This is a genomic window from Gluconobacter sp. Gdi (assembly GCF_014132155.1).
Classification (GTDB): domain Bacteria; phylum Pseudomonadota; class Alphaproteobacteria; order Acetobacterales; family Acetobacteraceae; genus Gluconobacter.
Map to the genome: position 1 here is coordinate 118,121 of NZ_BLJQ01000003.1, position 57,105 is coordinate 175,225.

The following is a 57,105-nucleotide window of genomic DNA, read 5'->3' on the forward strand; positions in this document are numbered from 1 at the left end:
GGACCTGCTTCTGGAGGTTGGCAAAGCGTGGTGCGTGATCGGGCGTCATGATTTCCGGGGATGTGCAGGACAGTTCCGCCTGCCCAAGAACCGGGCATACGCGTGTGCCAATCTGACCGGGCAGTCGGGCGGACACAAAGCGTGTCCGCTGCCCGGCAAGGCCTATCCACCGCTCGCCCGTCAGAGGTTGGTCAATCAACCCAAGAACAGGGCGACCCTTATGAAAAAGCGAAATAAGGGTTCCGAAGGTTGGGCGGCCGGTCAGGAACGCGCGTGTTCCATCAATCGGGTCCAGCACCCAGAGCCAGTCTCCTTCGTGACCGCTCATTCCGCTTTCTTCGCCCAGGATAGCGTGTTCTGGCAGAGCGTCTTCCAGAATGGACCGCATAACTTTTTCAGCAGCACGATCTGCAACAGTGACCGGGCTGTCATCAGACTTGGCATCAGCCTGTAGCGACGTGCGGAAATGGGGGATGACTGTCTCGCGGGCAGCGTCTGCACAGGCTTCGGCGACTAAAAGCGCCTTTTCCAGAACTGTTTCGCTCATATTTTCTTTCAATTCCTGCCAGAAAGCCGTGTGTGAGATTGACGCCCGATCAGGCGGGCGGCATCAGAAGGGCCATGCGTCCGATCATCGTCATTCCCTCCAGACTTGCCTCGACCCGCCTCCCACGCAAGCCCCTTGCAGACATTGGCGGTCTTCCCATGATTGTCCGCGTTGCGAAACGGGCTCTGGAAGCAAAGATCGGACCAGTGGTTGTTGCTGCGGGCGATCAGGACATTCTCGATGCCATTAGTGGACTGGAAGGCGTTCAGGGTGTCCTGACCGACTCGTCATTGGCGAGCGGTTCGGATCGTGTGCATGCAGCCATTCAAAAACTCGACCCGACAGGAACTTATGACGTCGTGATCAATCTGCAGGGAGACCTGCCTTTGATTGATCCGGACAGTCTGACCGCTGTGCTCGAGCCACTGGAAAATCCATCCTGTGATATCGGCACACTGGCCGCTCCCGTTCAGTCAGACTGGGAACGAGACGCCGAGCAGGTGGTCAAGATTGCCTGCGACTTTGGCGAGGCCACGGTGACACGGGCTCTCTATTTTTCGCGTATGCCCATTCCATGGGGCGCGGGGCAGCATTGGCATCATGTTGGCGTGTATGCTTGGCGTCGAAATGCGTTGGAGCGCTTTGTCAGTCTGCCACCGTCGGCTCTGGAGCGGCGTGAAAGTTTGGAGCAGCTGCGCGCGCTGGAAGCAGGAATGAGCATCGGGTGTGCCCGGATAGAACATGCTCCTCAAGGTGTGGATACAACAGAAGATCTGGAACGAGTGAGAGGATTGGTCTGATGCCGGTAATTGCTTTTCAGGGGCGGCCTGGCGCCTATTCAGACCTTGCATGCCGAGAGGCTCGACCAGGTTGGACAACGCTTCCCTGCGCAAGTTTTGCAGCTGCGATTGAGGCCGTGCATGTCGGTCGGGCAGATGAAGCGCTTCTGGCCTGTGAAAATTCGCTCGCCGGGCGTGTGCCTGACATTCATTCTCTGCTGCCGGATGCTGGACTGCATATCGTTGGTGAGCATTTTCAGCGTGTCGAGCACTGTCTGCTGGCAGTGCCGGGTGCTGAAATTTCTGACATCCGACGCCTTCACACGCATCCGGTTGCACTAGGGCAGGTCCGCAAACTCATTCACGAGCTGGATCTCGAAGCCGTGCCGGAATTCGATACGGCCGGTGCTGCCGAAATGGTCGCGAAATGGGGACGGAAGGAGGATGCTGCAATTGCTTCTTCGCTCGCCGGAGAGCTCAATGGGCTCGTTATTTTAAGACGTAACGTTGAAGACGCAGCTCATAACACGACGCGCTTCTATCGCGTCGCGCCAGTCCCGAGTTTCCCGGACCCCGCTCGAGGCGACACATTAACGACTCTTCTGATGAGAGTCGGCAACAAACCTGGTGCGCTTTACGCGGCATTGGGTGGATTCTCGCGGCATGGTATTAATATGACGCGAATTGAAAGTTACATGCTGAACGGCTCGTTCGCGGCGACGCAGTTTCTGATGGATGTTGAAGGACATCCAGAGCAGCCCGCATTGGCTGCCGCGTTGAAAGAGCTGGAGCATGTCAGCGATAATTTGAAGATTCTGGGTGCATACCCACGCAGTCTTGCTCGTTCCAGCGCATGACGCTGGCGGATCGGAAGAGCAGGATGGAACGCATGATGAGCAGAGGCGAGACAATGGTGGAGACGGGCATGTATCAGGGGTCGCTGACGGCTCTGATCACTCCGATGGATACGGATGGCCGTATTGATTTCGAGGTGGCGACAAAGCTTATTGAGCGCCAGATTGAAGCTGGCACCAGTGGCCTTGTGCCCGCAGGAACCACAGGTGAGAGCCCCACGCTGTCGCACGAGGAACATGGCCGCATCATTGCGCACTGCGTTGAGACATCGAACGGTCGCGTTCCTGTCATGGCCGGGGCTGGCTCAAACAGTACATCTGAAGCTGTGCAGATGGCACGCCATGCTCACTCTGTGGGCGCGAGCAGTCTGTTGGTTGTAGTTCCGTATTATAACAAGCCCACCCAGGAAGGCCTGTATCGCCATTTCATGACGATCGCCGACGCGACGCCACTTCCGATTCACGTATACTGCATTCCGGGTCGGTCTGTAGTGGATCTCACGCCGGAGACATTGGGACGCCTCGCTCAGCATCCCAATATTGCTGGGGTGAAAGACGCCACAGCCAATCTGGCGCGCCCCATTGCTGTGCGGCGGAATGTGAAGAAGCCGTTCAACCAGCTTTCCGGCGACGACAACACCGTCGTGTCGTTTCTTGCGACAGGTGGCGATGGCTGCATTGGTGTAACGTCAAATGTTGTCCCTGTGTTGTGCGCAGAAATGCATAGTGCCTGGCAGGAAGGGCGAATCGAAGATGCGATCGAAATTCAGGATCGTCTCTCTCCACTGCATGATGCCATGTTCATGGAGAGCAACCCTGGGCCGGTGAAATACGCTATGTCTCGGCTGGGTCTATGCAATGCAACGCTGCGCCTTCCGCTCGTGGAGCCTCAGGAGGCAACGCGCAAGGCTATCGATGCAGCTTTACGATCTCTCGATCTATTGGACTGAAATTTTTAATGGCCGGAAAAAAAGAGAAGAGCGGGATGATCTCTCACGGGATCGTCGCTCAGAACCGTAAAGGCCGGTTCGATTATACGATTCTGGAAACCGTAGAGGCAGGAATCGTTCTAAAAGGACCGGAGGTCAAAAGCCTCCGCTTAGGACGTTCGACCATTACCGAGGCTTATGCCGCCGAACGTGATGGAGAAATCTGGCTCTTCAATTCCTACATTCCGGAATATCAAGGGGGTGTCCTTTCCCGCTTTGAGCCCAGAGCACCTCGCAAATTGCTGCTGCACCGCAAACAGGTGGCGCACTATCTGTCCGCTGTGACGCGTGCGGGCGCATCACTTGTGCCACTGGATATTCACTTCAATGCTCGCGGAGTCGCAAAAGTGACGATTGGCTTGGGGCAGGGGCGGAAGAAAGAAGACAAGCGACACGCAATCGCTGAGCGAGACTGGCAACGTGACAAGGCTCGTCTGATCCGAAACAAGGGTAAGGACTACTAATTTCCGGTGGGTCGAAACCGCTTGGAAACGAACACTCTTAAAAACAGCCATTAAAAAAGCCGCTGTGGAAAAATCCACAGCGGCTTTTCTTAAAGCTCAGCGAGATGCCGAAGCAACCGAATCAATCGATGTTGATTGCAGCAGCTTCCGGACCCTTCTGACCCTGAACAACCTTGACGTTAATCGCCTGGCCTTCGTCGAGAGTCGGGAGCTGTGAACGCTCGAGAGCGGAAGCGTGGACGAAGATGTCCTTGCCGCCGGAGTCAGGCGTGATGAAGCCGAAGCCCTTGGTGGCATTGTACCACTTCACGGTGCCGCGGATGTCCTGTGCGTCGGACAGGTCAGGAGCCGGACGGCCCGGACGTGCTGACGGGCCACCGAAGCGTGGCTGCGGAGCTGCACCGAACTGGGCGCGCGGGCGAGGAGCTTCAGCTGTGCTTTCGTCAACGGAAATGACTTCAGCAACCTGGCGACCCTTCGGACCCTGGCCAATGCGAACAACCACGGTTGCACCCGGGTTGACACTGCTTACGCCAGCGTTGCCAAGAGCGTTGGCGTGCAGGAAGACATCGCCCGAGCCGTCAGCCAGTTCAACGAAACCGAAACCCTTTTCGGTGTTGAACCACTTAACGCGGGAGCTGATTTCTGGGCCGGAAGCGGTAACGAAGCTGCTGCCTGCGCCGCGACGAGGTGCGCCGAAGCCACCACCACCGCCGCCACCGAAGCCGCCGCGATCGCCGCCGCCGAAGCCGCCACGATCGCCGCCGCCGAAGCCGCCACGGTCACCATAGGATGGCTGGGACGAATAGTCCCCGTCAAACCCGCCGCGGCGAGGTGAGTTAAAGCTGCGGTCGGTTCTGTTGTTTCTCAACGGTCTAATCCCGAGACTGGGGTGCCACGGAGGGCTTCTATCCCCTGCCATGACGTATTTCAAAAAGGTGAGAAAAGCCTCAGGCCTTCCTCTGAGGGAATCACTAGCATGGTTTTTTCCCGCACTGCCACAACGAAAGTGCGAGAAGTGCCCAACTCGCGCGGATTTTAAGATTGTCTCAGTCCACCAAGGGGCTCCGAAGGCTTTGCTTTGATGCCCAGTAATGACATAAAGACACAAATTAATAGCGTCATTACCCTGATCGTACGCGAGATGCAGAGGTGCCCATGCAGACCCGACTGACTCTTTCCTTCGGGGCCTGTGCCCTACTCGCACTGGCATCTTCGACTGCCATGGCAACGCCTTTGCAGGATCCTTACGGCACCTGGACGATTCAGGGCGAGAATGATGCCGTCTCTACTCTAAAAGGGACGTCAGATCAGTATTATACATCTGGCCTGCGCATTAACTGGACGTCAGGAACCGACAATCTTCCTGAGCCGATTGCGAATCTGAATCATTTCCTGATGGGAAATGGGATGCAGCGCATCAGCATCGGTTTGCAGCAGTTGATTTTTACGCCGCGGGAAACGCAGATGGCGCAGCCGCCGCAGGGTGATCGCCCTTACACAGGCCTGATGCTCGGAACGGTCAATCTTATTAACGATACGGATCTGTCCCGTACGGTTATGGGAATCCAGTTCGGTGTCATGGGCCCCGCAGGCCTGGGACGTCAGGTGCAGAACGGGTTCCATAACCTGATCAGCGATACACCGAACAAAGGCTGGAAGCATCAGCTTGCGAATCAGCCGGTCATGCAGATTCAGGCTGGTCGAATCTGGCGTCTGCCAGTTGCCAAGGTTTATGGCATCGGAATGGATGTCCTGCCTGCGGTTTCCGGAGCGGCAGGTGACTATCGGACATATGCAGACGCTGCTGCAACCTTCCGCATCGGTCAGGGGCTGGATAGTGACTTTGGCAACTCCACGATCGGGCCGGGGCTGGATGGTACGGATGCTTTCCGTGGAACGCGCCCTGTTGCCTGGTATTTTTATGGCGGCGTAGAGGGTCAGGCTGTCGGGTATGATGCGTCGTTGCAGGGCAACACAGTGCGCCCCAACTCGCCGCATGTTGAGAAAGTCTGGGATGTTGGCGAAATTCACGCCGGCGTTGCCGTCATGTGGCACGGCATGCGTCTCTCCTATAGCCAGAACTGGCAGACGGCTCAGTTCAAGTCTCAGAAAGCTGGCCTGTTCAACTACGGGTCGCTCAAGCTCTCCGTCAAATTCTAAGACCAGACTCTAGGGTAACGCCCACACTAAAAAGCCCGACCGCAGAAAGCGGGACGGGCTTTTTTCTTAAGTGGATTGCGACGCAGGTTTAGCCTGATCTCCGACCGGGGAGCCAAGGAGATATCCTTGAACCTCTTCGCACCCATAGGCGTCTAAAAAGGCCATCTGGGATTCAGTCTCTACACCTTTGGCACACGTCGTGATGTTCAAGGCGCGTGCAAGTGCGAGAATCGCGCACATGACTTCGTTCGCGCGATTATTTTCCCCAAGGCTGTTGATAAACCTGCGATCAAGTTTGATCTGATCCAAGGGATAGAAGCGTAGACGCTCCAGAGATGAAAAGCCGGAGCCAAAATCATCAAGCGCAAGTCTGACACCGAGCGCGCGGACACGTGACAACTCACGGAATGTGATGTCTTCCGGCCCGAAGAAGCGAGGTTCGGACATTTCAATCTGCAGGCGTTCAGGGGCGAGGCCGCTCTCCTGTAGGATTTCCTTGACCAGTTTTGAGAGGCGCTCGCTGACCAGCCAGACCGGTGAGATATTGACGCAGACCCTGTGAGGAACATCCCATTTTGCCGCCGCCATGCAAGCTGTTCTGAGACTCCAGCTATCCAGCATCTCAACAAGGCCTGCTTCTTCGGCGCAACGAATGAAGAGTGCGGGCGGGACTTCGCCGTAACCCGGTCTGGTCCACCGCAGAAGAGCTTCATGAGCTACGATCTGCTGGGATGCTGTGTCAACGACCGGCATCCAGTTCAGGAACAGGCCGTTCTGTTCTACGGCAACGGCCAGATCCTGTTCCAGGCTGGAGGACAGGATATGCATCCGCGTTGTTTCTTCGTCCGCGCGCCTTTCATGGCCACCGCCGAGGCGTTGGGCTTCCATGAGTGCAGCCTTGGCGCTCGTGAGAAGATCATCGACCGTATTCCCATCTTCCGGGAACATTCCCCATCCAACGGATAAAGAAAATGGCAAAGAGGAATTGGCAAGAGCAACGGGAGTTTCAGAAATCCGAAGGATGGATGTCATTAATGATCGTGTTGTTACCTGCGTATAGCCAGGTGGCGTCAGCACGATAAAGTTGCCGCCGCCCATGCCGCCAAGGAATGCGCCTTGCGGCAGAAGCTTTTCAATTCTCCGAATGATCTCTTCGAGAATGATGTCGGCAACGTCCCAGCCGTAACGTTCATTAATGAAAGACAGGTGATCGAGATTGAAACGTATTAATCCAAACTTCGCCCGCCTTGTCAGGGTCGCAGTCTGCTCGATGTACCACTGCACAGATTCCATGCTTTGCATGCGGTTCGGCAGGACAGAACCTGTGTTGTAAATCGGGTTCCGTGTCAGGCTTGCGAGATCCTCAAGCGCGTCCAAAGTCTTCTGGCCTGAAAGCTCAGTCGTTTCACCGGCAATCAGGAGAAAAAGAGAAGTTGCCGTTCGCATGTGGCGATGCGCGCTGCCGATACTGATCCCTGCAACGGTTAGCCCTTGTGAGACTTGGAAGGTCTGTGATGAGGGGGTTGCAGAGAGTTCAGCGAAAGGAAAATTACCCAGCGTATCGGTGAGGGGAGCGCCGACATAAGCAATTTCAAGCGGTAAGGCCTGCTTTGAAAGGGCGATTATTCCCGCTGAGGAGGCGCCGGTTAAGGAGCGCGCCAGTCTGAGCAGAGGCAGGTAACTGGCGGACGACGTCCCTTTCAGGAAAGAAGCTGCGTGCTGATCGTCACCAGTTGAGAACATACTGTAAACCCGATTATGGATAAGTCGTAAAACCGTCAAAGAACGATAAAGTTCCTTCTCGGAAGACAGATTAACAATTCTTTCTTAAAGGTCCTTTAACCAGAAATCAAAAGGCGGTCGGGCTCGGAGCGGTCAAAGAGCGTTAGCATAATTCTCAATGCTTCGCCCCGAGAACCTTTTAAAGATGGATTACGCATCAGTTCTCGCTCACTATCTTGCTGCATTGCAGTCAAAAGGAGTGAAATTCTTGCTCCTTGGGCTAGTCGGAAGCCCGGAAGGCCTGACTGACGGTCCCCGGCAAGGTCGCCTCCACCTCGGATTCGGTAATCCTCGTCAGCAATCATAAATCCATCGTTAGTGTCTCGTAAAAGTGTAAGTCGCCTGACGGCGGTTGGTGTTGCCAGTCCATCATGCAGTAGCAGGCAGAAGGATTTTTTTGATCCACGACCTACGCGACCTCGGAGCTGGTGGAGCTGGGCCAGACCAAAACGTTCTGCCTGTTCGATCACCATGACGGAGGCGTTAGGGATATCCACACCAACTTCAATCACGGTTGTGGCAACCAGGATGCGTGTTTCACCTCGTCGGAATGCTTCGAGGGCAGCCTGTCGAATAACTATGTCCTGCTTGCCGTGGGCCAGCCCTACGATGTTGGGGAAGCGTTCTCCCAGCATGGCCCAACGTTCTTCTGCTGCCGCTGCGGATTGTGTTTCGCTATTTTCAATGAGGGGGCAAACCCAGAAAACCTGAACCCCGTCAGCGACGGCACGAGATATGGCCGCCAGAATGTCTGGCATGGCGTCCATGTTATGCAGGGTCGTGCGAATGGGTTGCCTGCCTGCTGGTTTGGAATCCAGGCGGCTTACGCTCATTTCTCCCCATTCCATGAGCTGAAGCGTTCGCGGAATAGGGGTGGCGGTCATGACCAGAATATCTGTTGCCTGTCCCTTGGCGCTCAGATTCATCCGTTGCTTCACGCCAAAACGGTGCTGCTCGTCAATGACGGCCAGTCCAAGGTCCGCAAACGTCACGCCTTCCTGAAACAGGGCGTGAGTTCCGACGATGATGCGCGCAGTTCCATCGGCAATGGCCGCCAATGTCTCGCGGCGTGCTGCGCCTTTGATCGTCCCGCTCAGATAAACGCATTGGGTGGGACAAAGGCGGGAAACCGTCTCGAAATGTTGACGTGCCAGAATTTCTGTTGGCGCCATGAGGGCCGCCTGGGCACCTGATTCCACGGCTTGAAGCATGGCATTCATCGCGACAAATGTTTTGCCGGCGCCCACGTCTCCTTGCAGCAGACGCATCATCGGAGCAGAGGCCGCCATGTCCTGACGGATTTCAATGATAGCTGAAGACTGGGCCGACGTTGGCTTATGCCCAAACCGACGATTTAGCTCTGTCTGGAGTGCGCCCGTGCCCGGCATGCTGCGGCCTATCCGGCTGCGTGCTTTAAGGCGAGCCAGTCCAAAACAGAGCTGGTCAGCGAGAAGTTCATCCGCAGCAAGACGGGAAAGTGCGCGCTCTCGCACTGGCGCCCATTCGACATGAGCAGGAATACTCTCCGGGGCCTGCAGGATATGCAGCGCCTGTGTAAAAGCTGGCCAGCGGCGCTTTTGGACAAGGGCGTGGTCCTGCCATTCGGGAAAATCGGGCAGAAGCGTCAGGGCCGCGCGCATGGCTTTGCGCACTGTGTAGGGAAACAGGCCCGCCGTCAGGGGCCAGACGGGTTCAAGTCTGGGAAAGCTATCACGCTTTTCCCATGTTGTGACATGATCCGGCTGGGGCATCGTCAACTCACCCTGGAACCGGCTGGTCTTGCCCGAGACAAGAAGCTCTGCCCCTACGGTGGGGGCAGGCATATTTTTCTGCTGGAAAAAAACCAGATCCAGCCTTCCCGTGTCGTCTTCTGTGCGAATGATGGAGGGTTGGCCGGGGCGTGCAGCCTTGCGGATTGAGAGGACACGGACACGCGCTGTCAGGATTTCTCCGGGTGCGAGATTGTGTCCTGCGGCAACTGTGCGCAGAATACGACGGTCAACAATTCGCTCGGGAAGGGTGAACAGCAGGTCCAGGACGCGCCGTCCCCCTGCGATCTTTTCCAGCAGACTTGCATGTCTTGGCCCGATTCCGGGCAGGGACGTCAGTGGTGCGAAGAGTGGAGCAAGAAAATCTGGAGAGGGCTGTTCGGACTGCATTGCAACGGGCGCTCCCCGGGGCTTTTCTTGGTATGGCAGGGTCTGGAACGGCAGGTATAGGGCAAGAGCAGGATGGAACAAAACGAAACCATGAGCCGTGAAATGCCCCTCACATCCTTTGGTCCGACCGTCTGGGGTGTCCCGGACGGGAGTGTGGCGCTGCTGCTTCGCCAGCGGCTGGCAGAGCATGAAGGGCCGTTTCTGCATGTTGCGCGGGACGACGCTGCTGTTGCGGCTCTGATGGACATGCTGGCGTATCTGATGCCGGAAGTTGAAGTTCTGCGCCTGCCCGCGTGGGACTGCCTGCCTTACGATCGTGTCTCTCCCAATGCTGCCCTTGTTGCTGAGCGTGTTGGAACATTGTGTCGTCTGCTGGAGCCGACGAAAGCCCGCCGGATCGTTCTGACGACCGTGCACAGTCTGTTGCAGCGCGTTCCGCCACGATCGGCTTTCAAAGGCCAGTCCATCAGTGTGGCTACGGGTGAAATGCTCGATCAGTCTCTCCTGATCGAGGTTCTCGTCGCCAATGGCTACACGCGGACTGATACGGTCATGGAAGCGGGTGAGTTCGCGGCGCGGGGCGGCATTTTCGATCTTTTCCCAGCCGGTGCACCAGACCCGATCCGCCTCGACCTTTTTGGCGATGAAGTCGAAAATATCCGTGCCTTTGACATCGCTACTCAGCGCTCAACGGAAAAGCTTGCGCGTTTCGAGCTGCGGCCTGTCTCGGAATTTTCTCTCAGTCCGGAGAGTATCAGTCTTTTCCGCACGGGATGGCGTGATACGTTTGGGCCATCAGCTGCATCGGACACGCTTTATGAGAACGTCTCTGATGGGCGGCGTTATCCGGGTCTGGAGCACTATCTGCCGCTTTTCCATGATGGCGATGGCCACCAGATGGAAACGCTGCTGGATTATCTGCCAGACGTTGCAATCAGCTTCGACAGCCATGCACCGGAGATTCTGAAAGCCCGTCTGGACATGATCGCCGACCACTATGAGGCGCGTCGTGTTCCTGTTCGAGACGGCGAGATGCCGTATCGGGCGCTTCCGCCGCATCGTCTCTATCTGGACCAGCATGGCTGGAATGCCATGCTCTCCAGGGCGCCATCTGTTTTGCTGAACGCATTTGGCAAGCCGGATCTGGGAGAAGGCGTAGAAGCCGGAAGCCGTCCCGGACCGCTTTTTGCCCGGGCCAAGGACGGGTCTCGCGAGGGTGTTTTTGAAGCGTTTGGCAAGCAGGTTGAAGAGTGGGCGCAGTCCGGGCGCCGCACGTATGTTACGGCCTGGAGCCGTGGCTCGCGGGAGCGGATCGCCCATCTGCTTCAGGAACATGGCGTCGGCGTTGAAAGTTATGACGACTGGCCGTCCGCAGCAGGCATGTCCCGAGGGACAGTTGGTCTGCTCGTTCTCGGGCTAGAGCGTGGGTTCGTTTCAGATCGTCTGTGTTTTGTGTCTGAACAGGACCTTCTGGGAGAGCGTATTTCCCGGCCGCCTCGTCGCAAGAAGCGTGGTGAACAGTTCATTTCTCAGGTGGGCGAGATTTCCGAAGGGGACCTCGTTGTTCATCAGGAATACGGGATTGGACGCTATGTCGGGCTTGAGACCATCCGCGAAGGGCTGGTTGCGCATGACTATCTTTCCATTCTGTATGATGGAGAGCAGCGTCTTCTTCTGCCGGTAGAGAACATCGAACTCCTGAGCCGTTTTGGTTCGGAGCAAGCCAGCGTCCAGCTCGACAAGCTCGGCGGTACGGCCTGGCAGGCCCGTAAGGCCAAGATGAAATCGCGCATCCGCATCATGGCGGGTGAACTGATTCGGACGGCTGCTGCGCGTGCATTGCGTGAAGCTCCGACGCTCGCGCCGGCAGAGGGGCTGTGGGACGAGTTCTGCGCCCGTTTCCCGTTCGTGGAGACGGAAGATCAGTCTCGTGCGATCGCTGATGTTCTAGAGGATATGAGCTCCGGTCGCCCAATGGACCGGCTGGTGTGTGGAGACGTCGGCTTTGGAAAAACCGAAGTTGCCTTGCGTGCGGCTTTTGTTGCCGCGCTCTCAGGAATGCAGGTGGCTGTTGTTGTTCCGACAACGCTTCTGGCTCGTCAGCATTACCGTGGCTTTGTGGCGCGATTCGAAGGTCTGCCGGTTCGGATCGGACAACTGTCACGCATGGTGACACCCAAGGAAGCGACAAAAGTCCGCGAAGAGATGGCGGACGGCCGTCTGGATATCGTCATCGGGACGCATGCCCTTCTGGCCAAGACGGTCTCTTTCGAACGTCTGGGCCTGCTGATCATTGATGAAGAGCAGCATTTCGGTGTCTCTCACAAGGAAAAGCTCAAGGCTCTGCGGGAAGACGTGCATGTCCTGACACTGTCAGCCACGCCGCTGCCACGTACGCTCCAGCTGTCCCTGTCCGGTGTGCGGGAAATGAGCCTGATTGCGACGCCGCCGACGGATCGTCTCGCAGTTCGCACGTTTATTACGCCGTTTGACAGCGTCATGATCCGCGAAGCGATTCAGCGTGAGCGTTTCCGCGGTGGGCAGGTGTTCTGTGTGTTGCCGCGACTCGCTGATCTGGACCGGATGGCAGAGCGCTTGGCCGAGATTGTTCCGGATGCGAAGGTCGTTCAGGCGCATGGACGTTTGACGCCGACTGAACTGGAACGCGTCATGACCGAATTTGCCGACGGCAAATATGACATCCTGCTTTCCACCAATATCGTGGAGAGTGGTCTCGATATGCCCAGCGTGAATACGATTATTATTCATCGGGCAGATATGTTTGGCCTCGGGCAACTTTATCAGCTGCGCGGGCGTGTGGGGCGAGGCAAGCAGCGTGGCTATGCCTATCTAACCTGGCCGCAGACGAACCCATTGTCGGCCGCTTCTGAAAAACGTCTGGAAATTATGCAGACGCTCGACTCACTTGGTGCTGGCTTCACATTGGCGTCGCACGATCTGGATCTTCGGGGTGCGGGAAATCTGCTGGGCGATGAGCAGTCCGGGCATATCAAGGAGGTCGGGATCGAGCTGTATCAGCAGATGCTGGAAGATGCCGTTCTGGATCTGCGTCGCGAACGCGGTCGGAAGGCGGAGGAAGAAGACAGCTGGACGCCGAATATTATCCTCGGATTGCCTGTGCTGATTCCAGACACTTATGTGCCTGATCTGCCGGTTCGGCTGGGGCTATATCGGCGTATTGCATCCTTGACCGGAGAAGCGGAAGTCGAGGCCATGCGCGCTGAACTTGTGGACCGGTTTGGATCATTGCCGCCAGAGGTGGGGAATCTTCTGGACGTCGTGCTCATCAAGCGTCTGTGCCGTGAGGCTGGTGTGGAGCGTCTGGAAGCCGGGCCGAAGGGGATGGTGCTTCAGTTCCGCAAGAACCGGTTCCAGAACCCCGCCGGGCTGATCGATTGGGCGACTCGTAAGAAGGATTCGGGCGTGAAGATCCGCCCCGATCAGAAGCTGGCTATTATTCGCGAAATGACGAACGCTACCCGCATTGGTTTTGCGAAGAAAGTAACGACCGTTCTGTGCAAACTCGTGCGGAAACTGGAAGACGCCGACTAAGCGTTTTTCCAGCTTCCGCAGTGGCACTCAGGGAACGGCGATAGGGAGCGGAATACGGTTGACCGTCGCTACGCCGCCCTGAAGGGCAATATCCCATGTGGTGGTGTCGCCGCTCTGGCGTCCCATCAGGCGGGCAATGGTAAGGGCGGTGACCACTTTGGTCGGGGCTGTCTGGCGAATTGCCTCGATCAACTGTGCAACATTGGTGATGCTGACATGGGTGTCTGCGGTCGATGTTGCGGCTGACGAGCCGATCTGAATGGTTCCTGTGCCATCAACAGTGCTGCTTCCGGAAATGGCATGCAGGGCGTTGATCGTGATCTGCTGTGAGGAGCCGGAGAGGCCGCTTACGGACAGATCGGCGGACAGGGACGACGGAATAAGTGGCTGTTTCGAGTCGTGAATGCCTGTTCCATTGACCTTGATGCGGAGCTCAGGGCTGGTCTGGACTGCGTTGATCGTCGCGTGCTGGATGGTCATTGTGTGACCAGGGCGGGACAGTTTTACGCTGCTCCATGAGGCTTCTGGCGTTCCTTCATGGATGTTGTGGACTGTAATGGTGGCATCCTGCCCCTGACAGGCCGGGCTAATACCGCCACGGAAAGCGCTCAGGGCTGCATAAGCGGCCGTTGCATTGAACTGTTCCAGTTTGGCTTCCGTGACTGCGCCTTTGGGGTCTTTCAGGGTGATAGGCCCGATATCGAGGCCGATGCCGGTTCCTGTCAGGGTGGCGTGCAGGCCTGATGCTGAAAAGCCGTGGGCGACAGCCTGATGGCCGCTCAGGGAATAGGTGAAGCAGGACGCAGGAATGTTCGGAAGCGTGTCTGCGAGAGCAGATGACGCGAAGGAAGGCAGAGCCGTTGCTAATGCTGTTACGAAAAGGGTTTTAAAAGACATCATGCCCTCAATGCTGTGGTGTCTGATCTCTCAGACAGAAAGACTGTTAAGACTCTCTTAGGATTATGGAGAGACAATGGTTCCCCATAATCCTTCCTTGCGGGTGAGTGTGCATGTCTTCGTCCATTTCCGCCATGCCAGCGGTGCCGCAATACCTGTCCATCGTGAAAGACGAACAGGCCTCCGTGAACCGATGGGAAAAGACCAGTTCATCTTCGCAGCAGGCATTGACGGCGTTTAAAGCTGAGGCTTCTTCCATCACGACGCCTGATCAGCTTCTGAAGAACTACAAGGCGCTGAAGGTCGTTCTTGGCGCCTATAACATGTCTTCCAATATTGATCAGACGGCCGTCCTTAAGCAACTCATGACGCAGGACCCTACGTCTTCCAAGTCGTTGGCACAGAGAAGCGGGAATGCGTCCTGGAAAGCGTTTGCGACCGCGTTTTCAGACTGGTCGACGTCTCCCCTCTCGTCAGAAGACACCTTGTCTAAAATCGCCCAGAATTACCTGACGAATGGGTATGAAAGCAGCGTTCAGGACGAGACGCCGGGCCTTGGGGATGCTCTTTATTTTACCCGAACCGTCACGTCAGACATGAAGCTTTCCAGCATCATGGCAGATCCGAAACTGTTGAAGGTGGCGGAAAAAGTGTGTGGGTTCGATACAACCCAGTTTGGCGCACTGGATTACGACCAACAGGTTCGACTGCTGGGGAACAAGCTGGATCTTTCACGTCTTAGTACTTCCCAAGGTGTGCAGCGGTTTGCTGAACAATATCTGGCGCTTCTGCAAATCAGCCCTGAAGCATCCACGACGCCTGCCAGTATGCTCACACTTTATGGAAGTGGAGGGACATCGGACGGTATTCTGTCCCTTTTTACAGGAAGCAGTAGCAGTTCCTCGTCATCGCTGTATTCCGCACTTCTCTGATCCGGTTGCGTGACATCCTGAGAGGAGGCCTGTATCGCGGCTAGGGAAACGTGGCAGCGAAAAGGATCTCTCTTCATGGCGGGACTGGACCCTGAAGACTGGAGCGGCATTCGTGCCATGGGTCATCAGATGCTGGATGCTCTGTTTGATCGTATGGAACATGTCGGGGAAGGCCCGGTCTGGCGTCCTATGCCGCAGGCAGCCAGAGATGAGCTGAGAACGGGCTTTCCTGCCGAAGGGACCTCTCTGGAGGAACTGCATGAGCGTTTCACTGAGCTCGTTATTCCCTATGGCAATGGTAATACTCATCCGGGTTTTATGGGCTGGGTGCATGGCGCCGGAACACCTGTCGGGATGCTGGCAGAAATGCTGGCGGGCGGCATGAACGCCAATTGTGGTGGCCGCAGTCATGCTGCAAATGAAGTCGAGCGTGAAGTTATTCGCTGGGCTCTCTCCATGGTTGGAATGCCGGAAGATGGGTCGGGTTGTCTCGTGACGGGCTCGTCCATGGCCAACTTCATCAGCATCATTACGGCCAGTCGGGCGCGTGATCCGTCATTGCGACGGCATGGTGTTGGGCAGAGCAGAATGGTTGGATATGCCGCGACAACGGCCCACGGGTGTCTGCCTCGTGCCTTTGATCTTGCTGGTTTCGGAAGCGAGGCTTTGCGCCGTGTTCCGGTGACGGGTGATCATAGGATGGATCTTGCGGCCCTGCGCCAGATGATCACCGAAGACCGACAGAGCGGGTTGGTGCCCTTCATGGTAGCCGGAACGGCCGGAACAGTGGATTGCGGGGCTATTGATGATCTTCAGGGGATCGAGGCTATCGCACGGGAGAACGGCCTCTGGTTTCATGTGGATGCAGCTTTTGGGGCGCTGGCCTGTTTGTCGTCACGTTTGAAGGCGCAGCTTTCCGGCATTGAAAAGGCTGACAGTCTGGCATTCGATTTTCATAAATGGGCACAAGTTCCCTACGACGCGGGCTGCGTTCTCGTGAGGAATCGTGAACTTCATGCGGCCGCGTTTGCTCAGTCGCTCGACTATCTCACGCGTGAAGCCAGAGGACTTGCGAGTGGCGCGCCCTGGTTCTGTGATTTCGGGCCAGATCTTTCCCGCGGGTTTCGGGCGCTCAAAGTCTGGATGACGCTGGGCCATTATGGCTCACAGCGTATGGGGCAGATGGTGGAAGAATGTTGTGACGTTGCACAGCATCTTGCGCGGCGCGTGCAGGCTACGCCCGGACTCGTTCTACTCGCGCCAGTAACGCTGAATATTGTCTGCTTCGGAATAGAGGGCCTGTCAGATCAGGATGTTTCCGAGCTGGTACAGGATTTGCATGAAAGCGGTGTGGCGGCCCCATCCACAACTCGGATCAACGGTCGGTTGGCGGTGAGGGCGGCGATCGTTAATCACCGCACCACGACCGTCGATACCGACCGTATGCTGGATGCTGTTATCGCACTCGCCGCTGACCGGCGGGGGTAAACAGCTCACTCAATTGAGCCATCATGGTGCCGCCGAGGTCTTCGGCGGAACTGATGGTTACGCTGTGTCGATAGTAACGCGTGACGTCATGGCCGATGCCGATGGCCAAAAGCTCCGTGTTCCGATCGCTTTCGATCCGCTTGATGACCTCACGCAGATGGTTTTCAAGATAGTTGTGCGGATTGGCAGAGAACGTACTGTCATCCACAGGCGCACCATCTGAAATCACCATGAGAATATGACGGTGTTCCGGACGCCGTTTCAGGCGCTTCCAGGCCCAAAGCAGCGATTCGCCATCAATGTTCTCTTTGAGGAGACCATCACGCAGCATGAGGCCAAGGTTCTTCCGGGCCCGGCGCCAGGGTGTATCTGCATCTTTGTAGATGATGTGACGCAGGTCATTCAGCCGCCCCGGCTCGGGAGGGCGGCCATTTTTCACCCATTGCTCCCGGCTCTGACCACCTTTCCATTGGCGCGTCGTGAAGCCCAGAACTTCGACTTTCACGCCGCAGCGCTCCAACGTGCGGGCGAGAATGTCGCCGCATATTGCAGCAGTTCCAATTGGGCGACCACGCATTGAGCCTGAGTTGTCGATTAGGAGTGTGACGACCGTGTCGCGGAACTCCATTTCGCACTCATACTTGTACGAGAGCGGCATGGTTGGGTTTGTGACGACGCGGGAGAGGCGCCCGGCATCGATGATGCCCTCTTCCTGCTCGAACTCCCAGCGGCGTTGTTGCTGAGCCATGAGCCGCCGTTGCAGACGATGCGCAAGACGGGAAATCAGGCCCTGAAGTTGAACAAGCTGCTGGTCGAGCTGTTGGCGTAGCCGGTCCAGTTCGTCGGGGTCACAGAGGTCAGCAGCCCCAACTTCTTCATCGAACCGTGTGGTGTAAGCTTTATAGGTTGAGCCGCCGCCGATGGCCGTGCCTTCGCCTGACTGGTCAGACGGGCCGGCAGCTTCTTCCGAACCTGTCTCAGGGGAATCGAGGGCGTCGGAAGACGTCTCTGTTTCGCCTGTTATTCCGCTTTCACCGCTCTCTGGCTGATAACCATCTTCCTCATCAGGGTCATCGCCTGCAGGTGTCTGCTGATCTTCCTGCGGGACGGCCGCTTCGTCTTCGGAAGGTTGTTCGTCTTCAGATAGATCGTCTGAAGGGGCCTGTTGTTCGATTTCCTCTGGAAGTTCTGTAAGCTGGCAGGCACCGAGCAGATGTGTGATCGCGCGTGCGAAGGCTTTCTGGTCAGATTGCGTGACAGCCATTTCCGCCAGTGCGTTTTTGGCTGACGGAGAGAGAGAGGCGCGCCAGGCTTCCAGCGCCGGGCCGGCCTGCGAAGGGGTATGCTCCCCCGACATGGCCTCTCGAGCTAGCAGGCTCAGAGCCATGGAGGCAGGCATTTCCTCCTTGGTCGCCATGCGGTTACAGCCCGCCTCGGCGCACTGCTGGATGACACGCTGGTCAAGATTGGCACGAACGCCGGCCATATGGCGGGAGCCATAAACTTCACAGCGCGCCTGTTCGAGGACGTTGAACGCCTCCTGAGCTTGCGGCTCTGGAAACTGCGCATTCAGGCCACTCTTGTGGTAGCGCAGCTTCAGCGCCGCAGCATCGGCCGCTCCGCGAATTTTCTGAATTTCGCGGTCGTGCATGCTGCGGGACAGGTAGGGCAGTTGCACGGCATCAGGTGCCGGCGGGGCGGGCAGCCTGTTACCAACAACCGCACCCTGGAAATCCACGCTCTGTTCAGGCGTGCCGCCCATGGCGCGAAGGGTTGCGATTGTGGCGCGGCGGAAACCTTCCTGACGGTTTTCGTCAGGAGGGGAGTTCTTGGGCGCGGACAAGGTTTTTTACTCCACCGGGGAGGTGTTGAAACAGCGCTGATAGTATTCCGCAACAATACCGCGCTCGGCTTCGTCACACTTGTTCAGGAACGTGAGGCGGAACGCGAATGCGACATCGGTGAAAATGTTGAAGTTCTCAGCCCAGGCAATGACAGTTCGTGGGGACATGACTGTGGAGATGTCTCCGGCCATAAAGCCTGAGCGTGTCAGGTTGGCCAGAGCGACCATACGCTCGACCATCTTCGTCTTGTCCTTGTCTTCCTCGCCGATTTTCAGCTTGGAGGTGACAATCGCAACTTCCTGTTCAAGCGGCAGATAGTTCAGGGTCGCGACGATGTTCCAGCGATCCATCTGGCCCTGATTGATCTGCTGCGTGCCGTGATACAGACCTGTCGTGTCACCAAGGCCAACGGTATTTGCGGTCGCAAAAAGTCGGAAGGCCGGGTTGGGACGGATCACGCGGTTTTGGTCCAGAAGGGTAAGGTGACCCTCTGCTTCGAGAACGCGCTGGATCACGAACATCACGTCCGGACGGCCTGCGTCATATTCATCGAAAATCAGCGCACACGGATGCTGCAGGCACCAAGGCAGCAAACCTTCACGGAATTCCGTTACCTGCTTGCCATCGCGCAGGACGATGGCGTCCTTGCCGATGAGATCAATACGGGACACGTGGCTGTCGAGGTTGATACGGACGCAGGGCCAGTTCAGGCGCGCAGCAATCTGCTCAATGTGGGAGGACTTTCCCGTTCCATGGAAGCCCTGAACCATTACGCGGCGGTTATAGGCAAAACCCGCAAGAATGGCGCGCGTCGTGTCTTCATCGAACTTGTAGGATGGATCGATGTCAGGGACGTGCTCTGTCCGGACGGAATAGGCTGGGATCTGAAGATCAGTCTTAATGCCGAAGACTTCACGCGAAGACACCGTGAGGTCGGGCGCACCAAGAACACTGGTTGGGACCGCAGAACTTTCGGCGGTGGTGACGGTTTCCGGGGCGTCGATCGTCGCGAAATCACTCATGAGACTGGCGGACTTTCATTGAATTCAGGAATGTTCTGAAAAGATGGGCCTTTAGGCTCTATTCTTCCAGAGAGAAAATCATGAAACGAACTCTGACTCGCGACTGAAATGCGTTTTCAGCACGGCGTACGCGGATCCGATGGCCTTGAAACGCTCTTCAGCCTGCTTGTCGCCAATATTCGCATCAGGGTGGTGACGGCGGGCAAGGGCACGATATCGGCTTTTGACGTCATCCAACGACACGGGCCATGTCAGGTCCAACGTTGCGAGAGGCAGTCGAAGCGGTTCTGGTGGGCCATCAGCTGCGGCGCGCTGACGCGCACTGTCCTTGGCGCGCTGGGCTCTGTCGCGGCGGCTGGCGCCGAGAATATCCAGAGGGTCCAGAACATCTTCTTCGTTGAATTCGGCTTTCTGTGCTGTACCAGTCCCAAGTTTCCACGAAGGGCGCTGCCACGACGTGTCAGCTCTGAGCTGGGCTTCGATCTGGGCCGGTGTCATGCCGCGATAGAAGTCCCATCGCGCGTTATAGTCGCGAACGTGTTGAAGGCAGAACCAGAAGTAGGACCGCAGGGCATCGCGCCCGCGGGGAGCACGGTAGCCGGCAGGCTCCGCACAGCCTGGATGATCGCAGGTCTGGTCTGGTGCCTCTGGATCGGGGTCAAAAGCCCGATGTCTGGTAGATTTACGCTGCATGGTGTCTGATATGGGCAATGTGAGCCGTTTGATGCAAGCGGACAAACCAAGTCGGATTTAATTGACCATGACGCAGCCCCTCACCAGACGGGATCGAATAGCTGAAATTCTCCAGCGGGAACTGGCGCCGAGCGTGCTTGAAATTCAGGATGACAGTGCCCGTCATGCCCATCATGCTGGAGCAAAAGCTTTGGGAAGTACGGGAGAAACGCATTTCAATGTCGCCATCACCAGTGCGAAGTTTGACGGATTGAACCGGATTGCCCGGCATCGCTTGGTGAACGGATTGCTGGCGGGAGAGTTTGAAACAGGGCTTCATGCCCTGTCTCTTGTTCTGCACGGAGAAGCTACTCCATGAAGCGTGCACTTCTAGCTCTTCTTTTTCTGTCTGGCTGCGCCACGAGTGGGTACGGGCATCTCCCTGCAGACCAGCAGGCAGACGTTCATAGAATTGAAACCTACATGAACGGTGTGACCGGGATGCAGGCGTCTTTCAATCAGACTGGCCCTGATAATGGGGTCAGTGCCGGACGATTCGTTTACATGCCCGGGCATCTGCGACTTGATTACGTGACGCCTCACACAATGGAACTTGTGGCCGGGGATGGTCATCTGGTTCTGGATGATATGGATAGCGGGGCTGTGACCCATCTGTCCCTGAAGAGGAACCCCTTGGGGCTCCTGCTTCATTATCCGATTCGGTTTGACCGTGGGATTCAGGTGACTGACGTGCGGCGCGGGCAGGGATCGCTTCAGGTTTCGGTTGCTGAGGCGGACAACCCTTCCCAAGGGCTGTTGACGCTCCAATTCTCCGATACGGGTGGAAAACTGCTGCTTATTGGTCTGCAGGGTGTGGATGCCCGGCAGAATCATTTCAGCGTATCTCTAGGAAATGTAGTGGAGGGGGTAGCAGTAACCCCTACCGTTTTTACTCCTCCCGGGGGATAGAGCCGAAATGCGCTGGCCAAGATGCGGCTAGCGCACGATCCAGTTCTTCCATGGAAAGAGCCGGGTTGAAGCGCCTGAGGCTGGTGACGCCGAATTCCCGTATTCCGCAGGGAACGATGCCGTCAAAGTCATCAAGGGCTGGATCAAGGTTGATCGAGACGCCGTGCCAGCTGACCCATCGGCTGACCCGGATACCAAGCGCAGCGATCTTGGCTTCCTCGCCTGTAAGAGGATCAAAGGCCCAGACGCCGATGCGTCCTTCTCTCGTAAAAGCCGTTACACCGAGGTGTTTGAGGGTCTCAATAAGCCAGGTTTCAAGTCCTTTGACGAAAGCGCGAAGATCCTTGGGGGGTATCGTGCCGTTTTGGTGGCTGAGATTCAGGAGAACGTAAGCCAATCTCTGACCTGGCCCATGATACGTCCACTGACCGCCACGGCCTGCCTCATAAGTAGGATAGTGATGTGGATTATAGAGATCCTGCTGCTTTGCGGATGTTCCGGCCGTAAAGACGGGGGGGTGCTCTACAAGCCAGACAACGGGATCGGCTGTTCCCTCGTGGATTTGGCGCGAGCGAGTGGCCATGAAGTTCAGAGCATCAGGGTACGGCGTTAGCCCGTCGGATTTTTTCCACAAAATTTCTTCATAAATATCGTTTCTGGTCATTGCTCTCGTTTCAGGCATCAGCTATATCGCCCCTCACCGGACGGTCTTGCACTACACAAGACGGTTTGTCACGGGGCGGCCGTGGCGGAATGGTAGACGCGCAAGCTTGAGGTGCTTGTGGGGGCAACCCCGTGGAAGTTCGAGTCTTCTCGGCCGCACCATCACTCTTCTGAAGTGATGGAAAAAATCTCGAAAATAAAAAATAAAACTCACCCTGAATGCCAAAGTTAAGGCATCAGTGTGATGTTTTTCTGTCTGTGCCATTTTGTTGCCAGACTGCTCATCCACAGTTATGCCTAACGATGTTTTCATCTGAACGCTGTTTGCCTTCGAGGCAGTGGTCAAATGATGTCTTGGCTGATGTGTGAGGTTTCGTGATCAAGCCCTTAAAAAAAGCAGTCCTTCCCGTTGCAGGACTAGGAACGCGTTTCCTTCCCGCTACTAAGGCGATGCCGAAGGAAATGCTTCCTGTCGTCGACAAGCCTCTGATTCAGTACGCTATCGACGAAGCCCGTGAAGCTGGCATCGAAGAGTTCTGTCTTGTTACGGGGCGTGGCAAAGACAGCCTGATCGATTATTTCGATATTGCTTACGAGCTTGAAGCGACGCTGAGAGAGCGTGGAAAGAAAAGTGCGCTTGAAGCCCTTCAGCCAAGCAGCGTTCAGGCGGGTTCTCTCGTCGCTGTGCGTCAGCAGGAGCCGCTGGGATTGGGACACGCAATCTGGTGTGCTCGTTCTTTCATTGGGGACGACCCTTTCGCTATTCTGCTGCCAGATGACATTGTAAAGAGCGGCCGTAGCTGTGTTGCTCAGCTGGTGGATGCGTACAACCAGACCGGCGGCAACGTTGTCGCTGTTACGGAAGTGCCGCGTGAGCACACGAACCGTTATGGCATTCTTGATGTCGGTGCCGACGACGGCAAACTGGTTGAGGTGAAGGGGCTGGTTGAAAAGCCAAACCCTGAAGATGCCCCCTCCAACCTGTCCATCATTGGACGCTACGTTCTGACGGCTGATGTGATGAAGCATCTTGCCAAGCTAGAGCGCGGTGCCGGTAACGAAGTGCAGCTTACGGATGCCATGGCCAAGATGATTGGGCATGTTCCGTTCCATGGATTGCGTTACGAAGGCACACGTTACGACTGTGGTGACAAGGCGGGCTTCCTGGAAGCACAGATCGCGTTCTCTATTGATCGTCCTGATCTTGGGGATGCGGTTAAGGCGTTTCTTAAAAAGTATGTCGACGCCGTTTGATCTTTAGAACACAGCATTATTGCCTGATGGTAGTGCTGATTTAAGAAGGAAGAGCTTTATCATTAAACGATAAAGCTCTTTTTTTTGCCCTCATGACGGACGGCTATCACAGAATCTTCGCAGCGGGGTTTTGGCGAAAATGCTGGGCAACAATGCGCCTCTCATGTCATGAAGGGTGTCATGTCCATGCCATTTCAGTCTTTTTTAGAGCCAGGTCAGATTGTTCAGCATCCTGATTTTCCTGAGTGGGGATGGGGGCAGGTGCAATCTGCAATCGGCGAGCGTGTTACGGTCAATTTTCAGAATGAGGGTAAAATTCTGATTGATGCGTCACGTGTGGAGCTGAAATTGGTTAAAGGCTGATCTCAGCCTTTGATCCGCTCTTTATTCGCGAAGTATAGCCGCAACGCCCTGAACGTCCTGCTTCCTCCAGTTTGCGGAGTATGTGGAGCAGACGTCGTGACGAATGGTGCTTTCTGTTCCGATTGTTTTTCTGCAGCTCGGAGGATTATTTTTCCATGCTGTGAAAAATGTGGCGTTTCGCTCTCTAATGAGGCCTTCGGGGGTACACGAAATATCTGTGTATCCTGTCAGTTGCGTCCTCCGGTCTGGCGGTCTGCACGGGCTGCCTTTGAGTATGATGACTGGTCCAGGCGGCTTATTCTTCCCCTGAAATATTCTGATCGGACCGAGAACGCACATATCCTTGTGCAGGAAATGTCTCGCGCAGGATGTGTCTTGCTGGATCAAGCGACCCTTCTGATCCCCGTTCCAATGCATCGGACCAAGCTGTGGCGACGACGATATAATCAGGCCGCTCTACTGGCGCATGGTTTATCCCGCAGAAGTGGCGTTCCCGTGCTTGCTGATGGTCTTGAGAGGCGCCGGGCAACCAGGCCACTGGCGCGTTTATCTGCCAAGGAGCGTCAAAGGGAAATCGCTGACACGATTGTTGTGCGCGCCGGGCGGAAAAAACGAATTGAAGGGCAGGCCGTTCTTCTGGTGGACGATGTTCTGACGACAGGTGCAACTGCTTCTGTTTGCACTGGCGCCCTTTTGAAGGCCGGGGCATTGTCGGTGGATATTCTTGTTGCAGCGCGGACCTGCAAAGGCGATGAACAGGACGTTCCGTATCCCGAGGAGTAAGAACTTTATGTCAAAAATCGAAATCTTTACCCAACCGGGATGCCCTTATTGTGTTCATGCTGTTGATCTTCTGAGATCAAAGGGTGTGGCGTTTAAGGAAATCAATGCGCCACATGGGACCCGTGAGCGTGAAGAATCCATCAGTCGCTCGGGCCGCAGGACTGTCCCTCAGGTGTTCGTAAATGGGCAGTCTCTAGGAGGATGTGATGATATCGTGGCTTTGGATCGGGCTGGGCGGCTTGATTCTCTGCTTGGCGGTGCCTGAATGCGCTGGGGACGGCTTCTTGCTGGCGCACTGCTCTGCACGATACCCTTCATGGGATATGCGGCAGCACCGGCAATCCCTCAGGCAACCTCCGAGCCTTCCGAGCTAGGCCTTTGGCTATCCGCGGGTAAAGACGGTGTGTTCTCTATCGAGCATTGCGGAAATGCCCTTTGCGGCAAGCTCGTCGGGATGGACTATGACGGGGAGATGCCGAAGGACGTTTGGGGCCGTGCAGAGTGCCATCTTTGGATTTTGACAGATTTTGTAGCAGCAGAAGACCAGAAATGGCGGGGTCACATCCTTGATCCACGAAGCGGACGTATCTATCAGGCATACATCTGGCTCTCCGAGCCAAATGTTCTAAAGCTGCGTGGCTTTGTTCTGGGAATGCCGCTTCTGGGGCAGACCGAGACCTGGACGCGATATACCGGAGGCTCATTTGGGCCACAGTGTAAGATGTCTCCGCAGCCTCACTGAGAAACTACAATGGTAGGCCATGTCTCTCTGATATGGTTTGCCAGAAACATGCAGACCAATTTCAGGTCTCTGCTTCTGCCGAACTGAAAGGACCGTGGAACCACTATGTCCCACCCTCTTTCCCGCCGCGATTTTGCGCTCGGGCTGGCTGCTGGTGCGGTTGGCGCCAGCGTGGCAGGCACGTCTTATGCCGCTGACGAACCGAAAATTATTCCCGTTCCCCCGCCACCGCCCAAGCCTGTTTCCAAGACGATATGTTTCGTCGGAGGATATACAAAACACGCGCCTCCAGGAGGAGCTGGAAACGGGCAGGGTATTGCGGTGTTCGAGATGGACCGCGAGTCAGGTGTTCTGACGCCGATCACCACCTACACTGACATTGCCAGCCCGTCTTTCATTACGCTTTCCGCAGATAATCGCTTTCTGTATGCCCTGAGCGAAATCGACGATTTCAACAAGGATGGTGACGGATCTGTCACGGCTTTCGCCGTTGATCAGAAGACCGGCTCTCTGCGTAAGCTCAATAGCGTTAGCTCTGGCGGGGCGGTCCCGGCCCATCTGAGTGTGCATCATTCTGGCCGTTATGTTCTGGTCGCGAATTATGTTGGCGGGTGCGTTGCGGTTCTGCCTATCCGTAGCGATGGGTCCTTGGGTGACGCGACGGATGTGGTCCATAATACCGGGCCGCGTCAGCCAGAGCGGGCATCCGATAATCCGCAGGGAAATTTTGCGGTTTCCGATCATTCCGGCTCTCATCCGCATATGATTCGTTCTGATCCAAGTGGACGCTTCGTGATTGCGGATGATGCGGGACTGGATCGCGTCTATGTCTGGATGCTGAATCTGGCGACTGGAAAGCTGATTCCGGCAAAGACACCCTATTACGAGATGGAACCCGGCTCTGCGCCGCGTCACTTCGAGTTCAATCACTCTGGACGCATCATGTACAATCTGTGCGAGCAGAACTCGAAGATTGTTGTGTCCACTTTTGACCCGCTGACGGGTGCGATCACGAATATCCAGACGGTCAGCACTGTCACGCCGCATTTCCGTGGCTCGACGCTGGCTGCGGAAATTCTGATTTCGGCCAGCGGCAAGTATGTCTACGCGTCCAACCGCCTGGGCGATTCGCTGGCTGTGTTCGCGATTGCTGCGGATGGAACGCTGTCCCTGCAGGATGAAGTCTGGATGCATGCCGATTATGGCCGCGCCATGATGTTCGATCCGTCCGGGACGTTCCTGTTCTGCGCCAACCAGCGTTCGGATGCGGTGACGTCCTTCAAGGTGGACAAGAACACCGGGCAGCTTGCGTTTACTGAAAACTTTACGCCTGTCGGTAGCCCGACGACGTTTGCGTTCATGAACACGCAGGTCTGACATTCAATGGAAAAGGCGCTCTTCGGAGCGCCTTTTTTGTTTCAGCCCTTCGTAAACATCGCGATGTAGTTCACGCCGGTGTCGCGCGTTGTGCGCCAGCGCGGGGGCAGGTAGCTCATGCCGGCAATGTCGGTCATGCGCAGACCGGCGTTACGCGCCATGGCTGCCAGTTCTTCCGGCTTGATGAATTTCTTCCAGTCATGTGTTCCGACAGGCAGCATACGCAGAAGGTATTCTGCTCCCAGCTTTGCCATAGCGAATGAACGCGGTGTGCGGCTCATCGTGGACACTGCAACCATGCCTCCCGGTCGGGTCAGGGTTGCGAGCATGTGCAGAAAATCCTGCGGATCGTTGACGTGTTCGATAACTTCCAGAGCTGAAACAACGTCGAATTCTGCACCTTCCTCGACCAGGTCTTCCGCGCTGCCATTACGATAAGTCAGATGTGCGGCACTCGGTGGTAGTGGGTAGGTAGCCTGATGGGCACGGGCGGCTTCGATCCCGTCCGGGCTTGCATCAAGGCCGAGTGTCTCAAACCCCAGCTTTGCGAAGGCTTCGCTGGCGAGGCCTGCGCCACAGCCAATATCGAGCAGGGAAAGGCGCTTTCCTTCAGACGGCTTGAGAGTGGTCGTGCGCGAAGCAACCCAGTCTGTACGCAAGGGGTTCATGGCGTGCAAAGGAGCCATTGGGCCACGCGGATTCCACCAGTCCTTGGCCAGCGCACTGAAATGGGCGATTTCGGAATCGGAAACGGAAGAGCGATGTGAGGTGCTTCCGGAAACGGTTTCTGAGGCCATCAGAACTGTCCTTCTGTATGCCCGCATGATGCCGTCGGCTGGACGCGGCGTGGCGAGACGAGTATGTGGACCGGCAGAGTCTGTTCAGAAGACCGGCCGGCAAATCTGTTTTGTGCCGTATCCGATGCCAGACCCGAGCGCGCAACGCCAGACACGTACTGGAGCCTTATCCGCGATGTCCATGTCCGATACTCCCGTTCACGACCAGGTTTCCGGTCGTGCCGATACTCTTTCCATGTCTGTGGATAGCGGGAAACGGAAAACGATCGTCATGAAATTCGGCGGTACGTCCGTCGGAACAATTGAACGCATCCGGGTCGTTGCGCAGCGGGTGAAGGCCGAGCATGCGCAGGGGCGTCGGGTGGCTGTTGTTGTGTCGGCCATGGCGGGTGTGACCAATCAAATGGTTGGATACTGCGCCGAGCTGGACCCGCTGGCAGATCCAAAGGAATATGATGCCGTTGTCGCGTCTGGTGAACAGGTCACGAGTGGTCTTGTGGCTATCGCGCTACAGGCACTAGGCGTTCCGGCACGCTCTTTTCAGGGCTGGCAGATCCCGCTTGTGACGGATGACGCGCACGGCAAAGCGTCCATTGATGGTGTTGATGGCACGGAACTGCTGAAATGTCTTGATAATGGCATTGTGCCGGTTATTGCCGGCTTCCAAGGGATTGGGCCGGATAACCGGATTGCCACACTTGGGCGTGGCGGATCAGACACATCTGCTGTAGCGATTGCCGCGGCGATCCATGCGGATCAATGCGACATCTATACGGATGTTGATGGAATTTATACGACGGACCCGCGTATCGTGAAACGCGCGCGGAAGCTGGATCGCATCACGTATGAAGAGATGCTTGAACTCGCTTCCGTAGGCGCCAAGGTACTTCAGACCCGCAGTGTCGGGCTGGCGATGCGTGAAGGGGTCCGTGTACGTGTGCTGTCGTCATTCTCCGAGACGGACGATGACAGTGGGTCGATTGTGGTGGATGAGGACGAGATCGTGGAGAAGGAACTGGTTGCGGGCATTGCCAGCTCGCATGATGAAGCAAAGCTCTCCGTTCGGGGTATTCCGGACCGTCCGGGCATCGCGGCCGCCATCTTCGGACCTCTGGCTGCGGCAAACATCAATGTGGACATGATCGTGCAGAGCACGGGCGTTGACCGCATGACGAACATGACCTTCACGGTCGGCAAAAGCGATGAGGCTGCTGCCCGCGCTGTTCTGGAAAGTGCTCATGGCATCATCCAGTATGGCGAGCTTGAGACGTCCCACAATGTGGTGAAGATCAGCGTCGTGGGTGTTGGTATGCGTTCGAATGCCGGGCTTGCTGCGACCATGTTCGCTACGCTGGCGGAACGTGGGATCAATGTGCAGGTGATTTCCACCAGTGAAATCAAGATCTCCGTCCTGATTGATTCGGAATACAAAGAGCTTGCGATGCGTGCACTGCACACCGCGTACGGGCTGGACAAGAAAGAGGAACCCTCTACGTGAGTGCAATGACGGACGCCCGCGAGACCCTGAATCGCCTCTGGAAGCCGGGATGTGACTTCCTGGGCAGCGAAGTCGCCATTCTTGGCGGCGCGATGTCCTGGGTGAGCGAGCGCAATCTTGTCTCCGCCATTTCCAATGCTGGCGGTTTCGGCGTGATTGCCTGTGGTGCCATGACGCCGGAGCGCCTTGAGGAAGAAATTGTTGCCACGCAGGCTCTGACGAAGCGCCCGTTTGGTGTGAACCTCATCACCATGCATCCTGAGCTAGAGCGTCTGGTGGATGTGTGCCTCGCACATAACGTATCCCACGTCGTTCTAGCTGGTGGTGTGCCGACGAGTGCTATCATTAAACGTGTTCGTGATGGCGGCGCGCGTGCGATTGGTTTCGCGCCTGCGCTGGCTCTGGGCAAGCGTCTGGTGAAACTGGGTATTGAAGCTCTCATTATCGAGGGTTCGGAAGCTGGTGGTCATGTCGGACCGGTTTCCCTGACGGTTCTGGCGCAGGAAATCCTGCCGCACATCAAGGACGTTCCTGTCTTTGTTGCTGGTGGTCTGGGCCGTGGTGATGCCATCGTCTCCTACCTTGAGCAGGGCGCTTCCGGTGCGCAGCTTGGAACGATCTTTGCTGCGTCTGAAGAGAGCATCGCGCACGAGAACTTCAAGAAGGCGTTCCTACGGGCCAATGCCCGTGACGCTGTGACATCCGTGCAGCTTGATGAGCAGTTTCCGGTCATTCCGGTTCGTGGTCTTGCCAATGCTGGAAGCCGTGGCTTCCTGAAGCATCAGGCAGAGACGATCCGTACGTTCCAGAGCGGTGGTGTCAGCAAGGAAGATGCTCAGCTCTCCATCGAGCATTTCTGGGCTGGTGCGCTTCGTCGTGCCGTAATCGAGGGTGACGTCGAGAACGGGTCTGTCATGGCTGGCCAGTCTGTTGGTATGGTCAAGGAAGTCCGTCCGGTTTCCGAAATCATTGCCACACTCGTTGAGCAGGCTGTCGAAGCCATTGCGAAGCGGGAAGATCGCGTTCACGCTTCTGCCTGATCAGGTTTTATCAGCCATGTCTCCTCCCTCCGACCGTCCGATGCCGCTTCGCTCAGACCAGCCCAGTGTTGGCACGATTCTGCGTACGCGACGGGAAGAGTTGGGATGGCAGATAGATGACGTTGCGCAGTGGCTGCGCATCCGGTCGCGTCTGCTGGTTGCGCTTGAAACTGATGATCTCTCGTCTCTGCCAGGTGTGGCGTATGCTGTCGGCTTCCTGCGGACGTATGCCCACGCCATGCAGTTGGACGCAGATGGGTTGGTAGCCCGTTTCCGTCGAGAATATCGCGGGGTTGTCAATCGGAAGACGGATCTAGTCTTTCCGCAGCCTGAGGGTGAGCGCGGGCTGCCCATTGGTCTGCTGGTTGGAGCAGGGCTTGTTGTTGTCGTGGCGGCCTATGCTGGATGGTATCGGTTTGCCTCGCATGACAGTCCGGCAGATCGCCGCATTCCGGCTGTTGCGGAATTGATGCCAGGTGCTGCGACATCTGCGACTACGTCTCCTCAGGTCGCGTCTGTCATGCCCGGCAGGGCACCAACTCCCGATCCCTCTCTGCCGCATGATCCTCTTCCTGCGTCCGTCGCTCCTGTCGTGCCCGCTCCGGCGTCTCAGCCGGTTATTGCACCGACTGAGTCTGCGACGCCTGCAGTATCGCCAGCATCTCCCTCGCCGAGCGCAGAAGAGGATGATGCAGCGCCGAACAATACGGATCAGTTTGGCCCCGCTACAGATGTTCCTGCTGAAACTCCCGCTCCAGCTGTCCCCGTCGGGGCTGTTGTCGTGCGTCTGTTGGCGCCTGTCTGGATGCAGGTGAAGGACAAGGACGGTCATGTTCTTGTGTCTCGCGTGCTCAAGGCTGGCGAGAGCTGGCAGGGTGACGCTTCTGCAGCGCCGTTCCGCATGTCTTTCGGCAATGCGGGTGGTGTTGTCCTTTCGACAGATGGCTGCACGAGCGCGCCGCTTGGTCGTCAGGGTGAAGTGCGCCGGAATGTTGAAGTTACAGCGGATGCCATCCGCTCAGGTGCATTCGGCAATGGTGTTGCTCTCCCGGCACAGCCGTCTGCCGTGGTGGCTACTCCTTCCGAGCAAAGTGTTGACGGGTCGACTGCGGCCGCACCAGATGATTCGTCTGCGGCGCCTGCTGCGAAGCCTGTAATTCGTCGCCCTAAAAAAGCTCCTACGCCTTCCGCAGAAGTTTCTGCTGACGATCTGAATGCCCGGCAACTGGATCAATCGTCTCCATCGCATTAAACAGGGGGGTAACGCCCCTGACCCAAAGGACCCGGTTATCCCGGGCACGAAGAGGTAAATCATGAGCAGCTACCGCCCCTATCAGCACATCGAGCGTCGCAAGTCGCGCCAGATTCATGTCGGCAAGGTTGCGGTCGGTGGTGATGCGCCGATCTCCGTGCAGACCATGACCAATACCCTGACGTCTGACGCGCAGGCGACGATTGACCAGATCCGTCTCGCCGAACTGGCAGGTGTGGACATCGTTCGTGTGTCCTGTCCGGATGAAGCCAGCACGGCCGCTCTGAAGGAAATCGTTCATGAAGTGAACGTGCCGATCGTTGCGGACATTCACTTCCACTATAAACGCGCGATCGAAGCCGCGAAGGCTGGAGCGGCTTGCCTGCGTATTAATCCGGGCAATATCGGCAGTGCCGAGCGCGTGCGTGAAGTTGTGAACGCTGCCAAGGATTACGGCTGTTCCATCCGTATCGGCGTGAATGCTGGCTCGCTGGAAAAGCACCTTCTGGAAAAGTACGGTGAGCCTAACCCGGAAGCGCTGGTCGAAAGTGCTCTGGAGCACGCAAAGATCCTTCAGGACCATGATTTCCATGAGTTCAAGATCAGCGTGAAGGCGTCTGACGTGTTCATGGCGGTTGCCGCCTATCAGCAGCTTGCAGACTGCTGTGACCATCCGCTGCACATCGGCATCACGGAAGCTGGCTCCAAGCGTGCCGGTACGGTGAAGTCCTCCATTGGTCTGGGCAATCTGCTCTGGGCGGGCGTGGGTGACACCATGCGCGTTTCACTGTCTGCTGCACCGGAAGAAGAAGTGCTGGTGGGCTGGGACATTCTGAAGTCCCTTGGCCTGCGTCATCGTGGTGTGAAAATCATTTCCTGCCCATCCTGTGCGCGTCAGGGCTTCAACGTGGTTGAGACGGTCCAGACGCTGGAAGATCGCCTCCAGCACATCAAGACGCCACTGACGCTGTCCATCATCGGATGCGTTGTGAATGGTCCGGGTGAGGCCCTGATGACCGATATCGGTGTGACCGGCGGTGGCTCTGGTCGCCATATGGTCTATTCGGCTGGTCGTCAGGACCACACGATGCCGGCAGAAGACATGATCGAGCATATTGTGGATCTGGTTGAGACCAAGGTTGCCGCTATTGAGGCAGACAAGGCTCAGACAGAAGCTGAAGCAGCCAAGTTGTTGGACCCGGCGGCTCACTGATGTCAGGATTGCAGCCACCTCGCGGCACACACGACCTTATTGGCGACACGATGCGCCGTCACCACCATGTGGTGCAGACGGCCAGAGCTGTTTTGGAAACCTATGGCTTTGAAGAGTGGAGCACCCCCATCTTCGAAGATACGCGGGTTTTCTCGCGGACACTCGGGGAAACCTCCGATGTCGTCTCCAAGGAAATGTACACCTTTGAGGACCGGGGCGGCGAAAGCATTACGCTGCGTCCCGAGAACACAGCCTCAATCTGTCGTGCTCTTGTGACGAACGGCCTGACCCAGTCCTTACCTCAGAAGGCATTCTATCACGGGCCGATGTTCCGTTATGAGCGCCCGCAAAAGGGGCGTTATCGCCAGTTCCACCAGATTGGTGCGGAGTTGCTGGGCGCAGAAGGCCCTCTTCGAGACGCCGAAGTCATCACAATGGCCTACGACATTCTGAAAGCGCTTGGTCTTTCAGAACATGTTGTTCTGGAAATCAACACGCTCGGGGATATTGCGTCCCGACAGGCGTGGCGTGAGGCTCTGGTGGGGTATTTCCGTCAGCACGCAGATGCGCTTTCTGAAGAAAGCCGAGTGCGTCTTGAGGTAAACCCGCTGCGAATTCTGGACAGCAAGTCCGAGCAGGATCGTGCGCTACTGGCCGATGCACCGGCATTTGCGGATTATCTGAACGATGAGTCTCGTAAATTCTGGGACGACCTGCGGTCTTACCTGACGGCATTTGGCGTGAAGTTTGTCGAGAACCCGCGGATTGTGCGTGGCCTTGATTATTACAGCCACACGGCCTTCGAGTTTGTGACGACGAAGCTGGGTGCTCAAGGCACTGTTCTGGCTGGGGGACGCTACGAAGGTCTGGTTGAGCAGATGGGCGGTCCTGCTGTTCCTGCAATTGGCTGGGCCGGTGGTATTGAGCGTCTTGCCCTGCTGCTTGAGGACGCGCCTGCTGTTCCTGCTGGAATTGCAATTGTTCCTATGGGAGACGAGGCTCTTCTCAAAGGTGCTGCGATTGCCCGCTCACTGCGCGAAGCGGGACTGCGTGCTGAAATTGAGACGCGTGGGAACATGAAGAAGCGCATGGAGCGCGTCGTGAAGTCCGGTGCATCTCATGCGGTTGTTCTGGGTGATGAAGAAATTGCGCGCGATGTCGTGCAGCTTCGTGATCTGGGAACGCGTGATCAGCAGGAGGTATCTGTTGCGGATCTGGTTCAGGCACTGAAGGGCGCCTGACACGTGGCATTTGACGACAGGCTTGAGCGAATTGTTGCGCGGTCGGAGGAAATTCAGGCTCTGATGTCCGCAGGTGAGGCGACGGGGGAAGAGTTCACGCGTCTCTCACGGGAGTATGCAGAACTCGAGCCTGTCGTTGCTTCAATCCGGGCCTGGCAGGACGCCGACACACAGCGCGATGGAGCCAAAGCTCTTCTTTCTGACCCGGAGATGAAGGAACTGGCTCAGGCTGAGCTGGAAGAGATTGAAGCCCAGATTCCTGAACTGGAGCACAATCTCCGACTCGCTCTTCTTCCTAAAGATGCAGCGGATGAACGCAGTGCTATTCTGGAAATTCGTCCGGCGGCAGGTGGTGACGAGGCAGGGCTTTTTGCCGCCCAGCTTTTCGATGCCTATCGCCGATTTTCGGAGCAGAATGGCTGGCGTTTTGAAGTCATGGAATACGCCGAGAATGAAGTTGCAGGTCTGAAAGATGGCATGGCGACAATTTCCGGCCGTTCCGTGTTTGCTCGCCTGAAGTATGAGTCTGGCGTGCATCGCGTACAGCGCGTCCCAGCGACTGAAAGCCAAGGGCGCATTCATACGTCCACGGTGACGGTTGCTGTTCTGCCAGAAGCAGAGGAAGTGGACGTCACGATCAATGACGACGATCTGCGGATTGACGTTTATCGTGCGTCGGGTGCGGGTGGGCAGCACGTCAACAAGACGGAAAGTGCCGTTCGCATTACGCATATTCCTACTGGCGTCGTAGTGGCGATGCAGGAAGAAAAGAGCCAGCACAAGAACCGTGCCAAGGCTATGAAAATCCTCCGTGCACGTCTGTATGAGCGGCAGCGTTCGGCAGCACATGAATCCCGTGCCGCGGATCGACGCTCTCAGGTTGGAACAGGGGACCGGTCAGAGCGGATTCGGACGTATAACTTCCCGCAGGGGCGTGTGACGGACCACCGCATCAATCTGACGCTCTACAAGATCGAACGCATCATGGCGGGCGAGTTTGATGAGATTATCGATGCGCTGACACGTGAAGAACAGACAGAGCTTCTGGCAGCTGAGGGCTTTTAAAGCCTCAGCTGCTGGGAACTGCGCAAACAGCAGCCCGTCCATGCCGATGAGTGGCGACGGATGGATCGTTGTAATCTACTAAAAAAAAGTCTGTGAAATTATTGCTTCCGACTGCATCCAGGGCATGGTCTTGCGGGCTATGAAGCTGTCCGTCGCTGCTGACCTGATGCGTTTCCTGATGTCCGTTGTGCATGATGGTGATTTCGCCGCACAGGGCGTAGTCAACATCGTTGCGTCCGGCAGGCAGCGTGATGGTCTGCGTTTCTCGCGATTTGGATAAGCCAAGGCGGAAGGTCGCCACCAGGTTACCGTTCAGGTAAAGGCGAGAGACTTCGGAGATTTCTTCAGGAGCACGTTCATCGGTGACGGTGAAGGTGCCAGGAAGTTCAGACTGGGCGCTGGCTGAATGCAGGGCGCATCCCAGAAGAAGGACCGAGAAGAAAAATGCACGTTTGGACTTCATGATCACAGGTATAGCAGGTTCACTGACAAAATGACTGCAAAAGATGACATTCTTCAGCGTGCAGCAGTGGTCTTGCAGCAGGCTGGACTTGAAGATCCTCGTCGTGAAGCCCGATTGCTGCTGTCCTGGGCCACGCAGCGTGATCTGGCTGGATTGTTCGCTCTGAACGTTCTTTCGGAAGATGAAGCGAATCGCTTTGAGGCGGCTGTTCAGCGGCGGGCGTCTCGCGAACCTCTGGCTTTCATCACGGGTGAAACAGGGTTCTGGACTCTTGATGTCTTTACGTCACCCGAGACGCTGATTCCACGGGGAGACAGTGAAGCTCTGATTGAAGCGCTCCTGATCGTTCGGCCGGACAAGGCGGAGGCTCTCACCATGCTAGACCTTGGAACGGGGACAGGGTGCCTGCTGTTGTCCGCGCTTTCAGAATATTCCCGGGCATGGGGGGTAGGCGTTGATCTTGCACCTGGCGCGGCACTTCTGGCCCAGCGGAATGCGGCTCGGAACGGATTGGAAAAACGCAGTGCGTTTTTGGCAGGGAACTGGGATTCTGCCCTGAACGGGCAGTTTGATGTCGTGATTTCCAATCCGCCCTATATCGAGAGTGCTGACGTGCCCGACCTGATGCCGGAGGTCTCGCGTTATGAGCCCGCCCGGGCGCTGGATGGAGGAACGGACGGCCTGGATGCCTATCGGTTGTTGTGTGACGCGTTACCCCGACTGCTTGTTCCGGGGGGACATGCCATTCTGGAAATGGGCATCGGGCAGATCGATGCTGTGTCCGAACTGGGGAGCCGGCGAGGGCTGAAAGAGGTCGTGCGGCATGATGATCTGGGGGGCATTGCACGCGCTCTTGTTCTGCAGCGGACAGAAAACTGAGGAAAGACGTTGGCTTAAGGGCCGAGAGTTGGTATGACCCAAAAGCTACGTTTTGGAGTGAAAGCCGTAATGGCGGTTTTTTCCTCACGGAGTTGCTCCTGTTGGCCGTCTTTCAGTAAGCCGGTAACAGATGAGAAGGCTGGCCAGTGTCCAGCCACAGCGAGATAGACAGACGTCTTTTCGACAGCGGCGGATGCATCCTTCTGCAAGGGCAGAAGAGGGGCCCGCCATCAGGAAAGTGCATCACGGGTCGATGAATATGAAGCGTATAAGAGGCCGGCATCATCGTGCAGGCGGCGGGACACCACGCACAAGTAGTTCCCAGACCCCTCTGAACCGCAACCATGTGTTTGACAGCAATGGCCCGGACCTCAGAATTCGCGGAACTGCTCAGCAGCTTTTCGAGAAGTATCTCCAGCTTGGTCGGGATGCCACCGGAACCGGGGACCGTATTCTTGCGGAAGCCTATTTCCAGCATGCCGAGCACTATTTCCGCATTCTGAATGCGATGAATCAGGCGGCCCAGCAGAGTCAGCAGGAGCGCAACGAGCGTCAGGCGCAGCGTCAGCGCGCTTATGAAGATCGTCGTGAGCCACATGGCGAAGAAAATTATCAGGGCGGGGACCGTGAAGGTGGCGAACAGCCTTCCTTCGAGGCCCAGCGGCCTCAGGACGCTTCAGCCGACGCTGAATAAGATTTGAAAAAGAGCCGGTCCTGAAAAGGGCCGGCTCTTTTTTATATCCGCCCTACAAACCGTTCGGGGAGGTGCCAGAGCTCGGTTCCATTGATGTGGAGGTCGAGCCGGTACTGGTCATGATCGCGGTCAATTGCGCTTTGTTCGACCGCATGACGCCAGTTCTTTAGCCGCTGGTCCTGCTGATCGAATGTTGGGTGGACAATCGGGAGGCCTGCCATGTTGCGGAGCATGTTCTCCCAGTCCTGATCAAGGAGGCGCTGGTGCTGGCCGGCATTTTCTGAGCTCCAGGGCTGCGTTCGAGTTCGGTTCAGACGCCTGAGGCCTGAGGCAAGGTCTGCGTAACGCAGGTGGAAAAGAAATAGCGGTGCTGTCAGTTGAGGGCTGACTTCTTTGCAACAATGAAAGCCAGGAGCCCACGTCACCGCGGCGCGGATGAGTACAGGCTTACACATCGCACTCGAAAATCGTAAATGCTGCCTCTGGATTGAAACCGGCCGACTATAATCGAAGTCAGTCTCGCTGTTGGGCAGATGGATGACATCCAGCCCCGTGGCTGTGACGACAGGGCTACTATTGGCGACGGCAAAATGGGTGAGGGACGGGTACATGGCAGGATCTGCCAAGAGAAGCTCATCCACATCACTGTAAATGACGCTGTCATACCATTCGAGAAGACTGGCACAGAATGCGCCAACGGCACGTGTGCGTCGTTCGTCATCCTGAGGAGAGCGTGGAATTCGGATCCTGTTGACCTGACCGAGATGATCCGTCGATCCGTCATTGGAGCCATGGTCAATAACGTAACATGACGCTTCGCCGACCTGAGCGCCATAATGCCGACGCCAGATCTGAAGATGTTCTGGTTCATTATAGGCCATGGTGACGACGGCAAGAGGCTTCTTGATCATGTCAACATGATACAAAAATGCTTTCAGATCAGATACCTGAAAGATTTTTATTTAATTTTAGGAAAATATGGATGGTAGCGGTGGACGGATTTGAACCGCCGACCAAGGGATTATGATTCCCCTGCTCTACCACTGAGCTACACCGCCATCCCACCGGGTAACCCGGCGTTGAGGCGGGTTTTTAAGGGGGATCTGTTGGTGTGTCAACACGTTATCAAAAGGAAAATGCAGGATTTTAGTCACCGCATTTTTCACAATGGCCATATCTGTTATGGTTTTCTGAATCCCTCAATTCCCTCTTGATATGGAGCTTCCTGCCTAGTGACGCAGCACTTCGTCAGCACGCTGTTTGCCGTAAGGTCTTATTTTACGTGGCTTCCGGCAGCCGTTGTTTCTGTTCTGATGCTCGCGGTCGTGGGTATTCTAGCTTTTTATTGCGGTAATCTCGTAACGTCCCTGACGTTGCGGATCCCCGGCTCCCGAAGTGGTGCCCTGATCCGCCGGATCGTGGCTGCGCTTCGGCGTCCAACACGGATTATGATCGCACTGCTTGCGATGATTGCGGCTTTGCCTGCCGTGACAGGCTTTGCCTACGAGACTGAACAGAACCTCAGACTCTTTTTCCTGTTCCTGCTGGTTCTGACGTTTGGCTTCTCTGCCATTATCGTTTTCCGGATCATGACGGAAGCGTATCTCAATCGGCTTTCTTCAAGAGAACAGACCGACGACATCATGATCCGTACGCACCAGACGCAGATCCGCGTTCTGAGGCGGCTGACGGAAATCATGGTGGGCATTGTGACCGTGGCGTCTGCCCTTATGCTGTTCCCGTCCGTGAAACAGTATGGTGTGTCGCTCTTTGCTTCGGCTGGAGCCGCATCACTGATTGTGGGTCTTTCTGCGCGTGGCTTGCTGACCAATCTGATTGCAGGCGTGCAGATTGCCGTGACCCAGCCCATTCGTATGGAAGATCTCGTCATCATCAATGGTGACTGGTGCTGGGTTGAGGAAATCAACGCGACATATGTTGTGCTGCGGGTGTGGGACTGGCGCCGTCACATTGTGCCTATCTCTTACTTCCTGGAGAACCAGTTCGAAAACTGGACGCATAATTCTGCGGCGATCATCGGTGTTGTGTTCCTATGGCTCGATTATGAGGCGCCAATGGATCGCATCCGGGAGATGCTCAATGAGATCATCCGCACATGCCCACTCTGGGACGGCAAGGTTTTTGATGCGCAGGTGGCGGACTGTAACTCTCAGGTGATGTCGATCCGTATTATCGCCAGTGCGCGCAATGCTCTTCAGAGCTGGGATCTACGGTGTGATATCCGGGAAAAGATTATCGCACGGATCAGGGAAGAATGTCCGGAGGCTCTGCCGCGGGCACGTTTTGCCATGATGCCACCCCGGCCGGGGGCTGAGGCTTGGCCAAGCGAGCTTTTGTCTCCAAAGATCGATCGGCCGCCGCCGGGAAGTTATATGGGCCCTGGAACACCGGGGTCCTGAGACAGAAACCATCGCTTCGGCGGTGGTTTTTTCTTTTGAGAGACGTAATCGCTCTGCATCTGGCGGGATCAGCTTATGGCTGTTACGTCGGACTTGAGTGTTTCTGGTTGAAGCATGAATGCCGGATCTTGTGCAGGACTGAAGAAAATATGTCGGAACATCCTCAGACCATTCAGATCTTTCTTCCTTCCGGTGATCCTCAGGGTATTCGTACAGCAGCCATCACAACGCGCATTGTGCAGGTTGTTGAAATTCCACGAGTGCGTCTTGAGTCCTTTCTGGAGATGCCTGAAGCCGGGTTTGTTGGTGTGTATGTTCTTTTTGGTGAGAATGAACAGACTTCCGCGCCCATGGCTTATGTGGGGCAAACAGGGAACCTGGGTACGCGCCTGAAGCAGCACAATGAGAAGAAGGATTTCTGGAACCGTGCAGTTGTGGCGTTATCTTTGACGCAGAGCCTGACGCTGACGCACGCTTATTATCTGGAATGGTTGTCAATCACTTGGGCCGCGAAAGCGCAACGCTTTGAGTTGGATAACGGTACGATCGGTACCAAGCCGCATACGCCACAAGCGATGGAAGCCGAATGCCGGGAAATCTTTGAAACGTTTGATATTTTGCTGACGACGCTCGGTTATCCGCTCTTTGATCCATTGATCAGGGCTCGTGTTGTTCAAACTCCAGTCATCACTCCGCATGACACCTATAATCCTGTGGCATCGGAAGATGCGGAACAGGAATTTTATTGCAGAGCAGGGGGGGTGAACGGCCGAGCCCGTTACACTGAGGAAGGGCTTGTTGTTCTTGCGGGATCGTACGGAAGAACAGAGGTTTCCGAGGCATTTCTGAAAAACGGATATTACCAGAAGCGTCAGGAGTTGATTGATCAGGGCGTTCTTCGTGTGGAAGGAGAGCGTGTCATCTATACGCGTGACACGCTTTACAAGTCTCCTAGTTCATCAGCCGCCTATTTGCTCGGACGATCTGCCAATGGATGGTCTGAATGGAAGAATGGTACTGGGCAGTCCCTTGGCGAAGCACTGGGACGCTACGGCTCTACGGAAGAAAGCGCTGCTGTTTAAACGCTGTTCTTCCGTAGGGTGTGATTTTCAACCTGCCATTGTGGAATTGCGACGTCCGTAAAAGACGTATGTGACGACGCCAAGAATGACGTAGCTCGTTAGCAGGATGATCGGCACAGGATTTCCATTGGCAACGGAGTGAATCATGTCCGTGACGAGCGGAATGGTCATGAACAGGCAGAAAATGATGCCGAGGAGTGGTGTGATGCCAATCCAGAAACCACGGATCCGAAAGCCTCCCAGAGGGACACTGAAGGGGCGTTGAATGTCCGGGCGTGTGTTCCGCTGCCAGATGACTGTGAAGCAGACGATGCCAAAGGCTGCGGCTGTACCGATTGAGACCAGATCACTGATGATGTCGATGGGAAGTGTTGCCGTCATAATGGCAACGATGATTCCCAGAACGATCGTTCCCAGCCACGGCGTACGAAAGCTAGGGTGCACTTTTCCAAACAGAGAAGGGATCAAACCATCCCGGCTCATCGTCAGGAGCACGCGCGACTGGGCATACATCAGCCCCATCAGAACTGAGCATAGACCAATGGTTGCGCCAACATTGATGAAGATCGACAGCCAGGGGGTGTTCATGGCGCGGACTGCGATGGCCAGTGGGTCCGGGACATCAAGCTCCCGATAAGGCACGATCCCCAGAAGCACGGCGGCAACGATAATATAGACAATCGTGCAGATCAGCAGGCTACCGATAATTCCAATGGGGACATCACGTGTTGGGTTTTTGGCTTCCGCTGAAGCGGTTGAGACCGCCTCAAACCCGACATAAGCGAAGAAGATGATCGACGCTGCCCGGAAGATCCCTTTGACCCCATAGTGAAAGCCACCCTCGCTGGGCGGAATGAAGGGATGCCAGTTTGCCGGGTGAATGGCATGGATGCCGAAGGCAACGAACAAACCAAGAACACCAACCTTCAGGATAACGATCAGCGTATTAACGCGGGCAGATTCCTCAATGCCACGCACCAAGAGGCCGGTTACCATAAAGACGGCCGTCAGGCCGATAAGATCCAGTCGCCAGCCAGCGCTAATGGCTGTGCCATCCGAACCAGGGACAGGCTGCAACGTCGCCTGAGTAAGGCTGGAAGGAATATGGATACCAAAGACGGCAAGGAGAGACGACGCATAACCGGACAGTCCGGCGGCGACGGCTGCACAGGAAATTCCGTATTCCAGAAGGAGCAGCCACCCCACGATCCAGGCCACTTTCTCGCCCATGGAGATGTAGGCGTAGGAGTATGCGGAGCCAGAGACCGGGAGCGTGGATGAAAGCTCACCATACGAGAAAGCGGTGAAGAGGCAGGCGAGGGCGGCCACCACGAACGAAACAAGAACAGAGGGGCCAGCATATTCGGCAGCAGCCGTTCCCGTCATGACGTAAATACCGGCGCCAATGGTGGAGCCGACACCTAGAAGAATAAGTTGCGTCGCTGTGAGGCTACGCTTCAATCCATGCGCCTCATTCTCGGACATGATCTGTTCGAGACTCTTTCGACGGGCAGCCGTGGCTGAGGCGGATGGGCTGGATTGTATCGGAAGTGGCATGATCCCTAATCTGCCGGGAAAAGCGGCGTCTGGAAAGGTTTATAGAACGATGAGAACGCCTGCCAGCAGACCGGCAGCAATGCAGTAGATGCCGAAAGGCTTGAGAGCCCATTCGTCATGATTGCGGAAAAAGCGCAACATCAGGAGAGAACAGATCAGAGCTGTGATCCCGGCAGCGATGGCCCCCACGACGCATTGAAACATCACGTCGTGGGCAATCGTCATATGCCGCATCTGCCAGCCTTCCTTGACGGTCGCTGCCAGAACGACTGGCTGGGCCATGAGCAGCGAGAAACGGGCGGCGGTGCCGTGATCCAGTCCGCGCAGAAGACCGCCATTCATGGTGGCGCCTGAACGCGACAGACCAGGGAACAGGGCAAGACACTGCCAGAACCCGATAATCAGAGCATCCTTGGGAGACAGGGAAGAAATCGGACGGTGATCCGCCTGTCCGCGCTGTCTGCGGAGCCATTCCGTGACCAGAAGCAGCAGGCCATTCAGAACCAGAAAGCCTGCGACGGCCAGAGGTGCCCCGAAGATGGAGCGCAGGCTATGTTCAAAAAGCCCACCGAAGATGACGGCCGGGATGGTCGCAATGACGAGAAGACCAAAAACCCGAATCGATTCAAGCTGGTTGTATCGGCCGTGCAGACCGAGCATCCCGCGAAGGATGGCCATCCAGTCGCGCCAGAAGACGCCGGCCAGAGCCACAAGGGTTCCGACGTGCAGCATTGTCAGGAATGGCAGGAACATTTCCGAATGTTCGTCCAGGTTCCAGTGAAGGATACCGGGCAGCAGAACGGCATGGCCGAGGCTACTGACTGGAAAGGGCTCAGTAATGCCCTGAACGATGGCGAGAATGATGGCCTGAAAAAGCGTCATGGAGCCTGCACGGATGGGCGGAAAAGGAAGTCACTTGCCTGATGGCGCGAAGGGACGCAACCTTGACCGTGCTGTGGGGGAAGACTAACTCGCCAGCTTACCGGGTTTTTTGAAAGTTGAGGCACCACATGAAGGCAGGATACAGCGGGCGCGGTGGCGCCATTCTGGCAAGCGGTCTTGTCCTTCTCGTTGCCGGGGCTTTTCTTGTTTATGGCGGTGAGCTTCGTAAGGGGCCGGTTCAGCACAGCATCGTCATGCATGCGCAGTTCAATTCAGCGAATGGCTTAAAAGCTGGCGCTGATGTTGATCTCGCCGGGGTGACGGTGGGGCGTGTCCAGTCGATCAGCCTCAACCCACATACCCAGATGGCTGACGTGACGTTTTCCGTTGATCAGCAGCTCAATCTTCCGGTTGATACGGCTGTCGGTATTGGTGCGCCGAGCATGACGGCTGATAACGCGCTTCAGATTGAACCGGGGAAAGACCCTAAGACGCTGTCTGCTGGCGGGGTCATCAAGGACACCCGCGACCAGCTTTCGCTGGAGCAGCAGGTCAGCAACTATATCTTTGGCGGTGGTAAACTCGGGAACTGAGTTCTCTCAGTCGTTCATTGGATAGGACGCCAGCAGACGGCGCTGTTTGCGCCAGGAGTGCAGCATTCCGAAAGCGCCTGATGTCTTCCATCCACGCGCCTTGTTGGCAGCGCCGATGAGGAAGGTCTGGTGATAGTGTGAGAACTGTGCCCGATACGCTTCCCACAGGGTCGTACGTCGGTCCCAGATATGGATTGCTTCGGAGCCGACACCATTAATTTCGATAATGCGAAGGCCTTCTCCGCGCTGCAACGCTTCAACCGACGGAACCTTCACGTCTACACGGCCGAAATAGAAGTCCGGAACGTCTTTCATGATGGCGTCCAGGCGCGCGGTCAGCTCTGGGGTGGTATCAGCCCGGCCATCGCGAAAGACAGACCCTTTGCAATGATTGCCTGCAAACACGAGGGGTAGAACTTCCCCTTCTGCCAGAACGGACTTTTCCCGACCTGCCAGACGCGGAAGATAGATTTGCGGAACCTGACCCATGCGAGGATCACTCATGATAAGTTCCTCGATGGTGGAATGTCCGTCGCCAGTGAGAACCGGGGCTTCCTTGTATGTTACCGACGTGATGCGGCCTTGCGGTTGATCGGGATGGCGGATGTAAAACAGGCCGGCTTCGACGGGATAGTCGATGAGTTCCTGCACCATCAGGTCAACGTCGTTCGGGAACTGAGGGAGAACGCTTTCGAGTTGCTCCCGGGAGCGGACGAGTTTCACGCCTGTTCCGTTGCAGCCAATATCGGGTTTGACCACTACCGGAAATGACAGCTCCTTCCGTTCCATCGCGGCCAGCGCACGATCCAACGCGCCAGCGCCACTCGCAAAAACAGCGTACGAGGCAATAGCCTCCTGGGCGATTGGGCCAGCCATGTCGAGAATGGAAGACTTGCTCTCTCCGCAAAGACCACCGGTCTCGATGCGCGGATTGGCGGCCGTCGGAATGCTGAGGTCCCGGTATTTTAGGCCCATTGCGATCCAGTACAGGACGATGGGCGTGTAAAAGATGGAACCGGGCCAGAACTCGAAAAGCGAGAGGGGATTTTGTTCAGTCTCTGTCTTGGACATTCGGTTACTGGCTCACGGTCTGGATACGGGCGATCAGGCGCCCGACAACAACAATACACAGAACAAATCCCGCCAGTCCGGCCCAGCGCCAGCCGCCCTGATGCGCCAGAAGCCAGCCGCCAATGCGCATGGCCAGCAGAAACAGCAGTGTTGTCCACACAAGGGTGGCGAGCACTGCTGTCAGGGCAAAGCGCAGGAACGGTGCGTGGAAGAAGCCGCAGGCAGTATAGAGCGGGAGGCGCGCGCCGGGCACGAAGCGGGAGATGGCGACGATGCGGATGACGTTCTTGGAAAACCAGTCCTGCGTCCGTTCCTGCTTGGGAAGCGTCAGGAAGCGGCGAAGACGGGGCCAGCGTGCACCAGCGGCGCCAAGGCCATATAGCCCGAGATCGCCGATTGCGACGCCAAACCAGAGGGCACCCAGGGCCAGGGCGATGCTGACATGCCCCGCACGTGCAGCCACTCCGGAAAGAACGGTTGCCACGTCTTCGAGGATAAAGGTCCCCACAATGATGCTGACTGCTTTCAGCCAGGCAGGCTGTGACGCCAGGGCGGGGCCAATGGCTATCATGCCGCGGGATGTTCCATGATCATGGAACGTTGATGTCGCATGTCAGCGCGCTGGCGACAATCTCACGCCGGGCGTTTTGACCGGAGAATGCTCGAAAGGTTTTGCGGAAGACTGGTAGGGAGCATCACAGGTTGCTAGCGTGCGCTTCAAATGAACCACCCTCTGGGGGCTGATATTCCCGTGCTTAAAAGACGTCATCTTCTTGCTGCCTTTTCCTCTGTTGCCGGAGCGGCTGCGATGGGGATCCGCTCTGCTGAAGCTCAGGACTACGGTGCATTTCTCGCCGGTGTCCGATCGCAGGCACTGGCGCAGGGGCTTTCTTCCAGCATCGTCTCTCGTGCTCTGGCTTTGACGCGAGAGCCCAATGCCAAAGTTCTTAAGCTCGATCGGCATCAGCCGGAGTTCACCCTGACATGGGCGCAGTATCGTGATCGCGTGCTGCCGGAGTCGCGTTTTCAGAAGGGCCGGACTGTCTATTCGGGCGTAGAAAGCGTGATGGCACCCGTCAGTGAGCGCTTTGGATGTGACGATCGGGGCGTGATGGGGATCTGGGGTCTCGAGTCGGGTTTTGGTGCGCATACCGGCACTTTCTCTGTCGTGGATGCCCTTGCGACTCTGGCATTCGATGGTCGTCGTTCCACGTTCTTTCGTGGGGAGTTGATGAAGGCCCTCCAGATCCTGAATGATGGCGATATCGCACCGGAAGCCATGATGGGCAGCTATGCCGGTGCCATGGGGCAGGCTCAGTTTATGCCGAGCGCGTATCTGCGGTATGCGGCTGATGGTGATGGAGACGGCAAGCGTAATATCTGGACGTCTCAGCCCGATGTGTTTGCGTCTATCGCGAACTATCTCGGGAAATGCGGTTGGCAGCCTTACGAGCCATGGGGACAGGAAGTCACACTGGCCAGCGCATTGGACAAAAGTGAGATTGGCCGGACCAATACCAAGTCACTGGCAGAGTGGATGTCTCGCGGCGTGCGGCGGGCAGATGGCGCGCGTTTCTCCCGTACGGACGTAAAAGGCGCGATTGTGCAGCCAGATGGTCCGGGAACGCAGGCCTTCATGGTTTACCATAATTTCAACGTGATCCGTCGTTACAATCCATCTGATTATTACGCGCTGGGCGTAGGTCTTCTGGGAACTGGCATTGTTTCTCCGTAATTTTGCGCCACTTCTGGCGTTCTTGCCCCTGGTCGGGGCGTGTCATCAGGATGATGAGCCCGCTATTGCGTCGCATCCCCACTATGAACTGGGGAATGCATGGCACGGCCCGCAGGGTTGGTTTTATCCCAATGAGCAGTTCGACTATCGGGCAACGGGTCTGGCGACACGTGAGGTGCCGTTACATGGGCAACTGGCTTCTGACGGAGAGGTTTGGTCATCGGGTGGAATGACCGGATCACACCAAACCCTTCAACTGCCGTCGATCGTGACGGTCCGAAATCTGTTGAATGGGCGGGTGGTTCGGATCCGGCTGACCCGGCGGGGGCCGGAAAGTGCAGGGCGCGTTGTCGCGTTGTCTCCAAAGGCCGCAGATCTGCTGGGCATGACGTCTGATACGCCTGTTGAGATTGTTGAAGACGAAACCGCGAGCCGTTCCGTTATGGAGGGACTGACGGGTGCGCCGCATCTGGACGTCCAGTCTGCTCCGGTCGGGGAAGTTCGCGCAGAGTCGCTTGATGGTGGCGCTTCGAAAAAAGTCTATGGCAGCGACTCGTCTGTGGGAGGCCAACCGTCTGCAGCGCTCACGCCGTTACCTGTAACGTGGTCTCAGGGGATGACAGGTCCGCAGGGGCTATATGTTCTTCTTGGAAAATTTTCCGGGCATGGAGCCGCCGCGAGTGTGGCTGTGCGCTGTTCCGGCGAGGTTCAGCGTGTGCCAGATGGAGCAGGGCTGGACTGGCGCGTAAGGTCCGGACCCTATACCGATACCGCCCAGGCCGATGCGGCACTGGACCGGACCCATGCGTGCGGGGTAGAGGGCGCGCGGATCATTGTGGAATGACGGCCGTGACAAAGGCCGAACAACTGGGGACGAACGTGCGGACTAGACGCTCTCTTTTCGGTGGTGTTGCGGGCTTTGCAGCCTGTGCTTCTTTTGGCGGGCCGCTGAGTGCGCTGGCACGCCCGCACCATCATGCCGCAGCTCATGCAAAAGCCGCTGCCGCCGCTTCTGATGTTCCGGCTGCTCCGGTTGGGACGCCTGCCAATACGCCGATTGGTCCGTTCGATACCGTTGCGCGCTGGGCATACATTGTGGATTCCAGCACGGGTGCAGTTTTGCTGGATAAATCTGCAGATGAGCGGATGGCACCGTCGTCCCTGACGAAAATGATGACGGCCTATATCGTGTTCGGCATGCTGGCGACCGGGCGTCTGCACCTGGAGCAGGGGCTTCCGGTCAGTGAAAAAGCCTGGCGGACGCAGGGCTCCAAGATGTTCGTGCCGCTGGGCGAGAGCGTACTTGTCTCTGAACTGATCCAAGGCATGGTCATTCAGTCAGGCAATGACGCCTGCGTTGTGCTCGCAGAAGGGATCGCCGGCTCTGAAGAGCGTTTCGTCGCCATGATGAACGAAGAAGCTCCTAAGATCGGGCTGACGAATTCGCACTTCATGAACGTGACCGGTCTGCCTGCTGAAGGGCACTACATGTCCGCGCATGACGTCGCGACCGTGGCCATGCACCTGATCCGTGACTTCCCGCAATATTACCATTTCTTCGGTGAGACGGAATTCACGTTCAACAAGATCCGTCAGGGCAACCGTAACGTTCTGGTCGACAAGGGACTGGCTGATGGCCTGAAGACGGGCCACACCGATGCGGGTGGGTTTGGTCTCTGTGCCAGCTCCAGCCGGAACGGAAATCGCGTGATTGTCGTGATTAACGGGACAGCGTCCAGCAATGAGCGCGCGCATGAAGGTGAACGCCTTATGTCGTGGGCGTTTGCAAACTTCGAAAATGCCACGTTGTTCCGCAAGGGGCAGGTTGTGGATCATGCACCGGTCTGGATGGGTGAACACAAGGCTGTACCGCTTGTCGCGGGTGCTGACATTGTGATGACCATGCCGGTGGGCTGGCAGCAGCGCTCCCATATTGCTGTGGATTATGCGTCACCAGTGCTTGCACCGGTCGTTGAAGGTCAGGCCTGTGGCGCGATCGTAATTTCAGCGCCGGGCATGGGTGATATTCGTGTGCCGCTTCAGGCTGGTGCATCCGTTGCAAAACTCGGACTGGTTGGACGTGCGATGGCGCGCCTTGGTCATGGCCCTGCAAATTAAAAACGGTTTGTTCGTTACGCTGGAAGGTGGCGAGGGCGCGGGGAAATCCACGCAGGCGCGCCTTCTGGCAGACCATATTCGTGGGCTAGGGTACGAAGCCATTCTGACGCGTGAACCGGGCGGAACGCCGGGCGCGGAGGCAATCCGGCATCTTCTGCTGTTCGGAGAAGAAGAGCTGTCCTGGCGGGCAGAGGTGCTGGCACATATGGCAGCCCGTTGTGACCATCTGGATAACCTCATTCTTCCGGCTCTTCAGCGCGGCGCTGTTGTAGTTTGTGATCGCTTTCATGACTCGACGCTGGCTTATCAGGGCTATGGTGTTGGGCGCGGATCAACGGAACGTCTGGACTTCATTACTGGCGCACGACGTCTTGTTGGGCGAGAGCCTGATCTGACCTTGCTGCTTGAACTCCCACGCGAACAGGCGCTGGAGCGGCTGGAAAGTCGCGGAGGTCGGACAGACCGATACGAAGGACAGGCTGAGGCTTTTCATCAGCGTGTCCTTTCTGGTTTCGACGCAATTGCCAAGGCAGAACCGGAGCGCGTGAAGCGTATTAACGCTGGCCGCACTCCTGAAGCTGTCAGCCGATCCCTCCTGAATGCTGTGTCGGAGAAGCTCGGTCATACGGCGTGCGCGTCTGACGCGTGACGGATCCACGGCACACATTCGACCTGCGAGGCCACGAAGCGGCTGAAGAGACGTTTCGTGCTGCCCTTGCATCTGGGCGATTACATCATGCATGGCTGATTTCCGGCCCCGCCGGGATTGGAAAGGCGACGCTCGCGTTCCGGCTGGCGCGGATACTGCTGAATGGAGAAGATCCAGCCTCTGCATCCGCACGGCGTATTACGGCTGGGACGCATGGAGACCTTTTGGAAATCTCTCGTGCTGTGGACGAGAAAAAGGGTCGTTTGCGGGGAGAAATCACGGCTGCAGATGTGCGGCCGGTGCAATCCTTCCTGCACCACACAGCCACGGAAGGTGGCTGGCGTGTCGTGATCGTGGACGGCGCGGAATATCTGAACCGTTTTGCAGCAAATGCGCTCCTGAAAATTCTGGAAGAGCCGCCCCCGAAAGCTATCCTGCTGCTGACAACCGCGTCTCCGGGACGGCTACTTCCGACCATCCGCAGCAGATGTCGCGCGTTTGCCCTTTCGCCTCTGCCTGACGCGGATATGCGCATGCTGGTTCCGGATGTTCCGGAGGATGTTCTTGCGCGGGCTCATGGTTCTCCAGGGCGCGCATTGTTTCTTGCTCAGGATCGGGATGGAGCGATTGCTGCGTTTGTGGCGGAAATACTGGCGGGGAAGACGCTTACGGCTGATATGCTTCCTCTCATTGACCGGATTGCCCGTGAGACGGAAGGTTTCGCATTGCTCTGTGATTTGCTAGGCGAGGGACTGGCAGACCGTGCACGCTCGGCAGCACGACGTGGCGACCTGCCTGTTGCTGATTCTTCTGCCCGTCAGTGTTCGGAACTTGATACACTGAGGCGGCAGACAGACGGTTTTAATCTGGACAAGGCCCAGGCCATCCGTCAGGCAGTGGAACTCGCTGCCGGAACGTGAATGGCTCAGGCATGACAAGACGAGTGGACATGACGCGGCGCTTCACCATTACAACTCCGATTTTCTACGTGAACGGCGCTCCGCATATCGGGCATGCCTATACGTCCATCGCGGCTGACGTTCTGGCCCGTTTCCATCGCCTGAATGGTGAAGATGTCCTGTTCGTCAGCGGCACGGATGAGCACGGCCAGAAGGTCGAGCAGACCGCGACCGCTCAGGGCATGGACACGCAGGCCTATGCCGACAAGATTTCTGCGTCTTTCCGCCAGATGCAGCAAGACATGGCGATCTCCACGGATGAGTTCATCCGTACGACGGATGAGCGCCACAAGGTTGCTGCAAGTGCGCTGTGGGAAAAAGTTGCGGCCAATGGTCACATCTATCTCGGCGCGTATGAAGGCTGGTACTCCACACGCGATGAAGCGTTCATCGGTGAAGATGAGCTGGTCAAGAAGCCGGATGGCACGATGGTTGCTCCATCCGGTGCGCCAGTAGAGCGCGTCAAGGAGCCGTCCTACTTCTTTAAACTGTCCGAGTTTCAGGACCGTCTGCTGAAGCTGTATGAAGACAATCCCGAGTTTATTGGTCCGCATGGACCGCGTCGGGAAATCGAGAGCTTCGTGAAGCAGGGGCTGAGGGATCTTTCCGTCAGTCGCACCAGCTTCAAATGGGGTATTCCGGTTCCGAACGATCCGGATCACGTCATGTATGTCTGGTTCGATGCGCTCGCCAACTATCTGACGGCTGTGGGCTACCCGGATCTGAATGATCCGCGTGCGAAGTTCTGGCCGACAGATTTGCATATTGTTGGCAAGGAAATCGCACGCTTCCATTGCGTGTACTGGCCCGCGTTCCTGATGGCTGCTGGCATTGAACTGCCGAAAAGCGTCTTCGCCCATGGCTGGTGGACAGTCGAAGGCGAGAAGATGAGCAAGTCTCTCGGCAACGTTCTGGACCCGAAGGCGCTGGCTGATGAGTTCGGTCTGGATGCGCTGCGGTTCTTCCTGATGCGAGAAGTGCCGTTTGGTGGTGATTCAAACTTCAGCCGTCGTTCGATGATTACGCGCACAAACGTCGAACTGGCGAACGATCTCGGCAATCTGTGTCAGCGGACGCTGAGCCTCGTGGCGCGCAATCTTGGTGGCGTTGTCCCGGAACGCGGGCCACAGACGGAAGACGATCTGGCCATTCTGGCCACGGCGCAGCTGCTGCCGTCTCTGATGAGCGAGCAGATCGAGCGCAAAGCCATTACGGACGCGCTTGAGGAAGTCTGGAAGATCATCCGTGCGGCCAATTCTTACATTGACCGTCAAGCTCCCTGGGCGCTGAAGAAGACTGATCCGGAGCGGATGGCGCATGTTCTGCGTGTGCTGCTGGACGTGATCCGTGCGATTGCGACGATGCTTCAGCCGTATATGCCCAACACGATGGACAAGATGCTGACCCAGCTTGGCGTGGAAGAGAACGAGCGCACATTCGCCGCTCTTGAAACGCCGCTTCCAGGTGGTCGCACATTGCCGAAGCCAGAAGGGCTGTTCCCGCGCTTCGTCGTCGAGGACGCAGAATGACGGGACTGATCGACAGTCATTGCCATCTTGATCGTCTGGATGATGTGCCTGCCGCGCTGGAGATCGCGCGGCAGTCTGGTCTGGCTGGTATGATTACGATCGGGACGCGCTTTTCACAGGCAGAGACCCAGATTGGTCTGACGCGCTTTGACGCGCCAGACCTTCGCGTCTGGTGTGCCATCGGCACGCATCCGGATCATGTGGGTGAAGAGCGTCTTCCTTCTGTGGAAGAGCTGGTTCAGAAAGCCGAACCATCCTGCGTGGTGGCCATTGGTGAGTCCGGGCTGGATTATTTTCACAGCGGAGATGAGGCGAAACCTGCGCAGCACGCTGCATTTCGCACGCATATTGCTGCGGCTCGTGAGACAGGTTTACCGGTCGTTATTCATACGCGACAGGCAGACGACGATACGATCGCGATTTTGCGCGAAGAAAGCGGGAAGGGTGCGTTTCCTTTTCTGATTCACTGCTTTGCTTCGGGACCCAAGCTTGCTGAGGCTGCGCTCGAACTCGGGGGCTATATCAGCTTCTCCGGGCTTCTGACGTTTCCAAAATGCCAGGAAATTCGGGACGTTGCGCGGATTGTCCCTGAGGATCGGTTGCTGGTTGAAACGGACAGTCCGTTTCTTGCGCCCGTTCCAAAGCGCGGTAAGCCGAATACGCCGGGATATGTGGCCCACACAGCTGCGCGAGTGGCGCAGGAGCGGGGGGTTTCTGCTGAAAAAATCGCGGATATCACCACCGAAAACGTACATCGTCTTTTTGCAAGGACACGCCTGTGAAAGTCACAATCCTTGGATGTGGAGGTTCTGCTGGCGTGCCAATGCTTGGTGGTCAGAACGGCTCACAAACGGGGATCTGGGGGCACTGTAATCCGCAGAACCCCAAGAACAGGCGTACGCGTTCTTCTATTGTGGTTGAAGGTGAGGGCGGGTTTCGGCTTCTGGTTGATTCCGGGCCGGACTTCCGCTCTCAAATGCTGAATTGTGGCCTGAGCCACATTGATGCAGTGCTCTATACGCACCCGCATAGTGACCACATTGCAGGGCTTGATGATCTGCGGGCCATCAACCGTGTAATTGACAAGCCACTTCCGCTTTTGGCTGCGCAAAGCACTTTGGAAGAGCTTCGGCAGCGGTTTGCCTATGCGTTTGCGCCTTGGAAAGGCCCGGATTTTTATCGTCCGGTTTTCAATGAGCAGGTCGTTACGGCTGGCGAAGACGTCGATTTTCCCGGTCTGGAAGGGCGTATTTTCGAGCAGCGTCATGGGCGGATCACGTCTCTAGGGCTGCGCTTTGGAAAATTTGCCTATTCCACGGATGTTGAAACATTGTCCGAAGACGCTCTGACGCTTCTGGATGGTGTGGATACGTGGGTTGTGGATTGCTTCCAGTATGAACCGCATCCAGCTCATGCCTGGCTGGAACGTGTGCTGGAATGGCGCACGAAAATCAGGGCAGGGCGCACAATCCTGACTCATATGGGCACAGATATGGATTACGATATTCTATGCCAGACACTGCCGCCGGATGTGCGTCCAGCTTATGATGGAATGGTTCTGACGTTCTGAAAAAACCGGGCAGGGTGGTCTGCCCGGTTTTTCTGGGCTCAGAAGGTGATCATCGCGCCGGCTGACATGGTGTGATCGCTCTCATGGTTCGGGCCATGAGCATCGGATTCCGTATGGGCATATTCACCCACGAGGAACATCCAGTCTGTCAGTGTGTAATAAAGTGCCCCGACTTCGGACTGATTGCGACGAACCAGCGATGGATTGTCTTCGCCCGTAGCCTGATAAAGATTGCTGACACCGTAGCTTCCAACCAGCTTCAGGCGTGGCAGAATCTTGTAGGAGGCCTGAACGTAATAGCCTTCCGAGTTTCGTTTACGGCCGGACTGGGAAATGCCGTCAAACAGCAGGCCGGTCGTGCCCAAACCATTACCGTAATAGTAATAAGCCACGCCTTCAAACGGTCCGCGGGAGAGCTTGACGCCAACATCGCCTGCAGCGACAGTCGCGCCTTTGCGGCTGTCTGTACCCAGGGTTGAGCTTGTCAGGTTCTGGACGTGCTGGGTCAGGAAGCTGGCCCAGAGACGTGTGGTGAAACCTGCAATTTTTGCGTCGTAGGTAACTTTACCCTGAACCATTGGCGAGCTGTGCTGGGTGCTTGTCGCAGACAATCCACCGCCAGCATAGTTGAACGGATCCAGTGGCGTCATGATGCCGACAGATCCCTGAAGACCATGCCATTTTGGGGAAATATAGGTGATCTGTGGGAGCCAGTCCGTGTAGACGTAACCTACACCGATGCGGCCCAAAGAGGTATTGGCCGGATTGGCATTGCTTCCCGTACTGCCGACACTCAGCAATGTTGCATCATTCAGAATGGCATCAGATGCGAACAGGGCGATGTCACGACCGATCTTGATCGTACCAAGTCTGTCGGTGCCAGCTGTCATGTACACCTGACGGAAATCAACGCCCGCTGTTCCGAGGCCCACGGGGCTGCCACCGGAGTTGGCGTTGAACGCGCCGACATCTGCGTTGTTCAGTCCCGGATACATTCCGAAGACCGCGCCAAGTTTGATGCCGTCCTGAACCGTATTTAGTTTCAGGATGAGGCCACCAGGAAGCAGGCCGTTTCTGACGGATGAGGAATCAAATCCACTGGAGCCGGTGGAGACGCCACCTGCAACGGGCTTGCCGCCACCAGGGCTGTTATACGTGTAGAAGCCGTTAACGAAGCCTGAGAGATTGATCTCGATCTGGCCAGCCTGAACAGTTACGCCTTTGCCTGCGACGTAAGGTTTGACGCGCACAACGCTATCTGGATCGTAGCTCGCGCGCGCCTGGCGGAGCATGGAACGTGTGTCACGTGCATCAGCCGCAGCTTCGCTTGCTGCACGACGTGCGGCCTGAGCGGCGGCGATGGTCGTGACATCGGGGGGCTCAAGGCTGCCATCATACTGAGTTGGATTGTAGCGGCGGTATCGGTTGCGTTTTGCCGGGGGGCTTGAGGTGCCATCCTGATTGGAGGATGCCTCGGATCGGCTGTGTCGCAGATGGTGTGCCAGAAGGCTGTTATATTCTCCGTGTGTCAGGCTGCCTTTGGCCCGAAGGATATCCAGAAGTTCGGTGTAATCATCGGCGTGTGCGGTTGCAGGAAGAACCGTGAGAGACCCAACAGAGAAAACGCAGCTCAGAAAAGCAATCTGGCGCAATGAAAGGCGTGGCATGCAACAACCGCTCCAGCGGAGGATCTGGTTCACGACAATGGGTTCGTGCACCAGAAGAATTGAACTTCGTTTCAGGTTAGCGCGAAAAATGACATTCTTCGCAACAAGTCATCGTGTATCACGGATATGTGAGTTTTCGGCTGTTTTTGATATATAAGTTGGCATAATATATCTTATACGACATTTGTGTGAAGCAAAATGTAAAAGCCTCTTCACGATTGCAAACCGAGCATCTGAGACTGCAATCGGCTTATTCCCGACGATTTCTGTCTAATTTGACGTTTTTTGCATTGAGCTGTGTAGCTTATGGCATTTTGCCATAGTTCCCGGTTTTTATGCTGTTTTGGGACATCATCAGCCGCAAATTGGCGATCAATGGCAAAATGCCATAAATATCGACCGTAAATCACTTATGGCATTTTGCCATTAACGTTATGGCCTCTTTACCGGTGCTCTGATTGGCCTCTACCCATGATCTCTCCTCTCTTCACCCTGCGAGACCGTTTTGACTGAAGTGATTCCAAACGCCCCTGTGGTCGATGCCGTGAAAGTGCCGTCTTCCAAGGATTTGTTTGGGCACCCCAAGGGGCTTTGGGTCCTGGTTCTGACTGAAGGCTGCGTGGCATTTTCGCTTTACGGCATGCAGGCCATTCTCGTGCTCTATCTGGCGGACTACCTGCTTCAACCCGGGCATGTGGAGCATGTGCTGGGTATGAAGGCACTGAAGTCTTTTCTTGGTGTGCTCTATGCACCAGTTGGAATACAGGCCACGGCAGGCGCGATTACCGGTCTGTTTTTGGCACTGATCTATGCCACGCCTCTCCTCGGCGGCATCGTTGCTGACCGGTTTCTTGGCCGTACACGGACGATTTTCCTAGGCGCAATCCTCATGACAGTCGGGCATGTGCTCATGTCCTTTGACTGGAGCTTTGTCATCGCGATCACGACCCTCTTATTGGGACTTGGAGCGGCTGGTGGTCTACGCGCGCAGGTTGGCGCTCTTTATACATTGGATGATCCGAGACGTTCAGAGGCTTACCAGATCTATTCTTTGGGTGTTCAGGCCGCAGTTATTGTGGCTCCTGCCCTGTGCGCCTATCTTGCTCTGAAAGCATGGCACTGGGGCTTTCTGGCCGCCAGTTTGGGAATGCTGATTGGGCTTTTCGTTTATATGTTGGGCAAGCATTGGTTGCCAAACGACAGTATTGCGAGTGCATCCGTCCCTCGCCCGTCCTTGACGTCTGCAGAAAAGAAAACGACTGTTCTGCTCCTGGGGCTTCTTCCTGTTCTGGCATTGAGTGCGCTGCCAAATTCAGAAATTTTTGACGGATATCTGTTGTGGGGACGCGAGCATTACCAGCTGACGCTTCTGGGGCATCCGTTTCCGGTCAGTAGTCTTGTGTCGCTTGATGGTCTGGTCAGTACCGTTTGTACAATCGCTGTTCTTGGGTTTTGGAAGCTATATAGTCGTCGGCGGCCGGATCCAGCTGAGATTACGAAGGTTGCAATCGGCGCTTTTATTGCCTCTCTGGGGCCGCTCGTACTCGTCATAGCGTCTTGGTTCTACCCTGCTCCACATCAGGTGAGCCTGATCTGGGGGATCGCTTTTCACACGATTAACGATATTGGCTTCAGCATGAGTTATGCGATCGGCATGGCGCTGTATTCACGCGCTGCGCCCGCAAGCCTCAATACTATTCTGGTCGCCTGCTTTACCCTGCATCTCTTTCTGGCGAACCTCCTGATCGGGAAGCTTTCAACCCTGATTGGTCATGTCGGGGATGTGCCCTTTTGGCTCATTCATAGTGGGGCCTGTCTTTTGGCCGCATGTGTTCTGATGGGATGTGCCTTCTTCTGGCGGGACCTTTTGGCCCCGCAGAAGAAGGCTATCTAATGTCGGAAGTCTGCGCTCAGGAAGACGCTATTCCCTTGAGCCCCTGAGCGGGAGCAAGCCTGACACCTTCTGCCGTTTTAACCACGTAAGGGTCTAGGAGGCCGTCTGCGCGCTTGTTGCTGCGGGCAATGATGAGGCGCTGGACAATCGGATAGTCGGTGATCAGCTTCTCGAACACCGGCTTCGGGATTGCCAGCAAATGGCTGAACTGAAGCGACCGAACGGTCCCTTGTAGCCGCTCTCCGCGGATGACGGAGGCTGCGCCGATCAGGTCCCCGCTACCGAACAGGATTTCACGCTCAGGAAGATGGACTTCGGCAAGGCCAGCAACCTGTGCGTAGACAATCCTTGCTTTCTGGCCACGCTTGAAAAGAACCTCCCCAGGAGAGACAAACCGCATGGCAACCTTGCGGGAAAGGGTGTGCAGAACGCTGTCGGGGACGCCATTGAAGGCTGGGAAAGCTCGCAGCCGCTGTTCAATACCGCTTTTGAGGTTAAAGCGTAGAGGCGCTTCAAGACGCGCGCTCCGGCGTTCGATATCCCGGTGGAGTTCCCGATGCAGCTCTTCGGAAATGAGATTGTCAGCCTGAAGCGCATCGTATTCTTCGTCTTCCAGGCGCAGTGCGATCTGACGGAGAATACGGCTCTCAAGAGCTTCCGAGTAACCGGAATAATGCAGGCGGAGTGTTTCCAGAGCATCATCCAGAAGCTTGCGCTGACGACCCAGAACCTCGGATACGATTTCCGTAATACGCGGACCGAGGGTTGGCTCCATGCGCTGCCTCACAAAGCGTTGCAGCGACAGTGACACGAGATGTGCGATGATCAGCATCTCGAAGCGTTCCATCATCGCGTACATCAGAGGTTCGTCGAAATGGAAGCGGCTGTGCAGTTCCTGAGCAACCCGGAACCTCACCGGTG

The 57,105-nt window shown here is 56.4% G+C and carries 54 protein-coding genes, 2 tRNA genes and 1 pseudogene (2 of these 57 only partly in view); 38 read left to right on the plus strand and 19 right to left on the minus strand.

Annotation, left to right across the window (positions count from 1 at the left end; genetic code table 11):
* A protein-coding gene (locus JN414_RS07495) for an inositol monophosphatase family protein (protein ID WP_202207355.1) crosses the window boundary here: on the minus strand, positions 1–547 show its 5' portion. It extends 260 nt beyond the left edge of the window; 547 of the gene's 807 nt are visible here — the first part of the coding sequence; its start codon is at positions 545–547; the stop codon falls past the left edge of the window.
* A 74-nt stretch (positions 548–621) separates the two neighbouring features.
* Here JN414_RS07495 and JN414_RS07500 point away from each other — a divergent pair, with 74 nt between their 5' ends.
* From JN414_RS07500 to smpB, 4 genes are read left to right on the plus strand one after another with little or no spacing between them, the layout of a single operon-like run.
* Positions 622–1,347, plus strand: a complete 726-nt coding sequence (locus JN414_RS07500; protein ID WP_202207356.1) for a 3-deoxy-manno-octulosonate cytidylyltransferase — start codon at positions 622–624, stop codon at positions 1,345–1,347.
* Positions 1,347–2,183 carry a prephenate dehydratase gene (locus JN414_RS07505; RefSeq protein WP_202207357.1) on the plus strand — a complete coding sequence of 279 codons (837 nt, stop codon included), beginning with the start codon at positions 1,347–1,349 and terminating at the stop codon, positions 2,181–2,183. The genes JN414_RS07500 and JN414_RS07505 overlap by 1 nt, the downstream gene beginning before the upstream one ends.
* Positions 2,180–3,130, plus strand: a complete 951-nt coding sequence (dapA, locus tag JN414_RS07510; RefSeq protein WP_202207358.1) for a 4-hydroxy-tetrahydrodipicolinate synthase — start codon at positions 2,180–2,182, stop codon at positions 3,128–3,130. Before JN414_RS07505 ends, dapA begins: the two co-directional genes overlap by 4 nt.
* An 8-nt stretch (positions 3,131–3,138) precedes the next feature.
* Positions 3,139–3,633, plus strand: a complete 495-nt coding sequence (smpB, locus tag JN414_RS07515) for an SsrA-binding protein SmpB (RefSeq protein ID WP_202207359.1) — start codon at positions 3,139–3,141, stop codon at positions 3,631–3,633.
* Positions 3,634–3,754: 121 nt separating this feature from the next.
* On the opposite strand, the gene JN414_RS17190 is transcribed toward smpB, so the two are convergent.
* A complete protein-coding gene (locus tag JN414_RS17190) occupies positions 3,755–4,504 on the minus strand; it encodes a cold-shock protein (protein ID WP_202207360.1) in 750 nt (249 codons plus the stop codon).
* Positions 4,505–4,791: 287 nt separating this feature from the next.
* On the opposite strand from JN414_RS17190, the gene JN414_RS07525 reads away from it, so the two are divergent.
* Positions 4,792–5,796: a lipid A deacylase LpxR family protein gene (locus JN414_RS07525; protein ID WP_202207361.1), complete on the plus strand. Its 1,005-nt coding sequence runs from the start codon at positions 4,792–4,794 to the stop codon at positions 5,794–5,796.
* A 66-nt stretch (positions 5,797–5,862) separates the two neighbouring features.
* Here JN414_RS07525 and JN414_RS07530 read toward each other — a convergent pair whose 3' ends face one another.
* Complete coding sequence (locus tag JN414_RS07530) at positions 5,863–7,539, minus strand: GGDEF domain-containing phosphodiesterase (RefSeq protein ID WP_202207362.1); 1,677 nt, start codon at positions 7,537–7,539, stop codon at positions 5,863–5,865.
* 95 nt (positions 7,540–7,634) lie between these two features.
* The gene (gene recG, locus JN414_RS07535) at positions 7,635–9,737 is read right to left on the minus strand and encodes an ATP-dependent DNA helicase RecG (RefSeq protein ID WP_202207363.1); all 2,103 of its coding nucleotides are present in this window, start codon (positions 9,735–9,737) and stop codon (positions 7,635–7,637) included.
* 72 nt (positions 9,738–9,809) lie between these two features.
* On the opposite strand from recG, the gene mfd reads away from it, so the two are divergent.
* On the plus strand, positions 9,810–13,310 hold the full coding sequence (gene mfd, locus JN414_RS07540; protein WP_202207364.1) for a transcription-repair coupling factor: 3,501 nt from the start codon (positions 9,810–9,812) through the stop codon (positions 13,308–13,310).
* 27 nt (positions 13,311–13,337) lie between these two features.
* On the opposite strand, the gene JN414_RS07545 is transcribed toward mfd, so the two are convergent.
* Complete coding sequence (locus JN414_RS07545; RefSeq protein WP_202207365.1) at positions 13,338–14,210, minus strand: DUF2125 domain-containing protein; 873 nt, start codon at positions 14,208–14,210, stop codon at positions 13,338–13,340.
* Positions 14,211–14,320: 110 nt separating this feature from the next.
* Between JN414_RS07545 and JN414_RS07550 the strand changes: the two genes are divergently transcribed.
* Both JN414_RS07550 and JN414_RS07555 read left to right on the plus strand, forming a co-directional pair.
* Positions 14,321–15,139, plus strand: a complete 819-nt coding sequence (locus JN414_RS07550) for a DUF1217 domain-containing protein (RefSeq protein ID WP_046901455.1) — start codon at positions 14,321–14,323, stop codon at positions 15,137–15,139.
* A 75-nt stretch (positions 15,140–15,214) separates the two neighbouring features.
* Positions 15,215–16,627 carry a pyridoxal-dependent decarboxylase gene (locus tag JN414_RS07555; protein ID WP_202207366.1) on the plus strand — a complete coding sequence of 471 codons (1,413 nt, stop codon included), beginning with the start codon at positions 15,215–15,217 and terminating at the stop codon, positions 16,625–16,627.
* On the opposite strand, the gene JN414_RS07560 is transcribed toward JN414_RS07555, so the two are convergent.
* The 3 genes from JN414_RS07560 to JN414_RS07570 form a co-directional block, all read right to left on the minus strand.
* Positions 16,596–18,470 carry a cobaltochelatase CobT-related protein gene (locus JN414_RS07560; RefSeq protein ID WP_202207367.1) on the minus strand — a complete coding sequence of 625 codons (1,875 nt, stop codon included), beginning with the start codon at positions 18,468–18,470 and terminating at the stop codon, positions 16,596–16,598. The genes JN414_RS07555 and JN414_RS07560 overlap by 32 nt on opposite strands.
* A gap of 6 nt (positions 18,471–18,476) precedes the next feature.
* Complete coding sequence (gene cobS / locus JN414_RS07565; RefSeq protein WP_202207368.1) at positions 18,477–19,493, minus strand: cobaltochelatase subunit CobS; 1,017 nt, start codon at positions 19,491–19,493, stop codon at positions 18,477–18,479.
* Between the two features lie 78 nt (positions 19,494–19,571).
* Positions 19,572–20,186: a J domain-containing protein gene (locus tag JN414_RS07570; protein ID WP_202207369.1), complete on the minus strand. Its 615-nt coding sequence runs from the start codon at positions 20,184–20,186 to the stop codon at positions 19,572–19,574.
* Between the two features lie 67 nt (positions 20,187–20,253).
* Here JN414_RS07570 and JN414_RS07575 point away from each other — a divergent pair, with 67 nt between their 5' ends.
* Both JN414_RS07575 and JN414_RS07580 read left to right on the plus strand, forming a co-directional pair.
* Entirely contained in the window at positions 20,254–20,544 is a 291-nt protein-coding gene (locus JN414_RS07575) for a BolA family transcriptional regulator (RefSeq protein WP_202207370.1), read from the plus strand.
* Entirely contained in the window at positions 20,541–21,134 is a 594-nt protein-coding gene (locus JN414_RS07580) for an outer membrane lipoprotein carrier protein LolA (protein WP_202207371.1), read from the plus strand. The genes JN414_RS07575 and JN414_RS07580 overlap by 4 nt, the downstream gene beginning before the upstream one ends.
* On the opposite strand, the gene lipB is transcribed toward JN414_RS07580, so the two are convergent.
* Positions 21,115–21,798 carry a lipoyl(octanoyl) transferase LipB gene (gene lipB, locus JN414_RS07585; protein ID WP_202207372.1) on the minus strand — a complete coding sequence of 228 codons (684 nt, stop codon included), beginning with the start codon at positions 21,796–21,798 and terminating at the stop codon, positions 21,115–21,117. The genes JN414_RS07580 and lipB overlap by 20 nt on opposite strands.
* 75 nt (positions 21,799–21,873) lie before the next feature.
* On the opposite strand from lipB, the gene JN414_RS07590 reads away from it, so the two are divergent.
* The 8 genes and pseudogenes from JN414_RS07590 to JN414_RS07620 all read left to right on the plus strand — a co-directional run bounded on the left by JN414_RS07590 (position 21,874) and on the right by JN414_RS07620 (position 26,316).
* Positions 21,874–21,959 (plus strand) — tRNA-Leu (locus JN414_RS07590).
* Positions 21,960–22,172: 213 nt separating this feature from the next.
* Positions 22,173–23,051, plus strand: coding sequence for a UTP--glucose-1-phosphate uridylyltransferase GalU (galU, locus tag JN414_RS07595; protein WP_202207373.1), 879 nt, complete (start codon positions 22,173–22,175; stop codon positions 23,049–23,051).
* 180 nt (positions 23,052–23,231) lie between these two features.
* The gene (locus tag JN414_RS07600) at positions 23,232–23,414 is read left to right on the plus strand and encodes a DUF3553 domain-containing protein (RefSeq protein WP_202207374.1); all 183 of its coding nucleotides are present in this window, start codon (positions 23,232–23,234) and stop codon (positions 23,412–23,414) included.
* Between the two features lie 9 nt (positions 23,415–23,423).
* Positions 23,424–23,633, plus strand: a pseudogene (locus tag JN414_RS17150) (double zinc ribbon domain-containing protein); the annotation flags it as partial.
* Positions 23,634–23,789: 156 nt separating this feature from the next.
* Positions 23,790–24,197 (plus strand): ComF family protein, encoded by a 408-nt coding sequence (locus JN414_RS16855; RefSeq protein ID WP_237389963.1) that lies wholly within the window; start codon positions 23,790–23,792, stop codon positions 24,195–24,197.
* A 7-nt stretch (positions 24,198–24,204) separates the two neighbouring features.
* Entirely contained in the window at positions 24,205–24,462 is a 258-nt protein-coding gene (gene grxC / locus JN414_RS07610; protein WP_202207376.1) for a glutaredoxin 3, read from the plus strand.
* Positions 24,463–24,939, plus strand: a complete 477-nt coding sequence (locus tag JN414_RS07615) for a DUF2147 domain-containing protein (protein ID WP_202207377.1) — start codon at positions 24,463–24,465, stop codon at positions 24,937–24,939.
* A 105-nt stretch (positions 24,940–25,044) separates the two neighbouring features.
* Positions 25,045–26,316, plus strand: a complete 1,272-nt coding sequence (locus JN414_RS07620) for a lactonase family protein (RefSeq protein WP_202207378.1) — start codon at positions 25,045–25,047, stop codon at positions 26,314–26,316.
* A 41-nt stretch (positions 26,317–26,357) separates the two neighbouring features.
* Here the strand turns inward: JN414_RS07620 and ubiG are convergent, their stop codons facing one another.
* Positions 26,358–27,113 (minus strand): bifunctional 2-polyprenyl-6-hydroxyphenol methylase/3-demethylubiquinol 3-O-methyltransferase UbiG, encoded by a 756-nt coding sequence (ubiG, locus tag JN414_RS07625; protein ID WP_202207379.1) that lies wholly within the window; start codon positions 27,111–27,113, stop codon positions 26,358–26,360.
* A 175-nt stretch (positions 27,114–27,288) separates the two neighbouring features.
* Here ubiG and JN414_RS07630 point away from each other — a divergent pair, with 175 nt between their 5' ends.
* From JN414_RS07630 to prfA, 6 genes are all read left to right on the plus strand, one after another.
* The gene (locus JN414_RS07630) at positions 27,289–28,611 is read left to right on the plus strand and encodes an aspartate kinase (protein WP_202207380.1); all 1,323 of its coding nucleotides are present in this window, start codon (positions 27,289–27,291) and stop codon (positions 28,609–28,611) included.
* Between the two features lie 5 nt (positions 28,612–28,616).
* Entirely contained in the window at positions 28,617–29,651 is a 1,035-nt protein-coding gene (locus tag JN414_RS07635) for a nitronate monooxygenase family protein (protein WP_202207602.1), read from the plus strand.
* Positions 29,652–29,667: 16 nt separating this feature from the next.
* Positions 29,668–30,903 carry a helix-turn-helix domain-containing protein gene (locus JN414_RS07640; RefSeq protein WP_202207381.1) on the plus strand — a complete coding sequence of 412 codons (1,236 nt, stop codon included), beginning with the start codon at positions 29,668–29,670 and terminating at the stop codon, positions 30,901–30,903.
* Between the two features lie 61 nt (positions 30,904–30,964).
* Positions 30,965–32,116, plus strand: coding sequence for a flavodoxin-dependent (E)-4-hydroxy-3-methylbut-2-enyl-diphosphate synthase (gene ispG, locus JN414_RS07645; protein ID WP_046901473.1), 1,152 nt, complete (start codon positions 30,965–30,967; stop codon positions 32,114–32,116).
* On the plus strand, positions 32,116–33,357 hold the full coding sequence (hisS, locus tag JN414_RS07650; protein WP_202207382.1) for a histidine--tRNA ligase: 1,242 nt from the start codon (positions 32,116–32,118) through the stop codon (positions 33,355–33,357). The genes ispG and hisS overlap by 1 nt, the downstream gene beginning before the upstream one ends.
* Before the next feature lie 3 nt (positions 33,358–33,360).
* Positions 33,361–34,422, plus strand: a complete 1,062-nt coding sequence (prfA, locus tag JN414_RS07655) for a peptide chain release factor 1 (RefSeq protein WP_099212338.1) — start codon at positions 33,361–33,363, stop codon at positions 34,420–34,422.
* Positions 34,423–34,426: 4 nt separating this feature from the next.
* Here the strand turns inward: prfA and JN414_RS07660 are convergent, their stop codons facing one another.
* Entirely contained in the window at positions 34,427–34,885 is a 459-nt protein-coding gene (locus JN414_RS07660) for a hypothetical protein (RefSeq protein WP_064273185.1), read from the minus strand.
* Between the two features lie 30 nt (positions 34,886–34,915).
* On the opposite strand from JN414_RS07660, the gene prmC reads away from it, so the two are divergent.
* Positions 34,916–35,764: a peptide chain release factor N(5)-glutamine methyltransferase gene (gene prmC / locus JN414_RS07665; RefSeq protein WP_202207383.1), complete on the plus strand. Its 849-nt coding sequence runs from the start codon at positions 34,916–34,918 to the stop codon at positions 35,762–35,764.
* A gap of 259 nt (positions 35,765–36,023) precedes the next feature.
* The gene (locus JN414_RS07670) at positions 36,024–36,458 is read left to right on the plus strand and encodes a DUF4167 domain-containing protein (RefSeq protein WP_373321848.1); all 435 of its coding nucleotides are present in this window, start codon (positions 36,024–36,026) and stop codon (positions 36,456–36,458) included.
* 41 nt (positions 36,459–36,499) lie between these two features.
* Here JN414_RS07670 and JN414_RS07675 read toward each other — a convergent pair whose 3' ends face one another.
* Positions 36,500–37,369 (minus strand): glycosyltransferase family 2 protein, encoded by an 870-nt coding sequence (locus tag JN414_RS07675; protein WP_202207384.1) that lies wholly within the window; start codon positions 37,367–37,369, stop codon positions 36,500–36,502.
* Between the two features lie 72 nt (positions 37,370–37,441).
* A tRNA-Met gene (locus JN414_RS07680) sits at positions 37,442–37,516 on the minus strand.
* Between the two features lie 174 nt (positions 37,517–37,690).
* Here JN414_RS07680 and JN414_RS07685 point away from each other — a divergent pair.
* Positions 37,691–38,878 (plus strand): mechanosensitive ion channel family protein, encoded by a 1,188-nt coding sequence (locus JN414_RS07685; protein WP_202207385.1) that lies wholly within the window; start codon positions 37,691–37,693, stop codon positions 38,876–38,878.
* 149 nt (positions 38,879–39,027) lie between these two features.
* Positions 39,028–39,960, plus strand: coding sequence for a GIY-YIG nuclease family protein (locus tag JN414_RS07690; protein WP_202207386.1), 933 nt, complete (start codon positions 39,028–39,030; stop codon positions 39,958–39,960).
* A 27-nt stretch (positions 39,961–39,987) separates the two neighbouring features.
* Here the strand turns inward: JN414_RS07690 and JN414_RS07695 are convergent, their stop codons facing one another.
* Together JN414_RS07695 and JN414_RS07700 are read right to left on the minus strand one after the other, a co-directional pair.
* Positions 39,988–41,517: an amino acid permease gene (locus JN414_RS07695; RefSeq protein ID WP_202207387.1), complete on the minus strand. Its 1,530-nt coding sequence runs from the start codon at positions 41,515–41,517 to the stop codon at positions 39,988–39,990.
* 39 nt (positions 41,518–41,556) lie between these two features.
* Entirely contained in the window at positions 41,557–42,399 is an 843-nt protein-coding gene (locus JN414_RS07700) for an undecaprenyl-diphosphate phosphatase (protein WP_202207388.1), read from the minus strand.
* Between the two features lie 128 nt (positions 42,400–42,527).
* Here JN414_RS07700 and JN414_RS07705 point away from each other — a divergent pair, with 128 nt between their 5' ends.
* Positions 42,528–42,992: an MlaD family protein gene (locus JN414_RS07705; protein WP_202207389.1), complete on the plus strand. Its 465-nt coding sequence runs from the start codon at positions 42,528–42,530 to the stop codon at positions 42,990–42,992.
* A gap of 6 nt (positions 42,993–42,998) precedes the next feature.
* Here the strand turns inward: JN414_RS07705 and JN414_RS07710 are convergent, their stop codons facing one another.
* Together JN414_RS07710 and JN414_RS07715 are read right to left on the minus strand one after the other, a co-directional pair.
* Complete coding sequence (locus JN414_RS07710) at positions 42,999–44,063, minus strand: ATP-grasp domain-containing protein (protein WP_202207390.1); 1,065 nt, start codon at positions 44,061–44,063, stop codon at positions 42,999–43,001.
* 4 nt (positions 44,064–44,067) lie between these two features.
* A complete protein-coding gene (locus JN414_RS07715; protein ID WP_064273192.1) occupies positions 44,068–44,634 on the minus strand; it encodes a DedA family protein in 567 nt (188 codons plus the stop codon).
* 180 nt (positions 44,635–44,814) lie between these two features.
* Between JN414_RS07715 and JN414_RS07720 the strand changes: the two genes are divergently transcribed.
* From JN414_RS07720 to JN414_RS07755, 8 genes are read left to right on the plus strand one after another with little or no spacing between them, the layout of a single operon-like run.
* Positions 44,815–45,798 carry a lytic transglycosylase domain-containing protein gene (locus JN414_RS07720; RefSeq protein ID WP_202207603.1) on the plus strand — a complete coding sequence of 328 codons (984 nt, stop codon included), beginning with the start codon at positions 44,815–44,817 and terminating at the stop codon, positions 45,796–45,798.
* Positions 45,785–46,642 (plus strand): septal ring lytic transglycosylase RlpA family protein, encoded by an 858-nt coding sequence (locus JN414_RS07725; RefSeq protein WP_202207391.1) that lies wholly within the window; start codon positions 45,785–45,787, stop codon positions 46,640–46,642. Before JN414_RS07720 ends, JN414_RS07725 begins: the two co-directional genes overlap by 14 nt.
* Entirely contained in the window at positions 46,639–47,916 is a 1,278-nt protein-coding gene (locus tag JN414_RS07730; protein WP_202207392.1) for a D-alanyl-D-alanine carboxypeptidase family protein, read from the plus strand. The genes JN414_RS07725 and JN414_RS07730 overlap by 4 nt, the downstream gene beginning before the upstream one ends.
* Positions 47,900–48,565: a dTMP kinase gene (tmk, locus tag JN414_RS07735; RefSeq protein WP_202207393.1), complete on the plus strand. Its 666-nt coding sequence runs from the start codon at positions 47,900–47,902 to the stop codon at positions 48,563–48,565. Before JN414_RS07730 ends, tmk begins: the two co-directional genes overlap by 17 nt.
* Positions 48,562–49,485 carry a DNA polymerase III subunit delta' gene (locus JN414_RS07740; protein ID WP_202207394.1) on the plus strand — a complete coding sequence of 308 codons (924 nt, stop codon included), beginning with the start codon at positions 48,562–48,564 and terminating at the stop codon, positions 49,483–49,485. The genes tmk and JN414_RS07740 overlap by 4 nt, the downstream gene beginning before the upstream one ends.
* A gap of 29 nt (positions 49,486–49,514) precedes the next feature.
* Positions 49,515–51,053 (plus strand): methionine--tRNA ligase, encoded by a 1,539-nt coding sequence (gene metG, locus JN414_RS07745; RefSeq protein ID WP_202207395.1) that lies wholly within the window; start codon positions 49,515–49,517, stop codon positions 51,051–51,053.
* Positions 51,050–51,835, plus strand: a complete 786-nt coding sequence (locus tag JN414_RS07750; protein WP_202207396.1) for a TatD family hydrolase — start codon at positions 51,050–51,052, stop codon at positions 51,833–51,835. Before metG ends, JN414_RS07750 begins: the two co-directional genes overlap by 4 nt.
* Positions 51,832–52,623: an MBL fold metallo-hydrolase gene (locus tag JN414_RS07755; protein ID WP_046901492.1), complete on the plus strand. Its 792-nt coding sequence runs from the start codon at positions 51,832–51,834 to the stop codon at positions 52,621–52,623. Before JN414_RS07750 ends, JN414_RS07755 begins: the two co-directional genes overlap by 4 nt.
* 38 nt (positions 52,624–52,661) lie before the next feature.
* Here the strand turns inward: JN414_RS07755 and JN414_RS07760 are convergent, their stop codons facing one another.
* A complete protein-coding gene (locus JN414_RS07760; protein ID WP_202207397.1) occupies positions 52,662–54,290 on the minus strand; it encodes a porin in 1,629 nt (542 codons plus the stop codon).
* Between the two features lie 514 nt (positions 54,291–54,804).
* On the opposite strand from JN414_RS07760, the gene JN414_RS07765 reads away from it, so the two are divergent.
* Entirely contained in the window at positions 54,805–56,184 is a 1,380-nt protein-coding gene (locus JN414_RS07765; protein ID WP_202207604.1) for a peptide MFS transporter, read from the plus strand.
* Positions 56,185–56,200: 16 nt separating this feature from the next.
* Here JN414_RS07765 and JN414_RS07770 read toward each other — a convergent pair whose 3' ends face one another.
* A protein-coding gene (locus JN414_RS07770) for a cation:proton antiporter (protein WP_202207398.1) crosses the window boundary here: on the minus strand, positions 56,201–57,105 show its end. Its footprint extends 1,660 nt past the window's final position; only the last 905 of its 2,565 coding nucleotides appear in the window; its start codon lies off the right edge, out of view — the gene reads right to left on this strand; the stop codon is at positions 56,201–56,203.

Bases quoted from the DNA above. Each gene is read 5' to 3' on its own strand.
- ispG (WP_046901473.1), top strand. From the start codon at position 30,965: ATGAGCAGCTACCGCCCCTATCAGCACATCGAGCGTCGCAAGTCGCGC.
- JN414_RS07505 (WP_202207357.1), top strand. From the start codon at position 1,347: ATGCCGGTAATTGCTTTTCAGGGGCGGCCTGGCGCCTATTCAGACCTT.
- dapA (WP_202207358.1), top strand. From the start codon at position 2,180: ATGACGCTGGCGGATCGGAAGAGCAGGATGGAACGCATGATGAGCAGA.
- JN414_RS07675 (WP_202207384.1), bottom strand. From the start codon at position 37,369: ATGATCAAGAAGCCTCTTGCCGTCGTCACCATGGCCTATAATGAACCA.
- JN414_RS07635 (WP_202207602.1), top strand. From the start codon at position 28,617: ATGACGGACGCCCGCGAGACCCTGAATCGCCTCTGGAAGCCGGGATGT.
- prmC (WP_202207383.1), top strand. From the start codon at position 34,916: ATGACTGCAAAAGATGACATTCTTCAGCGTGCAGCAGTGGTCTTGCAG.
- JN414_RS07695 (WP_202207387.1), bottom strand. From the start codon at position 41,517: ATGCCACTTCCGATACAATCCAGCCCATCCGCCTCAGCCACGGCTGCC.
- JN414_RS07580 (WP_202207371.1), top strand. From the start codon at position 20,541: ATGAAGCGTGCACTTCTAGCTCTTCTTTTTCTGTCTGGCTGCGCCACG.
- JN414_RS07750 (WP_202207396.1), top strand. From the start codon at position 51,050: ATGACGGGACTGATCGACAGTCATTGCCATCTTGATCGTCTGGATGAT.
- JN414_RS07500 (WP_202207356.1), top strand. From the start codon at position 622: ATGCGTCCGATCATCGTCATTCCCTCCAGACTTGCCTCGACCCGCCTC.
- JN414_RS07700 (WP_202207388.1), bottom strand. From the start codon at position 42,399: ATGACGCTTTTTCAGGCCATCATTCTCGCCATCGTTCAGGGCATTACT.
- tmk (WP_202207393.1), top strand. From the start codon at position 47,900: ATGGCCCTGCAAATTAAAAACGGTTTGTTCGTTACGCTGGAAGGTGGC.
- JN414_RS07690 (WP_202207386.1), top strand. From the start codon at position 39,028: ATGTCGGAACATCCTCAGACCATTCAGATCTTTCTTCCTTCCGGTGAT.
- JN414_RS07660 (WP_064273185.1), bottom strand. From the start codon at position 34,885: ATGAAGTCCAAACGTGCATTTTTCTTCTCGGTCCTTCTTCTGGGATGC.
- hisS (WP_202207382.1), top strand. From the start codon at position 32,116: ATGTCAGGATTGCAGCCACCTCGCGGCACACACGACCTTATTGGCGAC.
- JN414_RS07545 (WP_202207365.1), bottom strand. From the start codon at position 14,210: ATGATGTCTTTTAAAACCCTTTTCGTAACAGCATTAGCAACGGCTCTG.
- JN414_RS07670 (WP_373321848.1), top strand. From the start codon at position 36,024: ATGAAGCGTATAAGAGGCCGGCATCATCGTGCAGGCGGCGGGACACCA.
- JN414_RS07710 (WP_202207390.1), bottom strand. From the start codon at position 44,063: ATGTCCAAGACAGAGACTGAACAAAATCCCCTCTCGCTTTTCGAGTTC.
- lipB (WP_202207372.1), bottom strand. From the start codon at position 21,798: ATGACCAGAAACGATATTTATGAAGAAATTTTGTGGAAAAAATCCGAC.
- JN414_RS07730 (WP_202207392.1), top strand. From the start codon at position 46,639: ATGACGGCCGTGACAAAGGCCGAACAACTGGGGACGAACGTGCGGACT.
- JN414_RS07555 (WP_202207366.1), top strand. From the start codon at position 15,215: ATGGCGGGACTGGACCCTGAAGACTGGAGCGGCATTCGTGCCATGGGT.
- JN414_RS07620 (WP_202207378.1), top strand. From the start codon at position 25,045: ATGTCCCACCCTCTTTCCCGCCGCGATTTTGCGCTCGGGCTGGCTGCT.
- JN414_RS07615 (WP_202207377.1), top strand. From the start codon at position 24,463: ATGCGCTGGGGACGGCTTCTTGCTGGCGCACTGCTCTGCACGATACCC.
- cobS (WP_202207368.1), bottom strand. From the start codon at position 19,493: ATGAGTGATTTCGCGACGATCGACGCCCCGGAAACCGTCACCACCGCC.
- JN414_RS07550 (WP_046901455.1), top strand. From the start codon at position 14,321: ATGTCTTCGTCCATTTCCGCCATGCCAGCGGTGCCGCAATACCTGTCC.
- mfd (WP_202207364.1), top strand. From the start codon at position 9,810: ATGGAACAAAACGAAACCATGAGCCGTGAAATGCCCCTCACATCCTTT.
- JN414_RS07525 (WP_202207361.1), top strand. From the start codon at position 4,792: ATGCAGACCCGACTGACTCTTTCCTTCGGGGCCTGTGCCCTACTCGCA.
- JN414_RS07705 (WP_202207389.1), top strand. From the start codon at position 42,528: ATGAAGGCAGGATACAGCGGGCGCGGTGGCGCCATTCTGGCAAGCGGT.
- JN414_RS07630 (WP_202207380.1), top strand. From the start codon at position 27,289: ATGTCCATGTCCGATACTCCCGTTCACGACCAGGTTTCCGGTCGTGCC.
- JN414_RS07600 (WP_202207374.1), top strand. From the start codon at position 23,232: ATGTCCATGCCATTTCAGTCTTTTTTAGAGCCAGGTCAGATTGTTCAG.
- ubiG (WP_202207379.1), bottom strand. From the start codon at position 27,113: ATGGCCTCAGAAACCGTTTCCGGAAGCACCTCACATCGCTCTTCCGTT.
- JN414_RS07530 (WP_202207362.1), bottom strand. From the start codon at position 7,539: ATGTTCTCAACTGGTGACGATCAGCACGCAGCTTCTTTCCTGAAAGGG.
- JN414_RS07640 (WP_202207381.1), top strand. From the start codon at position 29,668: ATGTCTCCTCCCTCCGACCGTCCGATGCCGCTTCGCTCAGACCAGCCC.
- JN414_RS07715 (WP_064273192.1), bottom strand. From the start codon at position 44,634: ATGATAGCCATTGGCCCCGCCCTGGCGTCACAGCCTGCCTGGCTGAAA.
- grxC (WP_202207376.1), top strand. From the start codon at position 24,205: ATGTCAAAAATCGAAATCTTTACCCAACCGGGATGCCCTTATTGTGTT.
- recG (WP_202207363.1), bottom strand. From the start codon at position 9,737: ATGCAGTCCGAACAGCCCTCTCCAGATTTTCTTGCTCCACTCTTCGCA.
- JN414_RS07760 (WP_202207397.1), bottom strand. From the start codon at position 54,290: ATGCCACGCCTTTCATTGCGCCAGATTGCTTTTCTGAGCTGCGTTTTC.
- smpB (WP_202207359.1), top strand. From the start codon at position 3,139: ATGGCCGGAAAAAAAGAGAAGAGCGGGATGATCTCTCACGGGATCGTC.
- JN414_RS07575 (WP_202207370.1), top strand. From the start codon at position 20,254: ATGACGCAGCCCCTCACCAGACGGGATCGAATAGCTGAAATTCTCCAG.
- metG (WP_202207395.1), top strand. From the start codon at position 49,515: ATGACGCGGCGCTTCACCATTACAACTCCGATTTTCTACGTGAACGGC.
- JN414_RS07570 (WP_202207369.1), bottom strand. From the start codon at position 20,186: ATGCAGCGTAAATCTACCAGACATCGGGCTTTTGACCCCGATCCAGAG.